We start from the raw sequence: 57,671 nt of genomic DNA on the forward strand, positions 1-57,671 counted from the left end.
GGGATAAACGCCAAAATCCTGGGGAAGAAATCCGAGATTTTGTTTAATATGATCAGGGTTTTTAGAAACATCAATGCCATTGAAGATGATATTTCCTGAAGTCGGTTTCTGCAGGCCGACAATGGTTTTCATTAAAGATGATTTTCCGGCGCCATTGGGTCCTAATAAACCGAACATGCCGTTTTCTATTTCTAAAGAAATGTTTTTAATAGCTTGAAAACCATTTTTGTAATTGAGGTTTAGATTGTTGATTTTTAAAGTATTCATAGGATTGATTTTAGGGTACAGATATCCTGGCAACGTTTCCATTGCTTTCAAATTTGTGTGTGTAAAATGTTTACGGTAAAGCTTTGCGACCAAAAGCCACCAAAGCTTTTTGAATATTTGATTTATTCCTCTTTATACTCCAGGATATCTCCGGGTTGACATTCCAAAGCTTTACAGATGGCTTCCAGGGTATCGAAACGCACACCCTTTGCTTTTCCCGTTTTAAGAACTGAGAGGTTGACAGTACTGATTCCCAGTTTCTCTGCCAATTCTTTGCTCTGCATTTTTCGTTTGGCAAGCATAACGTCTAAGTTGATGATAATTGGCATTTTTATATAAATAGATCTTGTTCGTTTTGTAAATGTAATCCCTGTTTAAAAATATTGGCGAGGAAAAAACAGAAAATTCCTAACATAAAGTGGATAAAGACTAGTCCCCAAATAACGCTTTCCACTTCAACAAAAAAACTGGCAATAATTGTAATGGGTAAAGGAAGAAAAATATTATAACGGTAAAACCTTTGAAGTTGTGTTATATTTTCCTCGGTAAATAACTTATGTTGAAAAAAGACTTTAAATACTTTTGCCGACAGCCAGAAAAAGATACCGTAGGTTACTAAAACCAGTAAAAAAGACAGGATGATATAGGGATAATTGTTTTCGATGTTCAGAAATGGCTGTTCAATAAATGGATAATTAATGTGCAGATATAAATCGTCCTTATAGGGTGTAACAGCAAAACCTGTTAACAGGCAAAATACCGAATAGATGAATGTAAGGAGATAGCCTGCTGATAATAAAATGCACAGATAATACAGGATCTTTGAAACGTTCTTATTCTGATTCATGGGATAATCAATTAATTTGTTAATGCAAATATATAATTAATTATCGTAAAACATTAACTAATTAAAAAAAATATATTACTTGAAAATGTTGAGAAAAACGGGTCACCGCGGTACTCGTAGCAAAAAAGAATGAATTCAAAATTTTCAACTAAATTAAATTGAGCTATTCAAGAAAAGGAGATTATGAAAGGTCTATAACGTTATCAGTAGATGCAGTTGATATTTTCAGAGAACATTTTGATGCGGATAAATGGGCCAAAAGGAATCTTTTTTCATACTGTATCTTAATCAGGCGAATCAGGTTTTGGGAATTAATAAAATATCGGAATGTTCGAAAGAATCTACAGAACCACTCATGATATTGCAAATTGAGAATATATGCTAATATTATTAATTTGAGGGAAAACTCTTTTAGGACAAAAATAGCTGATTATTTATCGCCTTTAATATGGCATTAAGCTATTATAATTTAAGTAAATAATTATGACCATTCTTTTTAACATATAGAAAAATCACAATAATTACGAATGCTCTATTGTAGTACAATGATAAGTGAAATTAAAACTATTTGGTTGGATTTACACGAAGAATATAATAACGTGGTCTAACTTTTAGAAATGACTCACATCGAGGCCTTTACTATACTATGATCATTTTAAAATTAACATTCATTTAACAGGGAGTGAATATTATTTAACATTTGGCAAAGTGTTTGATCTATTTTAAACTCATACAATTCTATGTATTCCGTTGCATAAAGTTTAAGGAAACCATTATTGGTTTCCTTTTTTTAAACGCAATTCTGTATGTTTATTAGTTTAATAATAGCTTTGACTTAAATCCAATTGCCCATTAGATCATCAGCTATATATTCTATTTTATTCGGTTTTTTTATTAAATAATACATAAATTTAAATCATCTCAATTTGGGTATTGTTGCCATATTTTATACGTGAATCATTTTCAAAACCTCGAGTTGGCACCGTCAAGACACATAAGGTGTCAGAGTTTTATGAGGATTGACAACTTTAGGAAAACAAATGCTTTTGATAGAAAATACTAAATTAAACTCCTCTTTATTGCCAGCGTTCGTATTATGACAGCCCTTCTTGCACTGACAACATCTGTTCCTTCCACTTATAAATAAGTATGTTATTCTGTTAGATGTGTTAAACTTAGAGTTTATAAAGTGATTTTTATTTGCATCATTATTTCGCTCAAATTTGATTATCAGACTATTACTTTATTCCCACTTTTTTCATCTATAAAATGTAAATGTATTAACTTCGAATAAAAATCATGAAAATGTACTTATGTCACAATAGTTCGTCAGTCAAAATCAAATGGAATCTTCCCTTCCTTCCGCGAATCGGAGAAACTCTGTCTGTGTCCGGACTTCTTTCGGAAAATCAAAATAATGAGCTGTGCAGGAACAGAGATTATTTTACCGTTACACATATCGCATGGTTTCCATCACGGCGGGAAAACCAGTCATTCGTTGAAATAATTTTGGAGTAGTATGTTCTAAAAGCTTTGTTACAAAAGGTTTCACGATGTGTCTTATTCATCCTGTAGCTGGAAGTGCAGCAAAGTGATATATTGGATCTATTTCAATTTTGATCATCAAGATGGTCTATTGATTCTTTGACAATGCTTTTTTCAATATTGATCCATGGCCTTACTGCCACGACTGTCATAGAATATCTTAAAAATAGAATAGCATCAGTTACTAGTGTTGCTGAAGAAAACGACCTGACCTTGTAAGGGCTAACGATACACTAATAAAATTATTTTTTATTTGTGTTTTCCGCATTTGTTCACTGTGCTGGAATTTTTGTAAGTTCCTCCTTAATGAGAATGCCTTTTCCACTTTTATTAATTTGAGAACATTTCTTCGTTCTATGGATCATCCGGTATCTTCTTTCTTATTTCTCACAACATCATTCGCTGATCATAATCTGATTGCTATACTTGCATCTGGGGTCACCTGATTTTCTATAGCAAATATATTCCGTTGTCACTGCGGAAAAAAATCTTTTTGGGTATCCGGGATCGGACATCCCAGAGCCTCCGCAAAAATATTTCAAGCTTCCATCAATGTTCTTTCTTATTGTTTTCCAGGTATTGATTGCAGTTTTCCTTGTGCCTGCCTGAATGGTTATGTGCATAGAAAAAGTCAGAAACCTCACAAGATGCAAATGCAGTTCATTGAAATTTTGATCCTTATGATTCTCTTGGTATAAATCATCTTATCAGATGTTGGTATAAAATATCTCAAAAGACATTGGTATAAATCACTTGATCACATTCTTACAAATCGTTTAATCAGATTTCTTTTATAAAACAATTCATCCGATGTTATTAGAAATGAATTTGTTAAAAGAAATTAAAAGTAGTTCATCAGATGATACGCTCAAATAAAGAATAGAAAAAGGTCAAAATTTCCTTCAAGCTGCAATTACAGAATCTACAGGTTTTTAAATGTAAGTGCGGGAAAAACAGGTCTCCGCCACACTCGGAGCAGGAAATATGAAATTCAATATTGTCAACGAAATTAAATTGAGCTACTCAAGAAAGGGAAATTGTGAAAGGTCTATATCGTCATCAGCAGATGCAGTGGATGTTTTTAGGGCGCATTTTGATGCGCAACAAATGGATTACAGGGAATCGTTTTTTGCGCTGTATCTGAATCAGGCGAATAAGGTATTGGGGATCAAGAAAATATCGGAATGCGGCATTTCTTCGACATTGGTAGATGTCAGGATTATTATGCAAGCGGCACTTCTCTGCAATGCTTCGGGGATCATTGTTTCCCACAATCATCCTTCAGGAAATTTAAAGCCGTCAAGTTGTGATATTAAGATGACTGTACAGATTAAAGAGGCTGCAAAAATACTGAGTATGACGTTGCTGGATCATGTAATCCTGACTACGGATTCTCATTATTCATTTGCGGATGATGGGATGATATGAGTAGTAAAATAATAAGCAATCGAAAAATAATAGGATCAAATAATATATAAAATAAAGATCATGAACAAAATAGGAAATCACACGGCAATTTCAGAAGTCAATACTTTATTGGTACTTCGTCACAGTAGCAATTCAATCGGAATTGTACAGGGCATCGGACACAATGGAAATTTGATAGACGTTCAGCCGAACCGCAACAAAGTTGATTCGGTTATGCAAATCGATTCGGCGAAGGATTCTTTTACGGACTTCTATTCGGATTTTTATCATCAGCTGAAAAATCCGTCTGAATATTCATTTTTTAAAGTGAGGGAATTTGAGGCGCACGATACAGCTATAGATTTACAAGAGTACATTGATTGTTTATCGGAGGGTGAGAGACAAGATCTGAAAGCGGTTGAGGTTTCTATTGAAGCGGTCAATGAAATCAGAAATAAGAAAACCATTGAAAATGAGCCCTCAGTTTTGAAGAAGGGTCTTAGTAACGGGTTAGTTATTAGTAATAGTAGTTCTCAATACCGCTATCAGATTGAAGATGTTCCGTGGGAGAAGATGGATGAATTAGGTCTTGACAGGGAAAAGTTGGAAGAGATTGGTGCATTGGAGTCTTTGTTAAAGGGATATAAGACACCGATGTTGATCCCGATACTTTTTAAAGATGGGGTAACGGTAAGTCAGATTGATGCACGGTTGCAGTTGCGGATCGATGATGATGGAGAATTGTTTGTGAAGGTGTATCGGGTTCTTAAGAAAGTGGATTTCAGAAAGAAGTTTAAAGGGCATAAGTTTACAAAGCAAGATAGGGTCAATCTTTTGACTTCTGGCAATATGGGCAGAGTGGTGGATCTTATCGATGCGGTTACGTGTGAGATAATTCCTTCATTGATAAGTTTGGACAGGCTGACCAATGAACTGATTTCTTTGAGGATGGAATTTGTAAGGATTCCTGATGTGCTTTGCGGGGTGAGTTTGGATTTGGAACAGAAACAGGTGCTTCGTGAAGGTAAACCTTTGTTTATTGAAAATATGGTATCGAAGAAAGGAAAGTTTTTTTCTGCAGCGGTGCAGTTCAATGCGGATAGGCAATGGGTGGAGTTTTTGTTTGAGAATAAGTTTAGAAGTTCTGGTTTTAGCGAAGTATATCATTCTGAAAGAGGAGTTCCTTCACACTTCAGAGGGGTCAAGCTTCGTCGATGGCAGATGGATAAGTTAATGGCAGGGGAAACAGCTTATATCAAGGGGCTGGAGAGTAGAAAAGGTAAGTCTTATCAGGGCTATGTTACTTTTGACAAGGCGATAGGGAGAATTGTGTTTTCTTTTAAGAAGCCAAAGAAGTTATAGGAGAGTCGTGATTATGCTTTTGCGGAAGTCTGGAAGAAGGGAGTAAGTAAATTGATATAATTTTTTAACAACCTGCAAGGTCTATTGACTTTGCAGGTTGATTTGTTTGAGTTTTAACATTGGAAATGGCTGAAGGAAAATCGGGCGGCAAAAATGCAATTCCTCCCTGGGGTCGGAAACGCATTTTTGCGGAATTTGGAGCAACCCTATTTCTAAAATACTCCTTGGCTTGGCTTTGCTATGTTTTTTGAAAAAAGGTTGCGATTTTTAATTCAGTTTTCTTAATAAGTAAATTGTTAAATAATATATTTTCATCTACCTTGTCTTGTCAACAATTATTTGATGGAAGGCATCTTAACATATCCAAATTACTAATCTAGTCATCCAATTTATTCAATATCTCTTGGTATTTTGCTAAATCGTTCTGTAATAACCTGCTTTTCAAATTTTCAAGATATTTCTAAAAAATTCAAATTCTTGTAAGTTATAACAATGTATTAAATTCCAAATTTTTTACTGTCAGTATGTTCGCTTTTGGAGTGTTTACGGGTAAAGTATTACTAACTGGTTTATTAGATGCAATTGATTCCAATACTTTAATAACAGTGTTATAATCCATGTTGTACATAAGTCCTCTGGCACCGTCAAACATACAATTTAGTCCTCCTAAAGCTTGACCAACTTTTAGTGCATTTATGATTTGATCTTCTGTTGAAATAGAAAAAGATTTAAGTCCTTGAAAACCTATTTCATTTATTATTCCTGCAGTACACCAATCTCCAGCACCTGCAGAATCCTTTATATTCTCAAATTTATAGGATGGAACTTTTTTCCAATTTTTTTGATCACATGACTTGAGACGGTACTCTAAACCATCCTTTCCTAAAGTTTTAATCTCCAGTAAAGCGTTAGCTACAGGAAATAAATCTGAATAATTATTTATGCGATCACTAGAAAATTTGATTACGTGAGCTAACTCTAAACATTCCATTGTCTGTTTGTCATCTTTTAAAGAGGATGGTTCAAAAATAATTAATGCTCCATTTTCAGAATAATGTCTAGCTAGTTCGATGGTTGACCTTGAAACTCTATCAAAATAAAAAACCTCACATTTAGGTTGTTTATTAACAATTGTATCTACGTAGTTCGCCAGTACAGGTTTATACATAGGTAACCAGACATTTGTTCCAGGAATTTTAAATTCAAATTTGTGCTGAGAATTACCATCCTTATCTTTAAGTATTCTGTGTATAATAATTGGAGTTTTTCCATCATTAGATTTAGTTACTAATGATGTGTTTACTGTGAACTGTTTAAAGTCCTTAAATAAATTTTTTGTTGCACCATTGTCAGACAGTCTAGCAATCGGCTTAGAACTCCATCCTAGAAAAGATAGTATTGTTAAAACATTTCCGCAAGATCCACCTGCGCATAATTTTGCAGGTGTGGTTGGAGCTCCATTTAATATTACATCTAAAGCTACAAGGCCTGCTCCTAAGATAGTTGAAGGCCCACCTATTAATTTATTTGCTTGTATCATTGTATGGTATTCCAGTGAGCCAAGTTACAAAAAGTTCGCTTTCTGACTTCAAATTTTTCAAGGAATTTTTATCAACAATTTTATAACCTTGAGAATCAACATTAAGAATACCTACACTATCTTTGTTTTCAAAAGCTGTTAATAAAGTGCCTATTGAGAGCAGTTTGCTTGAGAATGTGGATAGGGCTACCTTACAACCGTTTATTATTTTTAAAGAATCTTGATAGTTACTTACTGCTTCGGATAATTTGTTGTAAACCTCAAAAGGATTTCTTTCATGAACATACATGATATTTTGAGGTTCTGTATTTAGTTCGTCAAACATTAACTCGTGATGCTCATTAAATATTGTATCTGATCTTCTTGGGTTTTTTGAAGGGAATGGTAGAGTAGGGCATATCTCATATAGTCTATCTTTAGATTCCGTAATTTTACTAAAAGCTTTACGGAGATGTTGTGTTTTGGTTTCTCCTAGAATTGGAAACCAAATCAGCGGTTTATCTGAATTTGCCTCCAAACTGATTTCACCGCCAAAGCCAAAAAGATAATCAATATCTTCATCAATACTGTTCTCCTGTATTAAGTTATCAATGGAAGCATTTTCTGCAATACAAACAAATAGATTTATAGAAAAGTCTTTACAATATTCGTCAATTAAAGATAAGAGTTTACCTATTAGAGAAAAGTAGATTCCACGTGGTAGAGCACTTATATCAACTACGATATTATCATAATCTTTTATTGCATCGTAATCATTAAATAAATTTGCAGCTTCTCTATCACCGATTCTTCGTCTTTTTTTCCCACGCCTGTTCCAAAGCTGAATATTTTTGTGATCGAGAGTTCTATTTGTCAGGAGTTGTTCTAGCTGAGTTACGTTTTCAGTAACCAAATCTGCATATTCATGAGAATTGGAGCTCTTACCTTCATCAAAATTGATAAGAATCGTCGAAATATCTAAATCTGGACACTTATTCAATAAGCTTTCAATACAAAGATTCATTCTGCCATCAAAACCTTTCCCCAATATGAATAGCGTTTTTCCATCATTTTTACTAAAATGATCTATCCACAATTCGTTTACTGTCTCATCATCCAATAATACGTAAGGATTCCAACGTCTATTTAATTTTTCTTGGTCCATTTTATTAGTTCATTAGGTGTTTTCGATCGCCATCCTCCGGACGACAATGGTAAATCAAATATGACACAAAGCCATTTATTTAAGTAATAGACATCCCATACCTGACCCTTTTTACCTTGATTTACGTTTTGTATCTCTAAAAGATTATACGCTACACAAGTTGAAATTACATCAACCAGAGGATCGTAAACTGAATTATTATACCAATATTGTTCTTTTTCTAACAGGGTTTGAGCCAACAAAGTTTTCATTCCAAATCCGTTAACTCCTGGTGCGTATGGGGCATTAGCTTTATAAGTTTCGTTTTTAGAAAACTCACCAAGTGCATTTAGAAAATTTTTAACTTGTTTACTAAAAGGTATAATTTTGTCTAGTTCATTCCACTTCTGTTTTGCAACCTCTCTTATTAATTTATCCTGCTCAAAATCATTTACGGTAATATTTTTCCCCGATATTTTATTGGAAATCATTTCTTCAAAAAGAACACTGGAGAAACTCAAGAATTGATCTATATTCGATGAGGATAGTTTTGTAAGAGTCTGAAAACCATAATAATATGGAATGTTTGTTTCTTTCGAAAGAAATAGTCGTGCCGTAGAAATAATTTCCGAACTTAGCTTGTCTTCAAGTTCCTCTGATGTCATGGGGAAATCAAAACTCAGCTGTTGTTTACCTAACGATCTGTAAATTAGAATTTCAGCAGCAGCAATCTTTATAGCTCTTTGATATTCACTGTCTGAATAAGCTGTAAGATATTGTATCCACTGAGAGAATTTCGTGTTAAATTTTGATATTTCTTCAAGGCTTTCCAACTTATTGTGGATGTATAAAGATAAGGTTTCTTTGTGCTCTTCTTCATTCAAGTCTGCAAGAAGATAGTTCTGGAAAGAAGAAACATCATCAGTAGATATACTTGCCCGTTTATCAGATATATTTCCTAAAATCTTTTCAAATTTACCCGCGTGTTTTCTCCAAAAATTTTCGAGATTAATTTCATTATAATCCCTTCCTTCAAATGACCCAAGATTTTCTACAGGTTCAAGTGCTTCGAGTCTTTCAGAAATCCAGATTGTAAAATTGCTCCTTTTTTCTGCAAGATATTTTTTTAGAATAAGTCTTTGATTGGTAGTAAATTTATGAGCATCATCAAGTACGAAAAGAATCTTCTCAAAAAATTCTTTTCCATCAACTTTAAGATTATTTGGATTTAAAATTTCAAGAGCAAAAAGTTCGTCGTTACCTTCTACTTCATTTTCCTTGATAGGTAGGAAACTGTCTATTGTTTTATATATTGCTCTTTCAATACCTGATGCCCAGTCGTAAAGCTGCTTTCCGGTACATGGTACGACAAGGCTGCGGAAATAATTATGTGCATTGTCATATGTAAAATCAATACAGTTTAAATCATCTGGAAACTTTTTGTCTTTTAAGATGCAGATGTTTCGAAGAGTTGCAAGTATAATCCTAGAATTTAACAGGGAAAAAAATAATCTATTTTTCAGAGCATCAGAAATATTAAGCTCCTCTAGCACTTCATAATTTCTTGTACACTGAAGAACTACCCCAAGCGCTTTAATGCCTTGGTCATCGATTGCATCTATTTTTTTGAGTGAGTTAAACAACTCTCTGTAATCAGGAGCTGATTTCGCATTTAAAAGTATTTTCAATGAAGAAGGTTCAAAAACTCTTATTAGAGAGGATTTTCCTGCGCCCGGTGAGCTATGTACATATACAACATGTTCCCATAATTTAGATTGCTGGTTAGCTTCTTCCAACGATTCTAGAACTAACGGACTGAACAATTTCAAGAATCCTGCATCTGAATCAATTTTTTCAGTTGCCCTTATCTTAAATGGATTTCTTAATTTAGTACTCATTTTATTTATGTCTTGTTACACGTGGAAATAAACCAATCCTATTCTTTTTGGTCCACCATAATAGGGGTAGTGAGTTATTTGGTGTATTATGAACTAAGATTAAAGGAAGTGCGCACTCATTGTAACCTAAAAAGTGCTTTTCGTGTTTAGCTTTTACAAAATGTTCATCAATTATATCGGATGTAACATATTTTTCAGAAAGTTCGTAAAATTCTTTGTCTTTAATCTGATCAATTTTGACATCATTCTCAATTGTCTGAATAACTTCGATTTTATAATTAAAGTTAAAATTATTTTCATCTCTCCATTTTAAAATTTCAGCATTCAATTTGTCAATGGCCTCCTCGGTAGCAATGTAGAATATTATTCTAACGTCAATTCGAGTAGTCATATCTATTAATTTGTGCAGATGGCTATCGTGCTTAGGTTGAAAAATATCACGTAAGGTTTTAAATATTTTTCCCTTATATGAGTTGTCAGCTTCAATCCTAAAGTAACTTGTTCCACTTGCGGTAAAGTCATCAACTAAAAATATTGTATTGTATGCGGAATTGGGATATTTCTTATGAAGTTCTTTTAGCATGTCGGTAACTTTATCCTCATTTATTTGATATGTGGGAATAACTTGTTCGTTATCTAGACCGCAATATCTGCGTAGTTGATCTATCCTTGACCCATCGCTAAGTCCGATGAATAAACTTGTTCTCATAAGTTCATTATACTCGTCGCTGTCAACAATTCTTTTTTTAAGATACGGGCTTATATTAAGTTTAGTCGCAGTTTTGGAGATAAGAAACGGATTGATTTTATCGCTAAATGTAGTATTAACCAAATGCAACATTTGATCATTAGAAATAAAAATAAGTTTATCTTTTAAAAAGGTATATGCAATTTCTCGCTCGCTTAATGTTTCAAATTGTTTTAGCCATTTTACTAAACTTTCGATGAACCTTGTTCCAATTGAAAATTGTTGATATTCGTTATATTTGAAGGTCGATAAAGATTGAAGTAAGGGACGTTCTACACGAATCTGTGTATTGTCCCATTGCATTATTTCTATCAATAACCGCTCAGCTAAAGCTGTTCTCATAGTGCTAAAATTTGATTTTAAATAATGATTTTTCTACTGGTGTGATAGCGTTAAAATATTCCAATGTTGCTTCAACACATTTTATTCCTTTTGAAGCAAGATTCCAGCAAGAATGCGGATCATTAGATACCTTATCAACACTTAAAGAGAATTCGTTTGACAGCAACTGGTAATCGTTCCCTGGATATTTTCCACGATCTCCGATGCATAAATAAGAGAACCCTAAACCAAAATGTTCGTCGCAATAATCAAAAATTAAGTTTTTAGAAGTATTCGCAGAAATGATATCTATCGAATGACTAGATTCCAATATTTGGATTCTAAATTTGAACTTATTATACAATAAGTCCAAAAGGACTGACTTCACTATTTTGGACTCCTTTTTATCTTTTACAATTACTGTAACCTGCCCCTGTCTAATATCAATATTAATATATTCTGATACTAAAGGTTCTGCAAGTAATGTCTTCTCTATTTCATGAAATAGAGGCTCTGAATTATCTTTAATAGGCATCGAATTGTTTTCCAATGATGAGATTTGAGCACCATTGTAGTATCCAATAATCAAATTCTGCCAATATTTTTTTTCCACAAATTTTTGGAGTTCTACTCTAACAGACTTACCTCTCCCTGTCACGATTCCAATTACAATGCCTTGCGACAGAAAGAAATTTAACTTTTCTATTATTTCTACGCGAGGAGCTACAAATCGTTCTTCTGCAGAACATAGAGTACCATCATAATCTAAAAAGATTCCTCTAAATTTCGTGGAGTTGATTTTTTTTCTAAATCTTTCATATGCATCCTTCCAGAGTAAAAATGACTTTTCATCATCAAGAAAACCAAGATTTCCATATTTTCTCATGACTGCATTCTTTAATTTTGCAGAAGTCCCGGCGTTTTCACGGAAGAGCTTTGAATATTTTAAATTATATAAACTACTTCCATATGGTGGTACTCCTGGTCTTCCCGGATCAATCCCTTTCGTTTTGCCTACTTCCTTTACTAGATAAAACGACTTTACTAAAAGCTCAAGACTTGCATTCCCCATTTTTTCCTCTGATTTAATGAGCAGTTTTGGAATTTCGGAAGGTAATAGATCCAATGTTTTTTGAGCTATCTCTTCTTCATCTTTTGAAATAATTGCCACAATTGCAGATTGAATTTTCTTTTTGTCAAACCAGTTATGCCTTCCATGACCAAAGTTTCGATAGTCGGACAGAAGTACATTTCCAATCCCACTCTCTGAAAATTTTGATTCTAAATCAATAGCAACTGGCTTACCCCAACCGCCGTATAAAACAACTATAGTAAATTCTTCATACAATTGGTCTGTAAATGATATAACGCTGCGAATAAAATCATTATCAGGTATTAGGTTGCTAAGTGATGGTTTATCATTGTAAATCCTCGATACTAATGTAAAGTATGCAACCAATGAATTTGTTGCAAGAAATCCATCTTGACCAGCTGGATTATCAAAATCAAGAATTTTGCTAATACTATATTTTTTACTTTTATTAGCTAAAGGAGAATTTTTCTTCAGGATTAAACTAAAAATAAAATTTGGCTCTAACGAAACTGCAGTGTCAAAGGCTAATAAAATGTCAGAATTTTTACCACTTGCGCTAATAAACGCTACGTTTGAATTTTTATTAACTGCTTTTTTTGAATATTGCAACTCCAAAGGAGTGATATCCGACGCAATTAATCCTTGTTCCTGGTGATATAGTGTAAAAAGGGCGCACGCACTCGATGATCCACCAGAGCCTATTATAAATAGAGGTTTTTCGCACAATACATTAGTATAATCTTCTAAATTTTCTATTTCAACATCTAACGCCCAATGATATGTGTTGTTAATTCTTAATAGTTCTTCGCTGTACGGTTTTCCCATTGTTAAAAATATGAAATAAGTTTAATTACTTTATTAAGCGTAATAAGCAGTTCTCAAATTTACAGAATTAATTGGAAATCCGTTTGCTTTCGGTATCATAGCTGACCAAATAAATTGATTGTTAATAAAAGTAAAGGTAAACAGGTTTTAAATCATGAAATTATGCTTTTCCGTAATAACAAAAAAAAATCTAAGTAACTAAATTCTAATAACTTCCCTTACTCGGAATAACGTGGCGAACACCACCTCTTGGATTTTCCATATCTCCTTTGTATCTTGGAATTAGATGGCAATGGAAATGAAAAACTGTTTGTCCTGCGTCAACTCCGCAATTCATTCCTATATTGTATGCGTCGGCCTGATGTTTAGCTAAGATAAGTTCTTTAGCTTTTTCAATCATTTTTGGGAGGTCATTTTTCTCTTCATCTGTAAGTTCAAAAAAATCCTTTCTAATTTCGTTTGAAATTATTAATAAATGACCTGGGGACACAGGAAAACCATCTTCTATTATGAAGAAATATTTTCCTTTGTATAAAATTCTATCGTTAGATATTGTGGTGAAATCTTTCATTAGAAAAGAGGTTGGAGTTCAATTATAGGTTTCCATTTTTGAAGCGATAAATTTACTGATAAATCGTACTGCTTTTGTAAGAAACGTTTTCTGTCTGATGAAGTTCTTCCAGTCTGATTTACTATTGTTTCTCCCAAGGGATGTTTGCTTGCAATGTAGAATTCATTTCTAGTGTGTAGCCTTTCCAAGTATTTTATTTCGGGAATTTTTGCACTCTTCGAAAGATTTACAAATTTATCCGATAAAACCAAATTCCAGATTCCATTTACATTTGCACCCGATTCATTTATCTTGGTTTTATGAACATGAGGGAAAAAATGGTCGATCGCGCACAAATTCTCATCTCCCGAGTTTATTGAAATATCCTGAAAAGAATAGAAGCATTTACCTTTCTGATATCCATTTAACGAAGCTTTTGCAGAGGAGATATCTTTTCTTCTCATAAAATCACTTTCAATAAATAGCGTCTGCAAATCTTCATCAATTTTTACCTCAAGTAGATTTGGGTTTACTTTTAGGTTCCAAGCAGTTTCTACAAGATTCCATCTTGCTTCTACCTCTTCATTGAAATTGGTAAATTGAATACTTTCCTTGAGGTTCAACAATTCATCTCTTAATACAATCTTTTTGTTGGCTCCGTTGTAATCTTTTTCGTAAAATTTGTTTGCGATAATCCCTCCATTTACATTTTGAAACGCATCAACAACATTTACAAATCCATATTTTTCCGTAACATTTAGCAGATTATCATAATCAATATCGCCATTGTTGTATTTTCGACAAGCATTTAAAAATGTACTAGAATGAGAGTTTCCTTGTTTATCGTTTTTTTTGAGATGTTCTAAAATGCTATTTACAAAAAGCGGCGAGATTTCTTTAAGTGAAAAAGTGTTTGTTTCTTTCGAAGCTAATTCTAAAAGTATTTTCCCAAAGGCAAATTTATATGTCGCAGAATTCTTCCCAAACAATATAATTGCCCTCCATTGTGATTCTAAACTTGGGTCATTTTCTTGGAAATTTAGGCACATTTGTGGAATGAATTTGCACTTTGAGTTGACTCAACTCTCATCAGGATTTTTTCTCTATTTCAATTTCTTTTACAAAATCATATTTATCTTCACGTATAGGACTATCCGGAAGAAAATCCTTGATTGAACATCCAAGAGCAATAGCTATCAAATTTAAACTTTTGACATTGTATTTTGCAGTTTTTGATTGCGCTTCTATATCTGAAATATAACTTGTGCTTTTTCCAATAGCTAACGATAGAGAAGTTTGGCTTATACCTTTTTCTTCTCTGATGTCTCTAATTTTTGTAATAATATAACGTTCTATCTCGTCTAAGGTATCGTGCATATAACAAATTGATGCAAAATCACAATAAAAAACTAAGGACTATAGTCCTGTATTTAGAAAATTGTTTTATATTTGGAAAAGATTATTTATTAAAGTAATTTTGCGATACTTCAAAGAAATTAAGAAGCTATTGCTTAGAATCTTGCTTTTGAAAACTGGTAATTTTTAATTGAGACAAGAGGATAAGTATTAAGCTCACGACCTAGGCGTGAGCTCTCTTATCTGTCTCATGGTATACCAGTGCCTCAAAAGCTGATTTGTAGAGTTTCACGCCGTTTTTATTCTCAATGCTGTCCGCTTTTCTCTACAATTAAAACTAAGCCGCTTCCTCAAGATATAGTATCAGACTGCACGATACAATGGGGTGTACAACTCATTGCGGCTTTAAAGCTTACACGGGACACAAATTTCATTCATATTAATTTTTTAAGATGTGCTGGGGCAGGAGGTTTTGCTATGTCTTTAATGAGACTTCCTCCTGAGCATCATCGCAGTAAACTATGTCTATGCTAAAAATAAAACTGAATTTTTAAGGAACAGAAAGTGTAAAGAAGAACTAACCATAGAAACAAGAAAGCCCTCTTCTTAGCACTATAAGTATTGTGGAATTTACGCAGTGCAGAAGAGAGCCTAAAATTTAACGAATTAAATCTATTCAAAAGTATGAAAAAAAACTTTTGCAGCCTGAGTCATATCCAATTGGCTTTTGGCTTCACCTTGCTCGCCTCCGGCGTAGCAATAGGGCAGATGCGTGTGATCACAGGCACTGTTACAGATAATACTAATAATAAACCAATTTCAGGGGTAAGTATATTTCAGGAGGGTAGTGATACGGTTGCTACTACTAATAGTTCAGGTATTTATAGGGTTCAGGTGTCAGGTGAGAATTCTATTCTTGTATTTAAGCATCCTGATTATCCTGAACGAAAAGTTTCTTTAGGAGATAGAGTAGCTGTTGATGTCTCATTGGGTAAGGAGAATCCTAATGCTAAAGAGAAAGCAATAGAGGAGGTGGTTCTTAATGCAGGATATTATAAGGTTCGGGATAAGGAGAGAACGGGGAGTATTGCTAAGATTGGGGTAAAGGATATTGAGAACCAGCCAGTCACCAATGTCCTTGCTTCAGCGCAGGGGAGAATGAGCGGGGTTTCGATTACGCAGAACTCGGGAGTACCGGGAGGTGGATTTGATATTCAGATAAGGGGCAAGAACAGTATCCGTCGTGAGGGGAATGAGCCTTTGTATATCATTGACGGTGTGCCTCAGACTTCTGAAACGCCTTCGCTGTATAGTTCGTCTATTCTGCCGTGGTCTTCCATCAATCCTTTGAATGCGATCAATCCGAATGATATTGAGAGTTTTGAGGTGTTGAAAGATGCTGATGCCACTGCGATCTATGGGAGTCGTGGTGCAAATGGAGTGGTGATTGTCACCACGAAGAAAGGTAAGAAGGGGAGGTCTGAACTGAAGCTGAATACTTCCTACTCGCTCAGCAATATTGCAAGGCGGATGGAGATGATGAATACGGAGCAGTATCTGGGGATGAGGAGGCAGGGTTTTCAGAATGACAATGTTGCGATTCCTGCGACGATGTATGATGTCAATGGTAAATGGGATCAGAACAGATACACGGACTGGCAGCAGGAACTCATCGGCAAAACGGCTGATGCCTATGCGGTGCAGCTGTCTTTGGGTGGTGGTTCTGAAACGACATCCTATCAGATCAGCTATGGTCATACGGAACAGACAACCGTTTTTCCTGCGGATTTCAGATACAGGACGAATAACATCAACAGTAATTTCAGCTATTTTACGCCGGATCGAAGATTGGAGTTTACTTTGGTCAATAGCCTATCATTCAACAGCAACAATGTTCAGAATGAAGACCTGACCCGACGTAGCATCATGCTGAGTCCGAATGCACCTGCACTGTATACATCAGATGGAAATGTCAACTGGGAAAATGGAACGTTCACCAATCCTGTTGGTTCTTTGCGTAGTGAATACCTGAATAAGACGGCGTATTTTAACAATGGGCTTAATATGACCTATAAATTGTTTCCGTTCTTGTCTCTGAAAATGAATGGCGGGATCACCTATCAGAATTTTGAGGAGCGTTCGTTGAAACCTCATACGATGTACACACCGGTTTCTGGATTGACAAGCCTGAATTCTGTATCCTCCAAAAACAATCAGACCAACTTCTCATATATTCTGGAACCGCAGATTGTAGCGAATTATACCTTCAGAGATCATCGTTTTGAAATGCTGATCGGGAGCACTTTGCAGAAGACCAACACCGATCAGGGTGCGATACAGGGGACAGGATTTGAAAGCAATCAGCTGATCTCCAATATAGGGACGGCAAAGACAAAGACCATTTCGGATCAGCTTCAGACGGAGTATAACTATACCGCTGTATTTGCACGGTTCAATTATCAGTTGAAAAGGAGGTATATCATTAACCTAACAGGAAGACGTGACGGATCGAGCAGGTTCGGACCTGCGAACCGCTTCGGGAACTTCGGAGCAGTGGGAGCGGCGTGGCTGTTCTCAGAGGAAAAGTTGCTGAAGGATCTGAAATGGCTGAGTTTAGGTAAGCTTCGTGGAAGTCTCGGCACTTCAGGGAATGACAAGATAGGGGATTACCAGTACTTGGACACCTATACCGTCTCATCAAATATCTACAATGGCGTGACGGCATTAAATCCCTCAAGACTGTACAATCCCAATTTCAGCTGGGAGAAAACTGTGAAGAAGGAAGTGGCCTTGGAACTGGGATTCTGGAATAGTAGGGTTAATTTTTCAGGGGCTTATTATGATAATACCTCATCCAATCAGCTGGTGGGAATCCCGCTTCCTGCAACTACGGGATTTGCTTCCATACAGTCCAATCTTCCTGCAAAGGTCAGAAATACAGGCTGGGAGTTCGATACCTCCTTTCGGGTGGTCAGGTCTTCACGATTCAGCTATGATACTTCTTTAAACCTCAGCATCCCTAGAAATGTCCTGGTGGACTTTCCGAATCTTGAGGGTTCTACTTATGCCAGTCAGTATATGGTAGGATATCCGACCACCATCGCAAAGGTGTATCAGTATGATGGTATCGATCCTACTACGGGACTGTATCGTTTTAAGGATTTCAACGGGGATGGCAAGGTCACAAGTCCTGATGATAACAGGGTGGTTGAGAAACTGGGCGTGAGAATGTTCGGAGGATGGTCGAATAACTTCAGGTTCGGACCTTGGTCGGCTTCTTTTCTCGTTCAGTTCGTGAAGCAGAGAAACTGGAATTATAACCGTCAGATGCTGATCCCAGGAGCATTGAGCAATCAGCCTGTTGAAGTGCTGGATGTCTGGTCAGCCTCTAATCCTGGAGGGACGTATATGGCTTATTCTGCGGGATACGATCCTCAGAAAAGTTCGCTGCACGCGTTGTTTCAGAACTCAACGGCCGCAGTGAGTGATGCGTCTTATATCCGACTGAAAAATTTGCAGTTGAACTACCGAATCCCTGTCGAAAGAATGGGGATCAAGGAAGCCATGGTGTATGTGCAGGGACAGAACCTTTTGACCATCACCAATTATTTCGGGCTGGATCCGGAGTTTATACTGACAGGATATCTTCCGCCGCTTAAGACCTATTCTGTAGGTTTTCAGCTGACCTTCTGATCTCCTGGGATTATTTAATCAATAAAATATCAATACTATAATGAGAAATTTACTTACCATAAAAATAACGGTTTCAATGGTCCTGGCTGTTCTGCTGAGCACAGTATCCTGTGAAAAATTAATAGAAACTGATTTTCCAAATAACCAGCTTGCAACAGAGCTTGTATTTGAAGATGAACAGACTGCCGAAGCAGCACTGGCAGGGCTGTATTCGGGACTCTGGAATAACTCCGTCATTTCGGGTACCGCTGACGGTGCAGGTCTTGCTTTGGGGACCTACACTGATGACATCACCTGTGTTTCCACCACAGGCAGTAACGGGATAGTGGATGTTTACAATAATCAGCTGCTGGCGACCAATACCTCGGCGAGTTCCATCTGGAACAATGCCTATCAGCAGATCTATATGGCCAACAGCATCATTGAAGGTGTTGAAAAGTCGAAAAGCCTTTCATTGCAGGTGAAAGACCGGATAACAGGCGAGGCATTGTTCATCAGGTGTCTGCAGTATTTTTATCTGTACCAGATCTACGGTGAGGTTCCTTATACCGACACGACGGATTATGTATATAATACGACATTGGCCAGAATGCCGATGAATGAGTTTCTAACAAAGCTGGAAACGGATCTATCGGAGGCGGTGAACCTGATGCCGTCGACTTACCGCAATGCGGAAAGGATCTATGCTAACCGATCGGTGGGTTATGTGCTTTTGGCGAAACTAAAGATGAACCTTGGAAAGTGGCAGGAATCTGAAGTATTGTGTCAGACCATCCTGCAGACTTCCGGATTCACTTTCCAGAGCGATCTATCAAAGGTATTCCTGAAAAGCAGTCCCCATATCATCTGGCAGCTGAAGCCAAAGAACAACAATGACCCCACCAAAGAAGCCGGTGTCTATAATTTTGTCTCAGCGCCGGGAGCTTTTATCTTGAATCCTGATCTGATCAATTCTTTTGCGGCGAATGATCTTCGAAGACAGCATTATTTTACAGCTGTGTCCTTCGGGTCGCAGGTCAACTACAAGCAGACCAAATACAAGATCACCACTGCTACAAATACGACAGAGTATTCGGTCGTCTATCGTCTTGAAGATGTGTGCCTGATGCTGGCTGAATCCCTGGTGAAGCAAAATAAAATAAGCGAGGCTGTTCCTTTTATCAATCGTACCAGACAACGGGCAGGACTTGCAGCATTAACTACTTCGCTTTCTCAGGTACAGGCTATGAATGAAATAAAAGATGAAAGAAGGAAAGAGTTTTTTATTGAACATGGCAGTCGATTTCTGGATCTGAAAAGATGGGGCCAGCTTGGCCTGCTGAAACCTGTAAAACCGAACTGGCAGATCTTCCATCAGTATTGGCCGCTTCCGCAAAAGGAAATGCTGCTGAATGCGAATCTGAAACCTCAGAATGATGGGTACTAAGCGGGATAATGAGGAGAATGGTGCAGTATGGTGTTTGAGTATATTGAAAAGAGTTCGTTTTTTTAAGGATCTTATGAACTGTCTGACGGAAGTCTATGATCGATATCTTATCAGATTATCAATTGTTGTTGTTTTTTTATTCTTCATTTCAGCATTGATTTCGGTAAGGGTCAAAGGGCAGGACTATCAAAAACTGGAGAGGCTCGTGGATGAAACGGAAGAGGTTAAAATGGTAAGTTCATCGGATAACGGAAGATGGCTGGGATATTACTCTGATACCGGTGACGGAAAAAAAAGAAAGATGATCATCCAGAATACAGCCAACCCAAAGCAGGTCATTGAAAGGTCTGATATCAACCGATGGATGTTTGTCAAAGACCATGTAGGGGTCATCAGTAGCAACAGAATGGAATATATTGACCTTCGCTCTGGTAGATCAACGGTTTATCTGAATGTGAAGACCATTGATTATGATGAGAAACATAATGTTTTGCTGGTTCATTACAATAAGGAAGAGCAGAACAAGTTAGAACTTTACACACCTGACGGAAATCTATTGCAGACCTTGGATCGTGTATCATTCTTCTCGTTTAATGGATCTAGGCTCATTGTTAGGAGAAAATTAGAACAGTTGAATGAAGTTTGGGTGATGAAGGGCAGAGGTCTGATAAAGCTCTATTCAACTGCAGATGAATTGAAAAATGTCTTTCCTTCCGGAATGAAAGAAGGGGGATTTGTGATCAACACCCGAAAAGAGGGAAAGTTTTCACGAATTTATATTACTGAAGATCTTAGAGAATATGCTTTTAAGGATGATCGGTATGTTGATTACGAAGATATGTCAGTCATTACTTCACGAGCGGACGACAGATTGATCCTTAAATTAACACGTTTGGTTCCAAAAGAAAAAGGATTGGTTGATGTCTGGTACGGTACCGATTTTAATTTGTCGAAGAATGTGCGTGCAACCCGGAAGGCTGTACAGATCGACTGGAATCCTTTGAAGGGTGAGCAGACTCTGCTTACCCATCCTGATTACTTTGGAGAAACGGCACTTGGAAATGCTTTGTATCTGAAATACGCTGTGGACAAATATCAGGTGGATGTGATGGACAAAGCGGCTGGTAATGGATCTGATAGACTTTATTTATGGAATTCCGTAACTGATGTTTATACTTTCGTTGCTGATGTTCAGAAGAAGGTAGTAATATCTCCCAGTGGACAATATTTGTTGATTGAGCATTCTGATGGGTGGAAACTATTTGATACGCAAAGTCTTAGATTGGAAGAATTAGATATTTCTGCAATTGCGACACCTTACTTTACCTCATCACACGAGGCTTTGTGGACCGATGGCGGAAAAGTCTACCGTATGGATCTCAGAAGTAATTTGAAAACAGATCTTTATCAGTTTAAAGATTCTTTTGTTGAATTGCTGAATTTTGAAAGGATTTCAACCGAGTTGCAATATCCCAGAGAGTTTAGGTATATAGACATCAAGCAGGGACTTCTGTTGAAAATAAGCAATCCGATGACCAATACGCAATCTTATGGCTGGTTTAAAGATAACAAAATGACCGTGATCATTCCTCCTACGAAAGATCATATCACTGAATTTGCAAAGATCAAGTATACAGATGATTTTTACTGGATTCAGGAAAACTACAATCAACTTCCTGCTGTAAAGATCAAAAGAAGTAATGAGAAGAGCAAAACATTGTATGTCTCAAATCTTGCAATAAAACAGAGCGAAAGGGCAGAGGTAAAAAAAATCTGTTATAAAGGTGCTGACGGTGAACAGATCACTGGAACTTTGTATATGCCTTTAAATTATGACCGATCAAAGAAATATCCAGTCGTTGTTCATATTTATGAAAAGCAGGAATATCTGACCAATAGGTTTCTGAGACCATCTTTTGCCAATGGTACAGGATTGAACATCGCATTGTTGATAGAACAGGATTTTGTAGTACTGCTTCCGGATATTTCTTATTCTGACAAAGGACCGGGAATTTCCGCACTTGAAAGTGTCAATAATGCCTTGGATGAATTGCAGAAAATTGAGAATGTAGATATGGATAGGATAGGATTGATGGGCCAGTCTTTCGGAGGTTATGAAACCAATTTTATCGCTACGCAGTCCAAGCGATTTGCGGCGTATATATCGGGTGCGTCAGTTTCTGATATAATCCGCACCTATTATGCTTTCAATGAAAACTTCAATGCACCGGATTATTATAGATATGAGGGCGGTCAGAATAATTTTAAATATACGGTGGCTGAAAACCCTGAAAAGTACATTAGAAATAATCCTATCATGTATGCTCAGAATATAAATGCTCCGATGCTTCTCTGGGCTGGAAAAGAAGATGGTAATGTTAGCCCTGAAGGGATCAGATCATTATACATCGCCCTGAGAAAATACCGAAAGCCGGTTGTTGCACTCTTTTATGAGAAAGAAAGACATTCTCTTTCAACATCGGAGGCTCAGAAAGATCTTACGCTGAGAGTGCTGGATTGGTTCAGTTATTTTTTGAAAGATCAAAGAGATATTTTGTGGGTCAAGAAACAAATGAAGGGTGCTGAATAGCACCTTTCTTTTTATGATCCCTATCAATAAGTGTAATCAAAATTGTCTACATAACATTTCATAAAATAAAAATCCGAAGTGCCATGAAGGACTATAATGAAGCCTAAAAATATGAAAGCTTGATAAGTTGTTGTAATAAATTTAATGTGGTGCTATTGATTTTTATTTTTTACATTTTCGTATATTCGGTGAAAACTAATACATTGAAAAAGAACTCAAAAGAAATTATTTCTGGGATTATAGTTGCTTTATTAATTACCTTGATGACAGCAGTGTTTTATCTCACTTACTATCTTTCAAATAAGGTGGAGATTAAACTTACTTGGATATGGCTGCCGATAATTTACATAACAACCAGCTGTACTCTTCTTTTAATATCCCTAAATTATAAAAATAAAAAATTACAACTTTGCGTTGATATTTATCTCACACCTTTGTTTCTAGTGATTGCGATCGCTGGAATACTCCTTCCAATGATCACGTTACTGTTTCAGTACAGCCTATACCTGATGATTAGTTTTGTTATACCGGGATTGATTCTAAAGATACTTTCCTATTTCCAAATACTAATTTTACCTAATGAGTTAAAAATATATATCATTTTTACATCTGCTGTTTTTATCGCAGTTCTGTTTAATGGTAAGTTGAGAAAATTTGTTCAATGGCTTTCTTCATTATACACAAAAAATTATTCGTTTGCTAAAAACGCTAAATTGAATGCTTTAACAGACTATGTAGCATCACAGAATATCATAAAATTTCTCATTTACTCAATTTATGTAATTCTACTGATAGTCATGAATATCCATAAACTGCAAGGTCGATCACTCTATAATAATACAAATTATGATGTAGCGATTCTACAATCTTTCGTAACATTTTTGGCTTTTGATAAAGTTCATGCATTATCGGCACAATTAGATTTTAAATTTTCGAATCTTCTGTCCCTGCTTATTTATTCAATAAAGTCACTCATGAATTTTAATATTGAAGAAAAAAATAAACAAGAGGAATCAAAAAAGTAAACAATTGTCGAACATCTTTCTAGATTAGTCGCTAAATAAAATAATGAAATATGGATAAAATGTTTGAAAAGCTTTTTGGGGATTTTACAGTAGAAAACTTCATTAGGTGGTTAAAAGATCTGCTTTATTTTTATAGATATCCTTATCGTACAATTGAAAGAATATCAACTCAAAATCCCAGCTATATTTTTTCACAGTTTTTGTTCTACTTTATTTTTAGTAATTCTTTTTACTTTCTGGCAAATAAAAGTGATAATGAACTGCAGTCTAATTTGAATCTTGCTCTTGATGGAATTTTAGGACAATTTTCTATCTTATTGCTATTTATTATTTCCTCTAAAATTGTAACCAAAAAGTTTAATCTGAAGAAAAGTATAATTTTTCTGGCATTGGTTCTCTTTTCGTTTACTCCTGTAGAAATTATAGTTTACAGTAATTATATACGTTATGAAAATTATGTTCTTCTATATTTAGCAAGCATAATACTATTTGCTGTGACTCTTTTTGTCATATTCTTCTGGTCATTTTCAATAGAGCGAAATAAAAAGAAGGCAGTTTTTATGCTTTTGGTCAATTTATTTCTCCTTAATTCAGCGCAGTTTCTATTGTATAATGTGAAAATAGACCCTTATTCTCAACCTACCACCTTTATTAATAGTGATCCCATTTACGAAGATTATAAAAATGTTATAAAATATATCTACTCTAAAGAAAATATTCCTACCACCTATTTATACCAAGTTGGTAAGCCTCTCGACTCGTTGACTCCCATGGACCAACGTAAATTGCAAGTTTCGGTCGGCACTATTGATGGGATTGACAGTATGACATCAGCAGATTATGAGAGCTCGGAGAAATATAAGCAGGATATATCTTTGAATATAAGAAATTTAGAAGCGATAGATAGTGCTATAGTTTTCCGAAGAAACAGAAAAATCTTAACACAATGGCGTATGCACTTTCAAGCCATTGACAATATAATCAAAGAGCATTCTACCAATGACTACTTTAAAAAAAATAAACATACTTTCGAGCATATTTTGCCAGGCGCCTATGTTAGCAAGCAAGTTTATTCACATTTAATTGTCGAAGTAATTAATTTTGAAGATTATCACAGTAAGATTATAAAGCACCATAGTAATTGCAAGGATATCGCTGATCTAGCCACAAACATAATAAATATTCCAGCAACTTTAGTTGACAACTTTTTTATAGACTATGATAAAAAGGAAAGTCCTTTACACTATAAATTTGATGAATTGACAGATGATGATTACAAAAAATATAATACCAGATGATAGTTTATTTTTTTGATGAAAAGTGATGATGAGACAGATAGTCTATAACTTTTTTGTAAAATTCACCTATGTTTAAAAATTCTAGTTTTGAAGTACTACCAAATCAATAATTAGGCATTTAAAAACTTTTGAAATTTACTCTTATGATATAAACTTAGAAGGGTGCTGAATAGCACCCTTCTTTTTATGATTTTAAAATGTGTAGATTAAGGTATTCTGAAGAGCTCAGATTCACATCCTTCGTTGAATAAGTTATGAACTCCTGATGGATCACTTACAGTGCAGCTCAAACCCGTATTGATGGTTTCACAGCGTTGAGAGGTCATTTCACAGGGTTGTTCCGGGTTTGCAGGATCATACTTATAGCCAAAAACTTCGATAGCTTTTGATTCAGATGCTACATTGGTAGCATACGCACTGCCTGCCCCAATTAAGAGGATAGCCAAAGGCAATGCGATTTTTCTCACTTTTTTCATGATGATAAAATTTGTTATTGGTGCCTACTCTTTGTTCAGGTTTTCGGCTTCCCCTGAAATGAAATGTTTAGTGATGTTTTGCGCAAAACGATATCTGATCAGTTCATTTTCAATAATTACATACAGCTGGTCTTTATTTATTGCAAACTGTATCCGTTGCTTTTCATATCTGTTCGGAACACTGATGCTTCCAAGATATTTTTGTTCCTGAGTGGAGTACAGGTCAATAATGACTGCTTTTCTCCCCCTGTTCTTCTCAAGTTTTCCTTTCCGGTCAGATTCTATGAAAAGCACGCCCTTGTAGGCGAAAGATCTTTTATTGACCACCAGCGGATTGTTCAGCTTTCTGCTCCCGTCAGGTAAAACAAATAATCCCAATACTGGTGTTCTAACGGTATCAATCGTCTTGAATACGTTTTTTGATGTAAGGTTACGGTCGGTGACTACAAAATTATTTTTGTAATGATAAACATACACGACCTTTCCGGTAAATGCATCATAATTCAACTGCCCGTCCGGTTCAAAAAAACCTTCATTTCTTTTTTCCAGAAGATCTGTCCTTAGTTTCAGCGATTCTTTGCGGTCTTTGGAAATGACTCCTAAAACCTGTACCTGTTCAAATCTGTTAAAAGCTCCTATGAGAAAATGATTGGAATCAATATTTTGTATTTTCCTGAAGTACGTTTTTCCAACATTTTGATCTTTTAGGTAACTCGAACCTGTATGTCCTTCAAAAATAACGGGTACAGTTCCATCATACAGATATATTCTGTTATCTTTGACTTCCAATATGGGTGTTCTGAATTTGATATCTGTTCGATCTAATTGTAAATTAAATTTTTCCAGAGAAGATAGATGGGTGAGTTTTGTAATGGAAAAAGGTGCGGTATAATTGCCCAAAAATAAAGTGTCATTGTAGAAGCCTGCAATATAATAAGAATTGATTTTCAAATCATAAGTGCCATTTTTCAATATAGGATGCTGTAAAAATCTTCTTTGAAAACCATTGTCCCTCTGTACAATATTTTCTGACTGCTTGTAAAGAAGAAACATTCCTGCCGAGCATAGACAAGCTATTAGTGCAAGGATTAAGCTGATCTTTGTTCTGCTGACTATGTAATGGTCTGCAGAAAAAATTATAGCAATGACAGTAGCCAGTATACAGACCAGATTGAAAATCAAATGGGTGTTCCAATCCATATTTTCAAGAATGCCACCACACGAACACGGAATAAATTCACTATAGTTCAGAATCAAATATATGTAGATAGAAAATAAAACCATTAGAATGTAGGATCCATATAGACCGATATACCTAGTTCTTTCAGAGATCAAAAGGAAACAAACTAAAAGCTCAAGGATCAAAATTCCATATGTGATAAAAACTGCATAGGCACTCAGGAGAGGTGATTGTGCAATTTGTATCTGGAAATTCTCAAAATCCATTATTTTACTGATGCTGGCATAACAGAACAGCAGTATAAAGAAATAGCTTGTGAATTCTACAAATCTTGTTCTGATGGTTTTCATAACTTTGGTATTTATCCTTTTCTGACTAAAATCCATTTGACGCTCTTCCCACAATATCCGGGCATTGCTTCGCCTTTTGAGACATATACAACTGTACTGATCCGACCTTCAATTTCCCATTCTCCGCTTACAGTACATTTCTTTCCTGTGTTTAATAGTACTTTTTGGTTTTCCATTTTGGAAAGTTTATCAGTGGTACAGAAATCCTAATTACCAGATCGTATCCCTGACAATCCTCCAATGCTGCTTATCCCTTTTAGGTTCATCATCGTCGCCCGTTTCCCTATTTTCATAACCCTCTTCTTCAGTCAGGACGTTCTGGGCCCTTGCAGATTCTTTGTTGCTCTGAACTTCATTTCTTTCCTGGATCTGTTGCGAAACATTAGAGACAGATTCGTTTCTTTCGCAGGACTGTAAGCCGAATACAGCCGTAATACATATAAGTGAGATATACTTTTTCATAATGATTTGTAATAATTTGTAATGGTTTAAAAAAGTGATCCCGGCCGGTTTTGATTAGAATTCTGATGTCGAAATTAGAAGAGTTCGAGGTTTGAAAAAAGGAATAGATGGAAGAATGGATCCTTTTCTATGTAAAAATGTATCCATTTTACTTCTAAATTCAAATCTAAAACATTGTTAATCAGCCGTTAATTTAGGATTGCTGATGCTGGAGTTAAAACACGTGTTTAACTATCAGTTTTTCACTAAATTTGGGTATATCTTATCATAATGCATTATCATAATAGGATTTTACTGCTCATCTTTAATTTGTTTTTCTCCGTCTTGTATGGGCGGGAACAGCAAAGATCTTATAAAGAAATCTCGGCGCTGTTTGAGGGATATACTGAAAATGATGAAAGGGCAATGGTATTTGTCAATCTTTACATCGAGAAAGCAAAAAAAGACCGTAATTATAAAAAACTGATACGTGGTTATGAAGAAGCCATCTATTACACCAAGAAATCCGCAAGGAAATTATTATACGCAGACAGTACAATTGTTACAGCTCTGAAATCCAATGATCCCGATCAGATTTCAAGAGCATATCTGGGAAAGGGGATCGTTTATTATTACAACCGCAGACAGTATAAGCCCGCCTTGGATGAATATCTGAAAGCATTCAAATATTCAAAAAATTCAGAGGATGATTACCTGAAGAATAAAGTTATCTATCATCTGGGAATGGTTAAAAGTTACCTGGGTTACTATAAAGAAGCAGCCGGCCATTTTGAGCAGGCAGCTGATTTTTTTGAAATAAATGCAAAAGAGAGCGATGACAGAAACATAAGGCTGAACAATGAATCCGGCTACTTCAATAGTATTTACCGCTTGAGTACCTGTTATAAAAATCTGAAATTCTATAATAAAGAAGACTCTCTCATTACTATTGGCCTGAACAGGCTTCACAATGTCAGCGAACTTTCTGCGGAACTTGGTTATTTTCAGAAAGGAAAAGGAATCCAGCTGCTTCGAAAAGGAAATCCGGACGGCGCATTAGAGCACTTAAAACTGTCACGCAATATCTTGATCCGTAATCAGGATTATGCATCATTGACGACCGTGTATTTTTATCTGGGAAAACTTTACTGGGCAAAAGGCAATAAAACTGAATCATTAAACTATTTTAAAAAAGTCGATTCCCTTGTCAATAAATTTTGGTTTGTCACGCCTGAGATCAGATCAAATTATGAATACCTCATCAACGATTCGAAACAAAGAAAAAATTCAAAAGACCAGCTTTATTATACCAATCAGCTTTTAAAGGCGGACTCTATCATTAATGTGGACTTTGCAATGCTCTCCTCAAAGATTTACCAGGAGTATGATACTGAAACGTTATTGGATGAGAGAAGAAAGCTGGTGAGAGACCATCAGATCATTTGGTACATTTCCATTAGTGCCGGAGTTTCGATTGTGAGTTTTTTAATCTGGAGATTTAGGAAAAGAGAACAGAAACTGACCGCCAGGTATCAGGAACTGTTAGAAAAGTTCAATGCCCAAAAAGACATATCCAGCTTTGACGTGTTGTCATCTGTTGCCACAGGTGAAACCAGCTTATATAGCCTAGAACTTATTGATCAGATCAAGGCAGACCTTAAGATCTTCGAGGACAGAAAAGATTTCTTAAAGCCTAATTTAACGCTTCCGATTGTAGCCAAGATGATAGGTAGCAACCGTACTCATTTATCGTACGTACTCAATGTACACTTTGATGTAACATTTCCAACCTATCTTAAAGCTTTAAGGATAAGATATATTACCAATTTACTGTTGGAGGATCACAAATATCTCAGTTACAAGATCGAGGCACTTGCAAAGAAATGCGGGATGGCAAACAGGCAGCTCTTTACAGCACATTTTTTGGAAATCAACGGGATCAAGCCGAACGATTTTATAAGGAAGCGACAGGAGGAACTAAAGAAGATCTAATTTTTTATTTTTTAACCCGATTTTTACGTGAATAAAAAAATGAAACGTATGAACGGACAAAATTTTCGAAAAAAAATTGATCTGCTTTGGAAAGATCTTACAACAGCAATAGATCAGATCAACAGAAGTAATAATGAAATCGTGATGCGGGCTGAAGAGATACTGATGGAAACTGACTCGTCGATAAGGCAATTGAAAGATATATTGCGTCAGTATAAGTTTCCGGACTGGAGTGAAGAGATCTATTTCTTCAAAAATACAAAACCAAAATTTGTATCGATTTACATCTATTACTCAAAAGTGTTATCCATAGAGGCTTCAAAACCCTATGCAGATCCGGAAGCTTTAAGATCATACTATGAAAATGAGAGAGCTCATCTTTTATATTTCTATAATGAGCAAAGGGACTTTATCAGCTACTACCGTCGTAAATCATCATATCTCGACAAAAAATATTTCGTGCGTTTTAAATTTGACTTTAAGTTAAAACTGAGTCCGGAACTGTACAGCTATGATGAGGAATTTTCCACCTCCCACGACCATATTGTCTCTCAAATTATGGCGAATGATCTTCTGGATCAGTATCTGACAGATAAAATAGATTCTAAAGACAGTAGAGAAAATTCTTTCGAAAATAGTAATAATCTCGAATGGACTGCGCCAAAAGTTGCGCTTGTTGAATTGCTATATGCTCTCCATCAAACAAAATGCTTTAATGGAGGTCATTCAGATTTAGCCGAAATTTTCCGATGGGCCGAGAATTCACTCAACATTAATCTGGGCAATTACCATAAGACTCTTAGCGAAATACGCTTAAGAAAAACAGAGAGGACTAAATTTTTATCGTTGCTTCAGCATAATCTTGATCAATATCTGAATGATCTTGATATTTGAAAATTGCTGTAAGCTATTTACTGGTTTATTGCAGGTTGTACATTTCTTCGGTAGTACCGTTAAACTACCGAAATGTTTCCTGATAATTTGTTATTCACGCAGTAACTATGTCCAATAGATGATTTAGCCTGCAGTTGGATTATTTTAGATTCAATTGATATTTCAAAAAAGTAAGTTAAGCGGAATAGTACAATGATAAAGAAGAAATTCCTTTAATTATGAGACAATAATTGATATTGACGGTCGATTATAGCAGGTTTACATTGTTTTTTATCAGTATTAACAGGATAGAATGAAATTACGGTCTGACTTTGATTTAAAATCTCTTCATTCATAATGCTTACAGCAAATTCTTTCGGTAGTACCGAAAAACTACCGAAAGATATTTTGGTCATTTTTGAAATTTTGTGGATCGAATTATAATTGGATGAGTTAATAATAAACATTTTTTATTCAATTCAGAAAAATAATGGCTAATGAAAAATATAGATCCTCAAACCCCGATATCTCAGTTGACCGTTGCGGAATTTTTAGAGATTTCAAAGAGAGTCAATTCAGAGAAAAAATATGAATATGGCTTAAAAGGTCTGGCAAAGATCCTGGGATGCTCTGTTTCCAAAGCTTCAGAAGTGAAGTCGTCCGGAATTTTGAATAAGGCCATCATCCAAAACGGAAATATCATCATCATTGACAAAGAAAAGGCGTTGCAGCTTTTCGGTAAAAAATAATGAATGTATTACCTTGAACTCATTGAAAGGTTTTGGATATTTAACGAAAAGGCAAAGCCAGGTTCGACCGCTATTGCAATGTATCTGTACTTACTAAAAACAGCAAAGGCTTGTGATGCCTATGATTTTAAAGTCTCTGATGTTGTTTTGGGCAAAGAGCTTGGATTGACGAGACCAACTGTAAAGACAGCAAAAGAAAAGCTCCGTGATTTAGGATTGATCAGGTTTCAGACTAAAAATGGCGTTTCGGGATCCTACAGGTTGATCTTGAGTTATCCTTTAGAAGCCATAGCACCCGAAAAAGTGAAGAGTTCTGAAATTCAGATGACACCACCTTTTCAAGAACTTAAAGATGATCTGAATCTGAATGTACCAAACCTTGGAGTTAAAATCACTTCCAGCAATATAGATCAAAAAATCAACGCTCAATCAATTAAACCTGCAAATGAAAATAGTAATATTCCTGTGTTAGAAGAGTTCTTGGCGTATGCTCGGACATTAGCAGCTTATCAATCTGAATTAGATGAACTGATCAAAGATAAATATCACAGCTGGAAAGATAGCGGGTGGAAAAACAATTCTGACAGGCTCATCACCAATTGGAAATCTTCGTTGAAAAGTACCCTCCCTTTCTTAAAAAATGCTGCTCACGATGATCAGCTATCAATACAAACCATTCCGGATATTAAAAGGCCAAAGTCCAACTTTGGTAAATAGCAATACGCTCAAATACTAAGAAAGAAGCAGTTCAAAATTAAAATTTTATGGCGTTTCAGGAAAAGGATCTGCGGCTGATCCGCAAAGAGTTTGAAGATAAGACCGAAAAGAATCCGGCAAGGATCAGGTTGGGGAATCATTTTGTAGACGATTTCATTTTTGAGGATCACGAAGCCGCTGATATCCCGATCAACGCTTTAAGGGTGATCTTCAATATCATCTCCATCATAAGCAGCGAACAATTCCGTCCTGAAGATCGACCGAAACAGCTTTCATTATTTGATAAAGAATTTGAGACTGAGAACAACATCTTTGCTTCGATGAAGATCAGAAATAACAAGATCTCTCCAAGCGGTTCAACCAAACAGGTTGTCGATGCCTATGAATTTCTTGCAAAGTTTAAGATGAGCTGGTACAAGTCCGTAAATTCCAATGGAAAAGAAATTAAGACTTTTGGCGGACTTATCTCAACGCCTAGTTATGATCACAGGGGTTATACCAGCTTTTTGATAAGCAGTTATTGGCTGAAGAAACTGATGGTCATTCCGGAGTACAATTATGTGCTGTACAATCTGGTATATAATATCCGAAACAACAAACACATCATTTTCGCCATCTGGCTCTCAAAGCTGCCCGCTAATGGAACTGCCGTAAAGCTATCTACGCTGAATAAAAAATTTGGACTGAATTATAAGACCGCCAATGATTTCTGTTTCAAATTTCTGAAGCCAGCAAGGCTGAGCTTGCACCAATACAATAATCTGTCATTTAGTTACAGGTACAAAGGAGATTCCATCTTTATCTTTCCTTATCATACCAAAATCAGCACAGACATTGATCTTTCTGTTAAAAATACAGGTCAACCTGAGATCACCAGGAGATTAAGATATTTCAGGAAAAGATATGGTCTGCAGGAAAATGAGATGGTTCAGTTTAATTATCAGTACAGAAATATTGCGCAGACCCGTGAGCTGATTGAAAAAGCTTTCAGGGAATTTATCAGATCTAACAGATCAATGGGCATAAAGTCAACTTCATTCCAGGGGAAAGCATTCTTGATTGAGATCCAGGAGATCATCATCAGATTATACAGGAATACAAGAACGGGAAACTTGCTGCCAAACGGATATCCTGTTATTATATGAATTCGGAATTGCGCTCATTCGTATTTCGGAATTGCACTCATTCGAAAGTCGGAATTGCACTCGCTGAAGTTAAGATCGTCTTAAAATTTGGATTTTTTGAGTCTTGTTTTCGGAATTGCGCTCATTCCAAATTGTTTAGAGCGTGAATAAGTAGAGGAAAATGTGGATAAACCGGATAAACAATTGAAAAGCAAAAATTCAATTAGGAATTGCGCTCATTCTTATAAAGGTTGTTTCTCGTATTGGCACTCATTGATGTTTCGGAATTCCGCTGATCTGTGATTCGGAATTCCACTCGTTCCAAAATGACGTCAAACCTTTTATGAGAAGCTGATAAGGCGGCTGGTTAAAAGTACTCTGAAAAGAAATAAAAAGTCTTTTTTTATTAAAAAGGAACTGGGCTTAGAAATTTTGCTTTAAAAAGAAAAAAAATGAATTGCGAAAAAATAAAAGAGAGCGTTAGCATCAGAACGATTCTGGAATCATTTAATCTTTTGCCTGCAAAAGAAAATCGGAAAACGGCTTTCTATTTTGCTTTGGACAGAGAAGAGAAAATTCCCAGCTTATCGGTTGATTTTGTAAAAAATAAAGCGTTTGACTTTGGGACAGGGAAGAGTTATGATGTGATCTCGATCGTTCAGCAGATCAACAAATGTTCTGTTTCTGATGCATTGAAGTATCTTCAAAAATTTGATTTTTCCGCTTCTGAGAAAGAACGTGTTACAGAGATTGATCACAGTAAAAACTTTGATATTATCCAAGTTGGAAATGTCCGACATCCGGCGTTGATCCAATACTTAAAATGCCGAAAGGTCTTTGACCAAAGACATTTGGTGAAAGAGATCGTTTATCGATTAGACGGTAGAAAGTTCTTCGGAATAGGATTCCTGAATGATTCCGGAGGATATGAAATCAGAAATAAATATACCAAGATCTGTTTGGGTCATAAGGATGTGACCTGGATAAAAAACGGGTGTAATACAAATAATGAAGTTATAATCTTTGAAGGTTTTTTTGATTATCTCACCTACAGAATGATAGAAAAAGAGGAAAATTCAATTCCTGATCATTTGATCCTGAATTCCACGGCAATGCTTTTTAAAGTGAAGGACAAATTAAAAGCTTATCATAAAATTTCTCTTTTCCTTGATAATGATCGTAATGGGAAAGCTAGCAAAAAAATGATTCAAAATGATCACGATAATGTAGAAGACTGTTCTTTATTTTATATCGATTTCAAAGATCTGAACGAATGGTTCTGTAATTTCAATGAAAAATTATGACTTCTGGTACTTGTTGACTGCCTCTTCAATATCTTCTTTGATAAACTCCCAATACTTTCCCTGAAGACATATAGGGTCGAAATCGTCATCAGCAGATGTGAAGTCAATAAAATTCTTTAAGATCAAATCCCTGTCGTGACCGTACGGATATCGCTCTTCGTGAAGCTCCAGCATCTTGCCGATACCATAATTCGGGAGGCACTCGTGCAGATCCCAAAAATCTTTTTTACGACCGCCTCTTTGAACAACATCTATTTTCATTGCAATGATCTCCTCAGTCGTCGCCATTCTTATTTCATCAACTGTCAGTAAAGGCCGTATGAAAGTATCTGTGTAATAGATATCGAGTTTTACGGTATTGTCTTTATCAGTTCCTATGAGATAGGATTTTCCCATTGCCGGCTCAAGATCATTGGAAGAATCTACATATTTAAAAGCAGATCTGAGAAAACGGTCCAGATCATTAAAATCAATACTTCCATACATGGTATCACTGAACAGGTCTATGTCTATAGACATCCGATGACCCAACTGAAGGCTTAAAGAGGTTCCTCCCACAAGCCTGAAATCTTTAAAGACTTCTGAAGCCATCAGGATCTGCAGGCTTTCTTTCAGCAATTCATTGACGGTATTGTAATACATATTGCTCATTATAATTTTTTATGCAGCTTCATTGGTTGCGTAGTGGTTGACTTTAATGCTGCTTCAACTTTTCTTTTTCCGTAGAAACGGATGGTTTCATTTCTTTCATCATCGTTACCGCGTTCAAAAACCCTTTTTATAACTGCCTTATGCTGTCTGTTCCAGTCAATCCGGTCGATATCGGTGTCCCAGAACAAAGACCTTCGAAGAACTGAAAGTTTTGGAGTTTCTTTCATTTTATCCTTTTCAAGCTTGATGTCATAATAACTTTGAAGGATAACGATGCTCCCTTCTTCCAATTGGAGTTCTTTCTCGATCTTCAGTGCAAGGGCAACGGGAATCTTTCTTTTTCCATTGGTTATGTTATTAATGGACTGAGCAGATTCACCGATAGATAAAGCAAAAGGACGCTTTTTAAGCGAACGCTTCTCCAGCTCCCGTTCAAGAACGATTCCCGGGTGTATCCCTTTATATTTTAACAGTGATTTCATAATACAAATATAAACAAATTTGTTTACATATTTTGAAGGCTTATATTTTTGAAATTGAAATAAGCCAGTTTCTGATATTGAATTTTACATTCCGAAATATCATCGACCATCTATGTAATTAAGTACAACTGATGTCTTGCTTTTTACTAATGCAAATGTAGGACAGCATCAGTCACACCAAAAAATATTTTTGGGTTTCTATAAAAATTCTTTCCACACGTTCCAATAATTTTTCCAGACACTCCTGAATCCTGCGGACAAAAACATTTCGGGCCTTATCCTCCAATGCCTTGGAGGCTCGCGGTTTTATGTGCCTGATACTTTCCTATGATCATCGGCAAAGAAAAAGCCGGAACCTCAGTTATACGAATCAATCACATCACAGACGGTCTTTGACATCAGCGGAAAAATAATAAATCAAAAAACGGAAAAAATGCTTTTCCAATTCAGTAAAAGAAAAGAAAAGCCGAGTGTCCTCGGAACCAAATCAATCAGATCTGAAAATTTAAAATCAACAAAAATCAATTATTAACATTTAAAACCGAAAATTATGAACATCGTAGGCAGAATTACTAAAAACGCAGAAATCAACACTTTGAAAAATGACAAAAAAGTAGTGAATTTCTCAGTAGCCACCAATGATAGCTACAAGACTAAACAGGGGGAACGCAGAGAAGAGACAACGTATTACAATTGCTCGTACTGGATCAGTGAGAATGTGGCAAAGATCCTTACCAAAGGGACTTTGGTCGAGTTAACAGGCAGAGTGAGTTCCAATGCGTGGATCGGTAAAGACGGAGAAATCAGATCAGGTCTTAATTTCCATACATCAAACATCAAGTTGCACGGCGGTGGTCAAAAAACGGAAACTGTTCAAACAGTCAAATCAAAACCACAGAACGCCAAAATAACAGAAGGAGAAAATGATGATGATCTGCCATTCTAATTATTAACAATCAAAATATCAACAAAATGAAAATATCCAATATTCCAACCGATTACCTTTTGATAAAGGCTTTTAACGAATCCGAACTTTGTGACTTTGCAATTATCAATACAACAATAGAGTGGAAAGAAATACAAAAGGAAAGGCTCAACAGTGTAAAGGCATTTGAAAATGACGATTCATTTAAATGGCTCAATTATAATGACGAGGCAGTAGATTTTTACCGCTATTCCAACGATAGTTATCCCGAGATTCAAAAATGGCTTTGTGGCGATTCTGTTCTTTTTATCGAAACCAATGAAGAGGAACTAAAAAATCTGAAAGGAATAGATTTTAAATTGTCGAGTTATCAAATTCAGGTATTCAGTAACGGCAACGCTGTTTACAGCTGTTTCGAAAAGAATTTAGGCGATGAATTTTGGACATCCGAATTTTCATTGAAAGAGCTAACCAACTAAAACAAGAATATGCAGACCAATTTTTTCAGACAGATCGCAAAGCTTGATCTGACAGGAGATTTACAGATCATACTTCGAAATACTACAGATAATAGTTTCGTTCTTTCCGTATTGCTCAATAATGAGCAATGCGGTGACGAAGCAAAGAAAATGATTCCGCCCCTTAATTTAAGAGGTACAGCGGAAGAATTGGATAATGGATTTTTTGAAAGTATTTCTATGCCATTACAAACTGCTTCCGGATTGATGGTCGATATGGAATCTTTTATGAAGCAACTCGAAGAAACCAAGCAGAAATCAGCGATGGAAAAGGAGAAAACTGATAAAGAGAACAAGGAAAGGGAAGCGAAGGTCAAAAAAGTACAAAGAATGCTTGCAGAAAGCCGAAGAACTTGAAAAAGAAGGGAAATATAAGGATGGCTGGACTGTACTTCCGAAAATTACAGATTATCCTGAATATACTGATACCATCCGCAAAAAGCAGGATGAGTACGAAAGACATTTTGCACCAAGTCTTTTTTCTGAAACCACGACTAACGATTTTACGGAAAATCAAGTCATTTCTTAACCCCAAAATTCTAAACTATGTTATTAGCAACGCAATTAGAACGAGTTTTTATACTTAAAGACAACGAACAGGAAATCAGACTGAACGACCCCGAACCAAAATGGAGCGTAGAATCGGTAATGAATTTACGCCAATATGTACCCGATTTTGACAACTGCAAAAGTATCTTCACCACTAATAAAAGATGATGCAATAGAGTACAAATTTGAGAGTGTAATTGGGACGAAAGGTTAAAACAAAATTTTAAAACGATGAATTATGCAACGCAACATCATATCGGGAATTATCAAAATATCCGAACAGAAACGAAAACGGCAATTGCACCGACAGTTGGGCTAGTTCGCCAATTGGATGCAAAGACCAAAAGATGCAAACCAAGTGCAGAAAGACAAGCAGAAATCCGTACCGATAGCAATGTTACCAATGGTATTCTAAAGTGTACGTTTCTGCCAAAACTGAAAACAGCACAATCCGTACAGGCTTGTCAGAAAACGGAGAGGGATTTTTACAAGTCCCTTTCCACACTTGCCGCGCATTACAGCATTGAGTCAATGCAGACGAAAGATTTTGATTTTCCCTACAATATAACCTTGGCTATGTGGGATATGGAAACCAAAGTAAAACGCAAGAATAGCAATTGGAATGGTTTTACGTTGATACAGGATAGCAAGAAAACCTACTTCACAAGCGAGGAACGATACAACACAGGTACAACCTTGTACTATATTCCTATTGTGCCACTCTTTAAAATGCTTAAAGACCTAAAGCGTAAAAAGACCGCACAGCTCCTACTATCGGTGTGTAGTTATCTCTACCACATTGCCCAAATTCCTTATTACAGACAGGAAAAAAGTTATTTGTATTGGTTATATGAAATGTACAAAGATTGGGTGGAGCAGGACGAGCAAACAAACGATATTGAAAAGTATAAATGTGAGTTAAGAAATGCCGAATATACAGGCGATAAGATAGAACAAAAGCTATCCAACCGTATCAATCTACAGGTATTTGAACAGCGTTTGAACCTATTTAAAATTGCTGACGCGTTCGATAGCGAATGCTGGCAAGTTGCTCACAATGCGTTTGCACTTCTTACAGAATATCCGAGCGCAACCATTTTCAGAAATGCACCTTTGCCCGAACAAGACCCTTATGATAATGACGAGAATGAAATAATCGGAATGGAAAAGTACATTTCATTTATCGCAGACACAAAAGGTTGGTTATACGAAAGTCTCTCAGATACCATCAACAATGAATTTAACGAATACGGAGCAATGGAAGAACCGACAATTTCCAAGCGATTTGACGGAAGTGAGATACTAACAGCCAACCTCGATTTTGAGAACCGTTTATTTGATTTATTGAGTGATTTAAGTGGATTATTATACGAATACAAAACAATAGAAAAATGAATAATACAACCGACATAAAAGACTATTTTGGCACCTTATACTATCCAAAATCTGCATTGGTTTTCTATGTAACCAAAGGAGCTGAAACCGATATGTATGTGGAGCATTTTGATATGGACAGCAATGGAATACCTATCAATGCCCATCCATTAACCGTAAAGGAAGCTAACGTTTTAGTCAAGTCCTTACAGACCGATGAAGAAAAGAACCAAGCCTTTTTAAAACCAAAGGGAATCTTGTCGACCAATATCCTGCATATCAATCCGAATGCTGAAAAAGGTATGGCGCTATGGTACACCAAAACAGAACAACGAAAACTATATTTTGTGGATAGTTTGGGCATACCTAATGGAATGGCACAAGTACCGCCAATGCTGTGGTTAGCGAGCAAAAGCAGTCTTTGTGTATTTGCTTTGACAAGCGACAGAAGACCAACGGAAAAAACGCCATTGCATTATGCGCCTTTTTTCAATATCTACGAAAAAGGCAATGTATGTATGGGTACGGTGAGCATTGATATTACAAATTCGGCTTCGGTTGAGGAATTTATACAAGCTTGGGAACATTATTTTTTCAATTCCTATTTCAGCCATTCATTATGCGAAAACTTGACGAAAAAAAACATTGTGAACCTTTGGAAAGACCTTATCAATACTTATAAACCCTTTCCTAAAGAAGTATTGAAAAAGAATAATAAAACCCTTAAAAATCTATTGTGATGAATACGACAAAAACAGCAGTTCATTTTACGGACAACTATTTACTCAATCCTACCAACCGATTTCGGTAAACATTATCGGAGCAGGTGGCACAGGCTCAAAAGTATTGACCGCCTTAATGGAGATAAACGAGAGTTTGATAGCATTGGGACACGCAGGGTTGCAAGTCCGTCTTTGGGATGATGATGTTATATCGAGTGCTAATTTTGGCAGACAGCGTTTTGCAGAAAGTGAAACAGGATTATACAAATCCGTTGCTTTAATCAATCGGTGTAATCGCTGGGCAGGTACAAATTGGAAAGCCGAAACGATAAAATTTGAAAAAGACAATTTTGGCAGACTGCCCGAAAAATCAAGGGCAATAATTACCATTACTTGTGTGGACAATGTACAGGCGAGGTTTGGCGTAGCTGAAATTCTTAAAGAAATTACCTACCGCAGACATTACCAAGACGAGCCAAAATATTGGTTGGATTTTGGCAACAGCCAACATACAGGGCAAGTGCTACTATCCACTATTGGAGAGATAAAGCAACCCAATTCAGAGAAATACCAAACAGTGGCAAGCCTGCCATCTATTACCGATGAATTTGGCGAATTACTGAAGCAATCCGAACAAGAAGACAGCACACCAAGTTGCTCACTTGCAGAAGCATTGGAATATCAAGATTTGTTCATCAATTCATCATTGGCACAGATGGGTTGCTCCTTATTGTGGAACTTGTTTCGTAGGGGAATGACCGAATACAAAGGATTTTTTCACAATCTGAAAGATTTCTGCACCCACCCGATAAAAGTCGCCTAAAAGCCGGAATCGGCGAGCAAAAATGCGATTCCTCCCTACGGTCGGAAAAGCATTTTTGCGATTTAAAGCGGATGCAACACTTTGTCAAAATGAACAGCTACACAATACCCCTCTCGTACATTTTACCAAACAGATTGCGAGTTTTTTGCGTGGGATATTCGTTATCCCATTTGTTATATTTAGCACTTACTTCTTCTTCTTCTTCTTTTTAATTCACAAAGCAGTCCAATTAAAGTAAGTGCAGTGAGTACCATACTAAATTGTTAACGATAAGGTTTTATTATAGGCGACTCTCTAGGTTGCTTTTTAAAAGAAACTTCGCCTGAATCGACTTGGAGGGTATTCCGAGCGTCTGTAGGTCTGGTTTTGAAAAAAGGTTGCGGATTCACATTTAAGTACTAAGCATAAAAATAAACTTTTAAAGATAGATTTTCTTGATTAAATTTGTTCAGAACAAAACCTCAGAAATGATTTATGCTGTACCGACAAAAAAAGGATTAGGAATTGAGATATGGGGAACCCGTGATGATTTGGAATACCTTTATGAAATTATTTCCAAATTCTGGAATAACGAATCTTTCTACCATATCAAAGGTTACGAAGACAAAAACAAATTGATCAGCAGTTTTTCGTATGAGATACGAAAAGCATCCTACGGAAGCAGGTTAACAAAAGATCATAGTCATTATTCCATTGAAGAAATTCCTTATGTCGGGTTGAAAATTTCCTGGCCGCATATTGTGTTTTCCATTGTTGCACTAAAATACAATATGAGAATGGTCGATACTAATAAAGGTGATATTGCAATGTTTCTACATCTCGAATACTGGATAGAATTGGCGATGGAAAATTATGATTCTGCCGGAACCAAAAAACTCTTACCTTATCTCAATGGTGCTGTAAATGCGGGGAACGAATATTTGTATCTGTTTATGAGACATATTAATGCGTCATTTTTTGAAATGAACGGCGGTAAGAATTCTTATAGAAAATTAGCAGATCTAATGAGAGTTTCTATATATTCTTCAGAAGAGTATTATGACCTATTAATTTTTCTTCAATCGGAGGCGAAAAAGTATAATTGTAACATAGAAGATCTGGAATTAATTAATGATGATAAAATATATGAAATAGAATGGTAGGTCATTCAGCTAAAATGACATAAAAATGAAAAATGAATCACTACAATCTTTGCTTTAAGGATTAAATGAAAATGGCAAAATGTCTAGTCTAATATATCTTAGACCTATAAGTTCAAATGTGGATTTTGCCAAAATATGGGTTGATATACCCAAATTGACAGATAGTGTGACTTCATCTGATGGACCTGGGAATTTTTATCTGATAAAAAATGTAGAGAACATCTTTGTAGCTATTGTATACGATATGGTAAGAGATTTACATTGGTTTGTACTACCGGGATGCCGAGGGATGGGATATTTGACAAGTGCCTTGGAGCAAAGTATTATTCCTCATTTGTTTTTAAAGAGAGATGAACAAAGAATAACAATCAACGAAGCTGAAATAGGTAAGGATAATTTTACAGCTTCCGAAAAAGTGGCGCTCAGGTTGGGCTTTATAAAGAGCGATAATAATGATGGTGAATATTTTTTGTCGAATAATTGTTCTAATTCGGAGGATTCTAATTTCGGAAATGATTCAGTGATTTCCTATGATAGAATGAATGAACTAAAAAAGCATATCAATTATGTGAGCAGGTCTCTTTGGACAATACAGACTGAAATTGAAATGAAGCTTGGACAAACCGATTACTCTGACGAATTAAAGGATTTAGTCCACGAAATTAGAAATCACACCTGGAAATTAGAGGATTTTTGGTGGACAAGAAATACTGATAATAATATTAGGTAAGAAATCTCATCAGTTCTATAATTACTTGAATGACAGAAGATAATTAAAATCGATTTCAAATTTTCTCTTTTCATCCAATTTATCATACCTTTCCTTGACCAAGGGAAATTTATTTGCAATATTTTTTATCATTATACTGGTCATCAGATAGGAATAAAAAAGCATAAGATAAAGGGTTTCCTTCATATGTTCGTGTTCCATCAGATGTTTGGTCTCCTTTAACTGAAGAGCGAGAATGCCTTCTGAATGGGCATAAACAGAAGCCATATAATAGAGTTTTGAGAATACGCCCGTTTCACTGAATTTCGATTCTAAAAATAGAGTGTCCCAACTTTTAAACAATTTTTCCGGAACCATTTTCCAGCAAGCTTTTTTTTTGTTTCTCGGAAAGTTTTTGAAAAATTTCATTATTTGAAATGCTTTTTTGTAATCTTGCAATTGCTTATTGTTCATTCTCAAACCTCTCCCTGTCAATTGCTGTCGACCGAGAGAATACTTTAGACCTTAGCATCATAGAAGACATAATCCACGACTCAAATCTTAATTTTTGTTCGTTTTCACAATCGGAATTTATGTATAAATGCTGATACATTAATAGAGACTCATACTGTGACCTCACAATTGTAATAATCGAAGACAGATCTAAAAACTTAATATGTGGAGCTTTGTTCTCGTAAAAATTAGATTTGATTGAATGTCCTCTTGATAGCTCTAACAAGCTTAAATTCTGAAGGTGCAATTTAATGACCAATTGTTCAGAGTACATATCTTTCTCCTGTAGCTTTATGTTTTTTTCCGCTAAGATTTCGTGTAGATATATCATAGTATCAGAAATGTCGAACATCCTCTTCTTTATTTCGTCAATATTTCTGCTTTCGTACAACTTGTAAAATTCTAATACCCAAGTAGTCTCTTTTCCTAAATCCATTTCTTATCTGCTTATTTAGTCAAATTTATTGAATTATCATTTTATATCTTATTGATTTCATTGTTATACTTAGATATTTGTTCAACTCAGGGTATTATAAATGGAACTTAAGTCCTTCTTGTATCTGCGTAAAGAAACGATAGATTTAATATCCTACCTGTATAAAATAATATAAGTTCATTCTGGAACCTGTGTAAAACAAGCACAAGTGTAATCTTATACCTAGGTAAAATAGTAAGGTTGATTTGTTAGCCTGCGTAAAATGACTAAAGCTTAAGCCTTCGTTAACACAATAAAAGATTTGTTTTTATCAGCCTGTGTAATTTAAATACAGGTCATTACTTAACCTGCGTGAACAAGATAAAGGTTCAATCTATACCTGCAAAATTATAATACAGGATAATATTTTCTTAAAATATTGTGATTTTTTTTCTCTCTATGACAATACTGATTTAATATAAATGAATAATTATCAGCGTTATAAATTGTACAAAAATTCTTTTTCAGAGCTCTGAAAAAAACGGCACACTTGTATGGCAAGATGTGTCTTTGTACCCACAAATTTTGGCAAATTTTCGAGTACAAAGACACATCTTGCCTTTTCTGCAAAAAGGAGAAAAAAACGGCGGAACTTGTTTTTTTATTTTGAATAAAAGTAAATTTAAGATTCCAAACTAATCCAATTAATTCTTTTTTATTTTTTTTTAAATCCAGATTGATCCAAACTGATCTCATTTCGCCCAAGCCTCTGTAAATCTATTGTTTTCGCCGTTTTTATTCTCCAGATTTGCAAAAGCAATATTAATCAGAACACAATGAAAAAATTATTTAGCGTCTTAATATTTGTTTTAGCAATCCATATTAAAGCTCAGGTTGGAGTTAACACTCAAACACCTTCAGCAACTTTAGATATTGTCGGTAAACCAGATTTGCTCAATCATTTTGATGGAATAATTCCCCCAAGAATAACTGGTGACCAACTTGCAAATAAAAATTATTCAATATTGCAAAAAGGTGCCATTGTTTACGTGACTCAACCTGCATCAAATCTTTTAGGGCAAGTCATTCATATTGTAGAAGAAGGTTACTACTATTTCAATGGTCAGTATTGGAATCAGATGTTTAAAGAGCCTAATTATTACGATGCTCTCATCATATTGGACGAAACGCTTTCTGCAAATACTATTTCTGCGCAAACCTCGTGGAACACATACCTTCCTTTTCCTACAAATCCTCGGCAGCATACATTATCAACTAAAATATATAGATTAGGAACATCAGGTATGGGAATAACTGGGCAAATTGATGCGAGGCGAATAGGAACAATTGGCTATTTGGATGTAAGTATAATTTGTTCAACACCCATCACGTCAAACTACGTAATACTGAATCTTTCAAAACCATTACGGGATTTAGGTTTTATGTCGGATGGGAGTGTGGGTTCACTGAACAATATTTTAGTAAGTGGGAACTCAAATGGAATTAGTTCAGGAGTAGAGCAGGGCATTATTTCATTAACGAACGTTGATTTCAATCTACTTCTTTGGAAAAATCAAATCGAAAAATTTACCGGTACCATAAAAGGCATGACCATTTTTCCGATTAATTATCTGAATGTAATTGAATGATAAATAAGAAGGATATTAAGAAGAAATATTACATTAAAATAAGGATTTCCATCATCCAGAAAGAAAAGTGGAAAAAAGCCTGTTCAGAAAAAAAAATCTCTTTAACAAGTCTGATTATTAATTCTGTTGAAAATAGATTTATGGACAACGAGAGAAGAAAAGTATTAGCGTTCATAGAAAAGCAGGATAACATCTTTGGAAAGATTGAAAACAATATTAATCAGGTAGCAAAAATAGCAAATAGTCAAAAATTTATCAGCGAAAATGAAATCAGAAAATTCTCGAATAAGTTATCAGAGATCATAATTCTGAAGAAAGAACAGAACGAAATGTTTACAAAAATCTACGCAATGCTATCAAGATGATTGTTAAGATTATGGATCCGGCAGGTTCCAGTTTTCCAGGAGTTCATTATAACGATAAGAAAATTGACAAAGGAACCGGAGAATTAATGCTGATGAAAAATTTTCCTTCCTTTATCAACGAATCAAGCAGGAAGGAAGAAGTAAAAAACTATTTAAGAGCTATTTCGATAGGAAATAAAAAAGTAGTTAAACCTCAATTTCACGCTGTGATCTCTACGAAATTTCAAGGACATTCGAAAGAAGAGATTACTAAGATAGCGGAGAATTTTATGGATGAAATGAAATATGGCGGACAGCCTTTCATTGTGGTTTTTCATAGTGATACCGATAATAATCACGCTCATATAGTTACTACAAGAGTCGATAGACAGACAGGAAAAAAGATCAATGACAGTTATGAAAGGCTTAAAGCCCAAAAAGCATTAAGCGTCACAATGGAAAAATTGTATGGTCAGAAACCGGAAGAAGAACTGGAAAAACTGCTGAACTACAAAATAAGTTCGCTTAATCAGTTGGCAACTCTACTCAATAGAAATGGATATAAGATAGGCAAAAACACAAATGATGAAAATTCTTTTAACATTTTAAAAAACGGGGTAATACAGCAAACACTTTCAGGAAATCAGATTGTTTTTGATAACAGTAAAAATGATAAAAGGGCAAAACAGATCAAAGCCATACTAAGCAAATACAAAGAATTGTATTCTAATAAGGTTTTTAAAGTGGAAGATAAAAGACATCAAGAATCTATGCTCCCAAAAGAAAAATTACGGGAAAATGATTTAAAAATAAAAATCGGTTTTGAAAGTGAGCTTCAAAAGAAGTTGAAAGATGTTTTCGGAATCGATATGGTTTTTCATCATAAAGAAGATAAAAATCCTTTTGGCTACACCGTGATCGACCATAAAACAGGAAAATTATACAAAGGAAGTGATATTATGAAAATGAATGACGTGTTTGAATTTACTTCTGACAAACTTGATAAGAAGATTTTTGAAATACTGAAGGATTATAATATCCGTAACCAGGAAACAAAAAATATCCTGATTGAATTTTTTAAGAAGAATAATCAGGAAGCGGAAATCAAGGACTTTATGCTTTTTGAGAACCGAGGAAAGAAAGATTTGGAAACCTACCGAAGAGTCCAATTTGAATTAAAGGACTTTATTAGAAATAGCAAAAACACAAATGATGAAAAAAAAGATATTTCTATAACAACTGGGGTAGACGGAAACCTTTATGCGGTTCATACCAGATTCCATTACGTCGGTGAACTTCAACAATTAATAGGAGAAAAGGAATATCAAAAATTTCTGAATCCAAAAGGCGTAAATGAAATGCAGACAGAAAACCGGACCGAAAACAATGAGAAATCAGAATTAAACAAAGCCATTAACGAGATGCTGTTTGAGTTAATGAAAAGTTCGGGAACTGCAAAAGACCCTGCTGAAAATGAATTCAAAAAAAGACGAAAAAAGAGACGATAAAGTTGATAGAAAAATCATCTTCAGTCCAATAAAAATCAACTAAAACTTATGATCATCACATTTGCTACCCAAAAAGGAGGATCCGGAAAAACGACATTAGCCATCGCTTTTGCCAATTATATTTCCGCACTTTCAGAAAGTAAACTCAATGTTTTCGATTTTGATTATCAGAAATCATTCTATCACAAATGGAAAGAAGATGAGCTGTTGGAAATTCCAAAATTGTACGATGTAGAAATTATTGGCGAGGAAGAAGAACAGCCTTTTTCAGACTTTGAAACTCTCATCAATTTAAAAGAAAGCGATGAGATTAACCTCTTTGATTTGGCCGGAACGCTCGATGCAAAATACAGTGATTTGCTCATTTACAGTGATTTTATCGTAACACCTTTTGAGTATTCCGATGTTTCTGTAAAATCGACTTTGGTCTTCATCAATATGCTAGGACTACTGGAAAGTGAGGCCGAAAGAATATTTATTCGTTCCAAATATGATAAGGGTTACAAGTATCTGAATCAGGAGGAAATGGACAGTGAGCTCGCAAAATATGGAATGCTGCTGCCAAGTCCGGTATTCAAAAGAAATTGCCTACAAACTATTAATACCAGAAGCCTGATAAGTAAACAAAAATATGCAGTAGAACATACATTCGATGAACTTATAAAATACATCAATGAAACCTCAAAAATCAAAATACAAGTAATTAAAAAGAAGGAAAAAATCAAAGATTCAATACCAACATAAAACAACGATTGACTGACAACTAAATCAATAAAAAATGATAAAAATCTCACTTACCATTCTGGCTGTTTATCTGATGTATTATGCAGGTAACATTGTATACGATCTGTTTCTGAAGAAAGAAAAAGAAAGTTATAAACAAGAGACTGAGGAATTTTCCTTGTGCGAAATTTCTGACCAGTACGAAGATCTTACTGCAACTATAGGGATTGAAGATGTAGAAAATCTCAACACTCCCAAATCCTTTAATAAAAATCCAATCCATTCCGATTACACTGAAGGAAGTGAAGAAAGACAAGATCTGGAGTATTTGAGGGAACTATTTGAATCTGAACAAGATCTGGATGAATTCGATAATCCATCAAAAAAGGATTTTACCGAAATGGAAAGCCAATCACATCCTAAAAAAGCTGAATCAAGCGAAGAGTCCCTTGAACAGAATGAAAAGACATCAACCGAAAAGGAAAATCAAAAACCTGACGAAGTGATTAGCGAAAACCCAATCACAGTTAGTGTAGACCAGGAAACTTCCAGAATAAAAGAATGGAAGGCGATGCTTAATCTTTCTGAAACCCTGGTTCAAATGGTTGCGAACTACGACGGATACAAAGTTTATCAATCCATCATGTAGGTAGTCAACTTAAACAAAATCTAACGTACTGATTATTAGACTTAACAGTGGATTTCCATCCGTTGTGCGGGACTTCTATGCCCAAAATTTAACACTCAATTGATTATTAACCCTTTATAAAATTTTTGAATTATGATGAAAAATTTTTTCGCAAAAAACGTGACAACAAAAAAAGTTCTAACCCTAGCCTTAGCAATTATGGCGATAACCCCAGCATTTGCCCAAGGTGGTGCAACAGCAATTTCGAATGCTGCAAGTGATATTACAGATTATTGGGACCCCGTAAAGCTGATCTTGAAAGCAGTGGGAGGATTGGTTGGTTTCATCGGAGGTCTTCGGGTTTATAACAAATGGACGAATGGCGACCAAGATGTCAACAAAGAGATCCTTGGTTATGGAGGAGCGATGATCTTCTTGATTGTAGTTCCGGAATTCGTAACAGCATTCTTCGCTTAGGATGGGATTTTACCTTTATAAGGGGCTGAAAAAGCCCCTTGTATTCTTCGGACTCAAAGGGAAGTACATCTTTTACGCAGTTGGTATTATCGGAGGCGGGGTCATTTCAGCATTGGTACTCTCGAAGTTCGGTCTCTTAGGATCTTTACTGGGTCTCACAATCACCGCCGGAGGTGTTTATCTCATTTTCAGAAGACAGGACAAATATGGTTTGTATGACAAAACCAAAAACTTCAATCAGATATTAATTTTTCCAAAAAGGTTAGACAGTAAAAAACTTTTAAAGAATGGCAACAACAACAAAAAAACAAGCATTTAGCATTCCCTTTATCGGCTATGATTATGCAAAAGATTTCAATTGGGATTTTGACGTACTTTTCGGACACTACGGGAATCCGATTATTGGCATAAGGATAAAAAACATTGTAGAACAGTACTCGGCGGATCCGGATAGCTATCTCAATTTCCACACAGTGTTAAATCATGTGGTATCGATCATTGGAGAAGGAAGAATTGTTCAGAAGCTCGATATTTTTTCTAAAAAAAGATACACCGCTGAACAATCAAACCAATTTTTACAACAAAAATATTCGGAACATTTTGACGGCAGGCTTTTCAAAACCATTGAAACGGTGCTTTTGTTTACAGATATCATCGATGATCAGCTGAAAAAGAAAATGAAGCATTATCATTTTTCAGATAAAAGCTACAAAGAATTAAGGGATAAGTGCCAAAAAGTATTGATGCTTTTGAAGCAGAACAATTGTGAACCTGAGTTTCTATTTAAGAAAGATTTCGAATACTATATTTCCGGAGTTTTGTCGATGCAGTTTACCGAATCTCCGGTATTCGATAATATAAAAAGCACCAACGAATTTTTACAAATAGGAAAAAGGTTTGTAAAAAACATCTCTTACGTGGATGTCGAAAACATCGATTTACCATCGGAAATTGAACCTTATTCTATTCTCGGCGGCAATGGTGCCGCAGCAGAAACGGCTGTAGATAATTTCAGTTTTATCAATGAACTGGAAGACTACGAAACGATTGTCTATAACCAGATCATTAATATTCCGCTTCAGGCACAACAACAAAGGGAGCTTGATAAAAAAAAGAAAAAGCACGAAGGAGCAGCTAACAATTCTCCGTCCAACGCGATTATAGCAGATGAAATTCAGACCCTGCTTCATAATATAGCGATTGACGGACAGCTCGTTGTCAATGCTCATTTTTCAATCTTATTTTCCGCAGATACTTTGGAAAAAATGGAGAACATTCAGTCGATGATTGAAAATAAGCTTTTTACGAAAGGAATCATTGTTTCTAAAAATGCCTATAACCAATTGGAACTCTTTCGGTCAGCGATTCCGGGTAACGGAACAGAACTCAGGGAGTACGATCTATTTATGACGACAAGCGAAGCGGCCTTGTGTTTTTTTTTTAAGGAAAGTTACCCTGTCAATGAAGAATCGAATTTCTACCTGAGATTTACAGACAGACAAGGCGTTCCGCTGAAAGTAGACCCATCAGATTTGGCGATGAAAACGGGAAGAATAAACAACAGGAACAAGTTTGTTTTAGGACCCAGCGGGTCAGGCAAGAGTTTTTTAATGAATAATATCATCGAACAATATCTTACTTATAATTATGATGTGGTCATTGTTGATACAGGAGATTCTTATTCGGGGACATGTAAATACAAAGGAGGCAGATATATCCAATACACCGAAGAAAAACCGATCACGATGAATCCTTTTCTGATGGATAAAAAAGAATTTAATATCGAAAAAATCGAATTTTTAACCAACCTGATCTTCCTGATTTGGCAAGGTCCTGATTCTTCGATGTCATCAGCACAAAAGTCCATATTAGATAATGTATTGATGTCCTATTACCATCAATATTTCAACTCAGGAACGCCGTGGTATGAAAATAAAACTTCTGAAGAACTCATTCTATATTTGGGTAAATACAACATTCACGAAGAGGATCTTTTTTCTGAATATGAGAATGAAGCCAAAGGACAGCATACATATTATGATATACTAGGAATTGCTTTCGACGCCAGTTCCGATGAAATAAAAGAAGCAGGAAGAAAATTGTTGAAATTTTATCATCCTGATAAGAACATCAATAATCCTGAATATGAAAGTGAAAATTTCTATAAAGTCTATGAAGCGTATGACACGCTGAATGATGAAGAAAGAAGGAAGATATACAATGAAACTCAGCTGATTTTACTCAAGTCGAATGACATCATCAGACAACCCAGATCAGATGAAGAATGGAATGAATCTTTTAGAAAAGCGATCATCAGGAAAATTAAGGAACTGGAAGAAAAGCTAGTGGTGACGGAGCTTTCGTTCAATGGCTTTTATGATTATTGCGATCAATTTCTTCCTATTTACTTAAATAACAAGAAACATAATATCATAGAAAAGGAATTCAATCTTCGCACATTTTTGTTTGTGCTGAAAGATTTTTACAAAGGCGGAAGGTATGGAACAACACTAAACGAAAGTGCAGATAATACGCTTTTTGACGAATCTTTCATCGTTTTTGAAATTGATAATGTAAAGGATAATCCCAAACTCTTTCCGATTGTAACACTCATTATTATGGACACTTTCATTCAGAAAATGCGCCTTAGAAAAGATCGCAGAAAAGCCTTGATAATTGAAGAAGCGTGGAAGGCCATTGCGAGTAAATTAATGGGAGGCTACATCCTTTATTTATATAAAACGGTGAGGAAATTTTGGGGAGAAGCTGTGGTGGTAACGCAGGAGCTGGATGATATTATTGGGAATGCGGTTGTAAAAGATTCTATCATCAATAATTCAGACACTTTTATATTGCTTGACCAGACCAAATTCAAGGACAATTTCGACAAGATTGCATCACTGCTTTCACTCAATAAAGTAGAGCAAAACAAGATTTTTACTATCAATAATCTGAATAATAAATTTGGTAGAAGTCGTTTTAAAGAATTTTACTTGAAACGAGGTTCCAAAGGCGAAGTCTATGGAAATGAGGTTTCATTGGAGCAGTATTTAACCTATACCACAGAAAAACCTGAAAAATCAGCAGTTGAATATTATGTACATCAATATGGCGACTATGATGAAGCATTGCGCAGAATAGTTGGTGATCTCAAAACCTTCGGAGACAGTCTGGAAAACTTGGTGTCACTCGTGAACTTATATCAAAATCCATTGGATGATAAAATCAATTCCTTTTACAGAATGATGAAAAAAGAACACAGAGGGATGAATGTTTTTAAAGTCATCTCGCAGGAATTGGAAGAACGTAATATCAGTTTTTCAGAATTCGTAAATAAACAACAATATGAAAAAATATAGCATTTTATTTTTAGGTTTTGGAAGTTTTCTTTATTCGCAAAACACCTACATAGACCCAACGTTAACGGCGGCAATGATTCTCTATTCTGAAAATCTGAAAGCCAAACAGAATGAAGTCATTGAAGAAACTTCAAAGTTAAAAGATGCACAAACCTGGGTCGGAACACAGATGGTTGCAGCCAATGACATTCAGAATAAAATTCTGAAAGGCTTGAAAGAAGTTTCAGGAACATTACAGAACGGAATTCAGGCACAGGAAATCTACTCTGAACTCAATAAATGCTACAATTATTCATCTCAGGTTGTTCAATTGGCTTCACAACATCCTGAATATGCTATTTTTGGAGTTAAAGCTTCACAAAAGACGTATGAGCAAAGTCTAAAGATTGTGACCGATGTATCTGACATTCTCGCATCCGGAGAACTGAATTTGGCTACTGCAGGAGATCGATATAAAATCCTTCATAATATTTCCGGTAATGTGAAAAATCTAAAGCTTTGGCTTTTGGCGATAAAGTTACGATTGGAAAAAGCCAATCGATTAGGATTCTGGAATTCAATTAATCCATTTGCCGGCTACATCAATACCGACAAAGGTATTGTTGAAAGTATAATGAACAGGTACAAACGGAATTTTTAAATTTTTCTATTATGAAAAAAAGAATTCTTTTAAGCCTATTTATTCCCGCTGTTTATTTTGTATTGACATCCTCCGGTGGTGGCTCTACACCTGCTTGGCAACAGGAAAATGTATCATTTCCGATGATGGATCTGGAAATCAATGCCACGATGAAAGAACACGACAGGCAAAAAGAAATGCGTCAAAAACAAACAGCAAATGCCACCGTAGAAACTGCCAACAGAGCCCAATGGAACCAATTCAAGGAAAAGATTACCAAAGTTCAGGACAGACTGCGAATTGTTTCATTTGCCATTCAAGCGATACCCACCGGAATAGCAATGAGCAGGGAAATAACCAAAATAACAAACAATCAGACCGCTATTATCAATGAAATAAACGATGCTCCTTATTCCATTATCGCTGTTTTACCTTCCCAGGTTCAGTTTATTGATGATCTTCAAATGGTAACAAGACTCGTAATGGGAATCGTGATTTCTTACGGTGCCATCAATCAAATGGAAAAATCAGAACGTAAAGTATTATTAGACTATGCATTAGGCGAAGTAAAAACATTGAGCAGGAATTCCACACATATGCTTTTGAAGATAAGGGATATTAAAGCCAAAGTAAAACGTAACAAAAGAGCCTTTCAATATTATGTCAATAGGGATAAGCAAGTAGTGGAAAACATCATGAATCACATCAAATCCTTTTAGAAATGAAGAAAATAGTAACCATTGGAATGTTGGTGTTTTCAGGAATCACTTTTAGCAGCCAGCAAATAGTTATTAACGACAAACTTCTGTCACAAATCACCGTAAACCATGGTGTTCGATTAGGAAGTGAGCAAACTTTTTTGGATTCCTATGAAAAGCAAAAAGAACTCTACGATGATATCAATAACAAAATAACACAGATCATTACGATTCAAGAGTATATCTATCAACAACTGAAAAATGTGAATTCGGCGCTTACCCAGAGTAAAAAACTTATTTATCTCTATCAATATTTAGGTAAAATAGTGACGAACTCCAATAAAATGCTTGATCTATCAGCGCAGCATCCTGAATACGCCGTCTTGGTTTCAAAATATTATGTTGAGATAGGTAAGCAAACAATGAAGCTTCAACAAGAAGTTACCCAGGATATTCTCAATGAAGACAAAGATTTTCTGATGGATGCGATGGATAGAGAAATGCTGATTGAAAAGATATTTACAAGAGTCAGAAATATCAACGGAAATATTCTGTACATCAATTTACGGTTAGAGAATGCGAAGAAGATTCCTTATCTGTATCAGGTTCCGGTCCTCCGCAATTACATCAATATAGACAAAGCCATTGTTGGCGACATCATCACTAAATACCATCACCTTTTTAATTAAGAAATTATGGAAAATCTACTAAAAAAAATCAGTCTATTTCAATTTCTTTTGATTGCAATTTCCCTGTTTGGACAAGTCAGTGTGAAGAGATTAAATGACCCTTCCATTGTTGCTCAACATAAAAGAATGGTCTTTCAAGATTGGGGAGATTGGAGGCCTTATCCAAAATATTTTTTAGGCATTCAAACCAATTTTGCTTATGCCACGGTATGGGGAATGTGGGCTCCAAAAATCAACAGGGATTATAAAGATGGGGAAGACATTCGACCATTAAAACCGACAGGGGTTCAAAATCAAAGATTTGCTCAATTGAAGTTTCAGGAGGAAGAAGCAAAAAAAATAAAGGCAGCTTCAGATACCATTCATAAAAGAAGTGTTCAGGATTTTGCCCATTGGACTTCGACAACGGTCGATGCCGATCCTCTTTGGCTTTTGTATTACAAACGAATGCTAAAACCTATTACTGAATTTCCTGATACGCCTCAAAACTTTATCGAATGGCGGCTGAAAGACCAGCAAACTTTTGAAACACTCAGTAATACAGGTACTATAACACGGCTTCAGGAAGAATTGGATCTCATCAAAGAAAAATATTCAATGTCGAGAAGTATGGATATGCCAAGGGGCAAACGGTTCATTATGTACCACGAAACCCTTATCAAGTGGAGAAAATTTGTACGAGAGTTAAGGAAGCACAATAACAAGACAACACTGCTTACAGATTACAAAAACATTTTAAAGAACCATTCAAATTATGCTTTACCACAAGCTTGGGCTCCGGCATCAGACCAGCAAATTGTTCAAAATGTAATGAACCACTATAAACACCGATTTTAAAAATGAATAAAACAACCTTATTATTTTGCCTTTTGACAATATTACTGCCAATTATTGGCTTTGCTCAAACAGATGGCGATTACAGTAATCTACTCCAATTTTTAAAAGGTGACGGTGCTTTTGAGAAATGGTTTATGGAAGTTTTTACAAAGCTGGATAACAGCGTACAAGATAGTGCTGCCGGTTCTGCTTTGGTAGGAAAAGCAATCGGAGGTTTAGGTGCTCTGATGTACCTCGGATATATCGGTTGGCAAATGGCAGCCGGAGACAGAGAATGGGAAATCACCCCGATGCTGAAACCAATTCTTATAGGATTTACCCTTGTTTACTGGAGTGGATTTGTCAGTATGATTCAGGCACCATTTGAGGCCATTGCCGAACCGGGGATTTCAATTTTCAGCGAGATAGAATCAGAAGTTAACGACTTAAGGGTCGAGAGATTTAAAAAGCAGCAGCAATTACTCGATGCTGTCATCAAATTAAAGGCGGAAGAAGATGCCAAACAGGAAGTTATTGAAAATACCACTGAAGATGCAGATGATTCGTGGTATGACATCAGTGAGGGATTGGATAAATTAATCCAACCCATCAAGGAATGGTCCATAAGAATGGAGTTCCAAATGCAAAAATTAGTGGCAGAACTTATTGAATTTTGTTGCCTTTCCATTCTTCGGATTTGTGTATATCTCATTTTCTTCATTCAAAAAATATGGTCTTATATTTTAATTATTTTAGGACCGATAGCTGTTGGAATGGCTCTTATTCCCGGATTTGAAAATTCATTATACAGTTGGGTCTCAAAATTCATCAACATTAATCTTTACACTTTTGTTGCCTATACGATCATCAATATCGGTCAGCAACTCATCGCTTCCGGTTATACAATGGAGATCGAAAGGTATGATACCTTATTATCCAATGGAACCATTACCAACTTAGACGCTTTAATGGTCTATATGAGTAATTCGGGTATGATCTACAACCAGCTTTTTACCTGTGTTGCCTATGTTGTAACCGGCATCGGGGTTTTGATGACTCCAACTATTGCAGACAGTATTGTTTCAGCAGGAGGAGCCGGAGCAATGACGAAAATGAAAAGTGCCGCAGGAAAAATGGCGAGCAGTGCTAAAACAGCAATATTGGCTGCCAAATCAGGAGGTGCTTCAGTAGCAGCAAGTGTAGCAGCAGGTTCCGCTTCGGGAAGGGTTAAGGAAGCGATGAAAAACGGAAAATAATCACAAAAAACACCACAAATGCTTATTAAAAACATAGAACAAAGAATCAAGATCAACAAGATTATTTCAATCTCAACCATTGCTTTTGCTGTTTTCATTGTTATTGCAGGGTTTTTCTTTGCTTACAGAATGATTGAAGATTCCAGAAAATCAATTTACATTTTAGACAATGGTGTTCCGGTACTTGCAAAGCAGACAGATGTGTTGCTGAACCGACCAGTTGAATACAAAGCTCAAATAGAATTATTCCACCGACTGTTTTTCACACTCGCTCCTGATGACACCTATATCAAGGATAATATTCAAAAGTCATTGTATCTCATTGATGACAGCGGAAAAAAGGAATATACAAACCTAAAGGAAAAAGGTTTTTACAATCAGATCATCGCCTCCAGTTCGATGGTCAGTATCCATACCGATTCAATCACGCTGAATATGGAACTAAAGAAATTTAGCTTTTTCGGGAAACAGATGATCACAAGAAAATCTTCTGTCATTACCAGAAAGCTCATTACGGAAGGCTTCTTCGAAGACATCATTAGAAGTCCCAATAATCCTCACGGTGTGATTCTTAAAAACTGGCGAATCATCAATAACGAAGAACTATCCAATCAAAATAAAAACTCTTACTAAAATGGAAACTACATTAAAACAAAAGGGTCAGAAATGGCTACAGTGGGCAGTTCAAAATCCAAAGAAATTCTTTATGTATTCAATGATTCTACTGTCTGTTTCATTTATTGGGTCTCTCATTCAGGGCATATTTTTCCCTTCCGACACTACATTCAAAATTAAAACTCCGGTTATCTATTCTAAGAGTAAGATGAGTCAAAATACACCTGTGAACAATGATAAAGAGATGGAGAAAATTGTGAACGAACTGAAAACTTTAAAAGTAAAAAGAGACCAAAATGCTTTGAAAAAAGAAGATAGCTTACGAATTGATTACCTGTTTAACCAATACCAAAAATTAAAAAATGAACATTAAAAAAATAAATTTTAAAGAAAAAAAATATGTTTTGCCACTTCTGGCTTTACCGTTTCTTTTTCTTTTCGGATATGTAGGAGCGCAGTTTGTCAAAGAAGACACATCTGAAAAAGATAAACCAAAAGAATTGTCTCTTTCATTAGGTGATACGCAGGATTCCATTATGACCAAAAATGATGCGTATGATGCGTTTTTCAAAAAAGAGGATAACAGAACGATGCTTGGTGGTTTGGATAAAGAAGAAGATAGTTTATTGAACTATGATGACCAATTGTCACTTGAGCAAAAAAGAAAAATTGATTCACTAAAAGCAGAAAACGGAAGACAAAACAGATATCAGGCGAAAGGAAATCAATCCTCGTATTACAAACCAAATCAATCACAAAGGGATGATAAGGATTACAAAAGATCTTCTGAGATCATCAAAATGCTGAATGAAAAATCCTACGGAAATGAGGGTGACAAATTCACTGGTATACAAAAGGAAAAAACTCAAATCACCCAGCTGGATCCTGTAAAATACCTGAAAGAACAAATGCTCGTGATGGATTCTTTAGAAAAATCCCGTGATCCTGAGTACCAAACTAAACTCGCAGCAGAACAGAGACTGAAATCAAATAAAGAAAAAATGGAAGATTTTCTCAACTCAACTTTCAATGTGAGCAAATCGGGTATTAACAGTGGTTTTAATGCTTTCTATAAGGAAAAAGTAAACAGTTTTATCAAAGCGGTCATTGACGAAAACAACAAAGGGTTTTTAGGAAGTAGGATCAGATTCCGCTTGTTGGAAGACATCTTTGTTGGAAACAAAAAAATAATAAAAGGTTCGATTTTATACGGACAAATCTCAGGATTTTCAATGCAAAGAGTCAATCTCAATATTGTATCTGTATTCACAAAAGGAGAAATCTATCCGGTCAATCTTTCGATTTATGATGTTGACGGGATGAAAGGATTGTACGTTCCGCAAAGTG

General features: G+C 35.7%; 57 protein-coding genes and 2 pseudogenes (2 of these 59 running past the window's edge). 40 read left to right on the top strand and 19 right to left on the bottom strand.

What is annotated here, in order from left to right:
* From BLT04_RS14585 to BLT04_RS14595, 3 genes are all read right to left on the bottom strand, one after another.
* On the bottom strand, window positions 1-267 hold the beginning of the coding sequence (locus tag BLT04_RS14585) for an ABC transporter ATP-binding protein (RefSeq protein ID WP_089757292.1). The gene continues 606 nt to the left of window position 1, outside the view; the window shows 267 of its 873 coding nt (coding positions 1-267); its start codon is at window positions 265-267; its stop codon lies off the left edge, out of view.
* A gap of 122 nt (window positions 268-389) precedes the next feature.
* Window positions 390-596, bottom strand: a complete 207-nt coding sequence (locus BLT04_RS14590) for a helix-turn-helix domain-containing protein (RefSeq protein WP_034966009.1) — start codon at window positions 594-596, stop codon at window positions 390-392.
* A 2-nt stretch (window positions 597-598) separates the two neighbouring features.
* Window positions 599-1,114 carry a DUF2975 domain-containing protein gene (locus tag BLT04_RS14595; protein ID WP_089756531.1) on the bottom strand — a complete coding sequence of 172 codons (516 nt, stop codon included), beginning with the start codon at window positions 1,112-1,114 and terminating at the stop codon, window positions 599-601.
* Between the two features lie 1,299 nt (window positions 1,115-2,413).
* Here BLT04_RS14595 and BLT04_RS18775 point away from each other — a divergent pair.
* From BLT04_RS18775 to BLT04_RS14610, 3 genes are all read left to right on the top strand, one after another.
* Window positions 2,414-2,632: a hypothetical protein gene (locus tag BLT04_RS18775; RefSeq protein WP_139166254.1), complete on the top strand. Its 219-nt coding sequence runs from the start codon at window positions 2,414-2,416 to the stop codon at window positions 2,630-2,632.
* 969 nt (window positions 2,633-3,601) lie between these two features.
* On the top strand, window positions 3,602-4,087 hold the full coding sequence (locus tag BLT04_RS14605; protein WP_228421977.1) for a JAB domain-containing protein: 486 nt from the start codon (window positions 3,602-3,604) through the stop codon (window positions 4,085-4,087).
* Window positions 4,088-4,147: 60 nt separating this feature from the next.
* On the top strand, window positions 4,148-5,428 hold the full coding sequence (locus BLT04_RS14610) for a DUF3945 domain-containing protein (RefSeq protein WP_089756533.1): 1,281 nt from the start codon (window positions 4,148-4,150) through the stop codon (window positions 5,426-5,428).
* Window positions 5,429-5,912: 484 nt separating this feature from the next.
* Here BLT04_RS14610 and BLT04_RS14615 read toward each other — a convergent pair whose 3' ends face one another.
* The 8 genes from BLT04_RS14615 to BLT04_RS14650 all read right to left on the bottom strand — a co-directional run bounded on the left by BLT04_RS14615 (window position 5,913) and on the right by BLT04_RS14650 (window position 14,903).
* Window positions 5,913-6,968: a carbohydrate kinase family protein gene (locus tag BLT04_RS14615; protein ID WP_089756534.1), complete on the bottom strand. Its 1,056-nt coding sequence runs from the start codon at window positions 6,966-6,968 to the stop codon at window positions 5,913-5,915.
* Window positions 6,952-8,112, bottom strand: a complete 1,161-nt coding sequence (locus tag BLT04_RS14620; RefSeq protein WP_089756535.1) for a hypothetical protein — start codon at window positions 8,110-8,112, stop codon at window positions 6,952-6,954. The genes BLT04_RS14615 and BLT04_RS14620 overlap by 17 nt, the downstream gene beginning before the upstream one ends.
* Window positions 8,094-9,989 carry an ORC-CDC6 family AAA ATPase gene (locus BLT04_RS14625; RefSeq protein WP_089756536.1) on the bottom strand — a complete coding sequence of 632 codons (1,896 nt, stop codon included), beginning with the start codon at window positions 9,987-9,989 and terminating at the stop codon, window positions 8,094-8,096. The genes BLT04_RS14620 and BLT04_RS14625 overlap by 19 nt, the downstream gene beginning before the upstream one ends.
* 1 nt (window position 9,990) lies before the next feature.
* Entirely contained in the window at window positions 9,991-11,079 is a 1,089-nt protein-coding gene (locus BLT04_RS14630; RefSeq protein WP_089756537.1) for a phosphoribosyltransferase-like protein, read from the bottom strand.
* A gap of 4 nt (window positions 11,080-11,083) precedes the next feature.
* On the bottom strand, window positions 11,084-12,976 hold the full coding sequence (locus BLT04_RS14635) for an HAD hydrolase family protein (protein ID WP_089756538.1): 1,893 nt from the start codon (window positions 12,974-12,976) through the stop codon (window positions 11,084-11,086).
* Window positions 12,977-13,181: 205 nt separating this feature from the next.
* Complete coding sequence (locus tag BLT04_RS14640; protein ID WP_089756539.1) at window positions 13,182-13,547, bottom strand: HIT family protein; 366 nt, start codon at window positions 13,545-13,547, stop codon at window positions 13,182-13,184.
* A complete protein-coding gene (locus BLT04_RS14645) occupies window positions 13,547-14,575 on the bottom strand; it encodes an HNH endonuclease family protein (protein WP_089756540.1) in 1,029 nt (342 codons plus the stop codon). The genes BLT04_RS14640 and BLT04_RS14645 overlap by 1 nt, the downstream gene beginning before the upstream one ends.
* A gap of 40 nt (window positions 14,576-14,615) precedes the next feature.
* A complete protein-coding gene (locus BLT04_RS14650) occupies window positions 14,616-14,903 on the bottom strand; it encodes a helix-turn-helix domain-containing protein (protein WP_089756541.1) in 288 nt (95 codons plus the stop codon).
* Between the two features lie 663 nt (window positions 14,904-15,566).
* Between BLT04_RS14650 and BLT04_RS14655 the strand changes: the two genes are divergently transcribed.
* The 5 genes from BLT04_RS14655 (at window position 15,567) to BLT04_RS14675 (ending at window position 24,914) form a co-directional block, all read left to right on the top strand.
* Window positions 15,567-18,575: a SusC/RagA family TonB-linked outer membrane protein gene (locus tag BLT04_RS14655; protein WP_089756542.1), complete on the top strand. Its 3,009-nt coding sequence runs from the start codon at window positions 15,567-15,569 to the stop codon at window positions 18,573-18,575.
* Between the two features lie 40 nt (window positions 18,576-18,615).
* On the top strand, window positions 18,616-20,001 hold the full coding sequence (locus tag BLT04_RS14660) for a RagB/SusD family nutrient uptake outer membrane protein (protein ID WP_089756543.1): 1,386 nt from the start codon (window positions 18,616-18,618) through the stop codon (window positions 19,999-20,001).
* On the top strand, window positions 19,988-22,591 hold the full coding sequence (locus tag BLT04_RS14665) for an alpha/beta hydrolase family protein (RefSeq protein WP_089756544.1): 2,604 nt from the start codon (window positions 19,988-19,990) through the stop codon (window positions 22,589-22,591). Before BLT04_RS14660 ends, BLT04_RS14665 begins: the two co-directional genes overlap by 14 nt.
* 203 nt (window positions 22,592-22,794) lie before the next feature.
* Entirely contained in the window at window positions 22,795-23,616 is an 822-nt protein-coding gene (locus BLT04_RS14670; protein WP_089756545.1) for a hypothetical protein, read from the top strand.
* A gap of 50 nt (window positions 23,617-23,666) precedes the next feature.
* The gene (locus BLT04_RS14675) at window positions 23,667-24,914 is read left to right on the top strand and encodes a hypothetical protein (RefSeq protein ID WP_089756546.1); all 1,248 of its coding nucleotides are present in this window, start codon (window positions 23,667-23,669) and stop codon (window positions 24,912-24,914) included.
* Between the two features lie 206 nt (window positions 24,915-25,120).
* On the opposite strand, the gene BLT04_RS14680 is transcribed toward BLT04_RS14675, so the two are convergent.
* From BLT04_RS14680 to BLT04_RS14690, 4 genes are read right to left on the bottom strand one after another with little or no spacing between them, the layout of a single operon-like run.
* Window positions 25,121-25,390 (bottom strand): DUF6520 family protein, encoded by a 270-nt coding sequence (locus BLT04_RS14680; RefSeq protein WP_089756547.1) that lies wholly within the window; start codon window positions 25,388-25,390, stop codon window positions 25,121-25,123.
* Window positions 25,391-25,414: 24 nt separating this feature from the next.
* On the bottom strand, window positions 25,415-26,920 hold the full coding sequence (locus tag BLT04_RS14685) for a MauE/DoxX family redox-associated membrane protein (RefSeq protein ID WP_139166256.1): 1,506 nt from the start codon (window positions 26,918-26,920) through the stop codon (window positions 25,415-25,417).
* 11 nt (window positions 26,921-26,931) lie between these two features.
* Window positions 26,932-27,096 carry a hypothetical protein gene (locus BLT04_RS18960; RefSeq protein WP_170828489.1) on the bottom strand — a complete coding sequence of 55 codons (165 nt, stop codon included), beginning with the start codon at window positions 27,094-27,096 and terminating at the stop codon, window positions 26,932-26,934.
* 34 nt (window positions 27,097-27,130) lie between these two features.
* Window positions 27,131-27,382: a hypothetical protein gene (locus BLT04_RS14690; protein WP_089756549.1), complete on the bottom strand. Its 252-nt coding sequence runs from the start codon at window positions 27,380-27,382 to the stop codon at window positions 27,131-27,133.
* 270 nt (window positions 27,383-27,652) lie between these two features.
* Between BLT04_RS14690 and BLT04_RS14695 the strand changes: the two genes are divergently transcribed.
* Both BLT04_RS14695 and BLT04_RS14700 read left to right on the top strand, forming a co-directional pair.
* A complete protein-coding gene (locus tag BLT04_RS14695; protein WP_089756550.1) occupies window positions 27,653-29,353 on the top strand; it encodes a helix-turn-helix domain-containing protein in 1,701 nt (566 codons plus the stop codon).
* A 48-nt stretch (window positions 29,354-29,401) separates the two neighbouring features.
* Window positions 29,402-30,247, top strand: coding sequence for an RteC domain-containing protein (locus BLT04_RS14700; RefSeq protein ID WP_089757294.1), 846 nt, complete (start codon window positions 29,402-29,404; stop codon window positions 30,245-30,247).
* 212 nt (window positions 30,248-30,459) lie between these two features.
* Here BLT04_RS14700 and BLT04_RS14705 read toward each other — a convergent pair whose 3' ends face one another.
* Window positions 30,460-30,642: a hypothetical protein gene (locus BLT04_RS14705; protein WP_139166257.1), complete on the bottom strand. Its 183-nt coding sequence runs from the start codon at window positions 30,640-30,642 to the stop codon at window positions 30,460-30,462.
* An 81-nt stretch (window positions 30,643-30,723) separates the two neighbouring features.
* Between BLT04_RS14705 and BLT04_RS14710 the strand changes: the two genes are divergently transcribed.
* From BLT04_RS14710 to BLT04_RS14725, 4 genes are all read left to right on the top strand, one after another.
* Window positions 30,724-30,975 (top strand): DUF3853 family protein, encoded by a 252-nt coding sequence (locus BLT04_RS14710; RefSeq protein ID WP_028122938.1) that lies wholly within the window; start codon window positions 30,724-30,726, stop codon window positions 30,973-30,975.
* Between the two features lie 3 nt (window positions 30,976-30,978).
* Window positions 30,979-31,692 (top strand): hypothetical protein, encoded by a 714-nt coding sequence (locus BLT04_RS14715; protein ID WP_089756552.1) that lies wholly within the window; start codon window positions 30,979-30,981, stop codon window positions 31,690-31,692.
* A gap of 47 nt (window positions 31,693-31,739) precedes the next feature.
* Complete coding sequence (locus BLT04_RS14720; RefSeq protein ID WP_089756553.1) at window positions 31,740-32,837, top strand: hypothetical protein; 1,098 nt, start codon at window positions 31,740-31,742, stop codon at window positions 32,835-32,837.
* A 431-nt stretch (window positions 32,838-33,268) separates the two neighbouring features.
* The gene (locus BLT04_RS14725; RefSeq protein WP_089756554.1) at window positions 33,269-34,120 is read left to right on the top strand and encodes a toprim domain-containing protein; all 852 of its coding nucleotides are present in this window, start codon (window positions 33,269-33,271) and stop codon (window positions 34,118-34,120) included.
* Here BLT04_RS14725 and BLT04_RS14730 read toward each other — a convergent pair.
* Both BLT04_RS14730 and BLT04_RS14735 read right to left on the bottom strand, forming a co-directional pair.
* Window positions 34,115-34,771: a nucleotidyl transferase AbiEii/AbiGii toxin family protein gene (locus BLT04_RS14730; protein ID WP_228421978.1), complete on the bottom strand. Its 657-nt coding sequence runs from the start codon at window positions 34,769-34,771 to the stop codon at window positions 34,115-34,117. The two genes, BLT04_RS14725 and BLT04_RS14730, sit on opposite strands and share 6 nt — an antisense overlap.
* Window positions 34,771-35,253: a helix-turn-helix transcriptional regulator gene (locus BLT04_RS14735; protein WP_089756555.1), complete on the bottom strand. Its 483-nt coding sequence runs from the start codon at window positions 35,251-35,253 to the stop codon at window positions 34,771-34,773. Before BLT04_RS14735 ends, BLT04_RS14730 begins: the two co-directional genes overlap by 1 nt.
* A gap of 550 nt (window positions 35,254-35,803) precedes the next feature.
* Between BLT04_RS14735 and BLT04_RS14740 the strand changes: the two genes are divergently transcribed.
* The 10 genes and pseudogenes from BLT04_RS14740 (at window position 35,804) to BLT04_RS14780 (ending at window position 42,036) form a co-directional block, all read left to right on the top strand.
* The gene (locus BLT04_RS14740) at window positions 35,804-36,199 is read left to right on the top strand and encodes a single-stranded DNA-binding protein (protein WP_089756556.1); all 396 of its coding nucleotides are present in this window, start codon (window positions 35,804-35,806) and stop codon (window positions 36,197-36,199) included.
* A gap of 26 nt (window positions 36,200-36,225) precedes the next feature.
* Window positions 36,226-36,657 carry a hypothetical protein gene (locus BLT04_RS14745; RefSeq protein WP_089756557.1) on the top strand — a complete coding sequence of 144 codons (432 nt, stop codon included), beginning with the start codon at window positions 36,226-36,228 and terminating at the stop codon, window positions 36,655-36,657.
* Between the two features lie 9 nt (window positions 36,658-36,666).
* Window positions 36,667-37,053 (top strand): PRTRC system protein E, encoded by a 387-nt coding sequence (locus BLT04_RS14750; protein ID WP_262484153.1) that lies wholly within the window; start codon window positions 36,667-36,669, stop codon window positions 37,051-37,053.
* A complete protein-coding gene (locus BLT04_RS19085; protein ID WP_262484158.1) occupies window positions 36,980-37,225 on the top strand; it encodes a hypothetical protein in 246 nt (81 codons plus the stop codon). The genes BLT04_RS14750 and BLT04_RS19085 overlap by 74 nt, the downstream gene beginning before the upstream one ends.
* A gap of 17 nt (window positions 37,226-37,242) precedes the next feature.
* A pseudogene (locus BLT04_RS14755) lies at window positions 37,243-37,459 on the top strand (PRTRC system protein C).
* A gap of 17 nt (window positions 37,460-37,476) precedes the next feature.
* Window positions 37,477-38,640, top strand: coding sequence for a hypothetical protein (locus BLT04_RS14760; protein ID WP_089756558.1), 1,164 nt, complete (start codon window positions 37,477-37,479; stop codon window positions 38,638-38,640).
* Complete coding sequence (locus BLT04_RS14765; protein ID WP_089756559.1) at window positions 38,637-39,359, top strand: PRTRC system protein B; 723 nt, start codon at window positions 38,637-38,639, stop codon at window positions 39,357-39,359. The genes BLT04_RS14760 and BLT04_RS14765 overlap by 4 nt, the downstream gene beginning before the upstream one ends.
* Window positions 39,359-40,164 (top strand): annotated as a pseudogene (locus BLT04_RS14770) (PRTRC system ThiF family protein). Before BLT04_RS14765 ends, BLT04_RS14770 begins: the two are co-directional and overlap by 1 nt.
* Before the next feature lie 467 nt (window positions 40,165-40,631).
* Window positions 40,632-41,306, top strand: coding sequence for a DUF6904 family protein (locus BLT04_RS14775; protein WP_089757296.1), 675 nt, complete (start codon window positions 40,632-40,634; stop codon window positions 41,304-41,306).
* Window positions 41,307-41,385: 79 nt separating this feature from the next.
* Window positions 41,386-42,036 (top strand): GNAT family N-acetyltransferase, encoded by a 651-nt coding sequence (locus BLT04_RS14780; RefSeq protein WP_089756560.1) that lies wholly within the window; start codon window positions 41,386-41,388, stop codon window positions 42,034-42,036.
* Between the two features lie 21 nt (window positions 42,037-42,057).
* Here the strand turns inward: BLT04_RS14780 and BLT04_RS14785 are convergent, their stop codons facing one another.
* Window positions 42,058-42,444 (bottom strand): hypothetical protein, encoded by a 387-nt coding sequence (locus BLT04_RS14785; RefSeq protein WP_139166258.1) that lies wholly within the window; start codon window positions 42,442-42,444, stop codon window positions 42,058-42,060.
* Window positions 42,445-43,779: 1,335 nt separating this feature from the next.
* Here BLT04_RS14785 and BLT04_RS14800 point away from each other — a divergent pair.
* From BLT04_RS14800 to traM, 16 genes are all read left to right on the top strand, one after another.
* Entirely contained in the window at window positions 43,780-44,592 is an 813-nt protein-coding gene (locus BLT04_RS14800; protein ID WP_089756564.1) for a hypothetical protein, read from the top strand.
* A complete protein-coding gene (locus tag BLT04_RS14805; protein WP_089756565.1) occupies window positions 44,589-44,957 on the top strand; it encodes a hypothetical protein in 369 nt (122 codons plus the stop codon). The genes BLT04_RS14800 and BLT04_RS14805 overlap by 4 nt, the downstream gene beginning before the upstream one ends.
* A complete protein-coding gene (locus BLT04_RS14810) occupies window positions 44,954-46,444 on the top strand; it encodes a relaxase/mobilization nuclease domain-containing protein (protein WP_089756566.1) in 1,491 nt (496 codons plus the stop codon). The genes BLT04_RS14805 and BLT04_RS14810 overlap by 4 nt, the downstream gene beginning before the upstream one ends.
* A gap of 48 nt (window positions 46,445-46,492) precedes the next feature.
* Window positions 46,493-47,188: a ParA family protein gene (locus tag BLT04_RS14815; RefSeq protein ID WP_089756567.1), complete on the top strand. Its 696-nt coding sequence runs from the start codon at window positions 46,493-46,495 to the stop codon at window positions 47,186-47,188.
* Window positions 47,189-47,222: 34 nt separating this feature from the next.
* Window positions 47,223-47,816: a hypothetical protein gene (locus BLT04_RS14820; RefSeq protein ID WP_089756568.1), complete on the top strand. Its 594-nt coding sequence runs from the start codon at window positions 47,223-47,225 to the stop codon at window positions 47,814-47,816.
* Between the two features lie 135 nt (window positions 47,817-47,951).
* On the top strand, window positions 47,952-48,272 hold the full coding sequence (locus tag BLT04_RS14825) for a DUF4134 domain-containing protein (protein ID WP_394331117.1): 321 nt from the start codon (window positions 47,952-47,954) through the stop codon (window positions 48,270-48,272).
* 1 nt (window position 48,273) lies between these two features.
* Window positions 48,274-48,591 carry a DUF4133 domain-containing protein gene (locus BLT04_RS14830; protein ID WP_089756570.1) on the top strand — a complete coding sequence of 106 codons (318 nt, stop codon included), beginning with the start codon at window positions 48,274-48,276 and terminating at the stop codon, window positions 48,589-48,591.
* Window positions 48,560-51,631: a TraG family conjugative transposon ATPase gene (locus tag BLT04_RS14835; RefSeq protein WP_089756571.1), complete on the top strand. Its 3,072-nt coding sequence runs from the start codon at window positions 48,560-48,562 to the stop codon at window positions 51,629-51,631. Before BLT04_RS14830 ends, BLT04_RS14835 begins: the two co-directional genes overlap by 32 nt.
* Window positions 51,618-52,271 carry a hypothetical protein gene (locus BLT04_RS14840; protein ID WP_089756572.1) on the top strand — a complete coding sequence of 218 codons (654 nt, stop codon included), beginning with the start codon at window positions 51,618-51,620 and terminating at the stop codon, window positions 52,269-52,271. Before BLT04_RS14835 ends, BLT04_RS14840 begins: the two co-directional genes overlap by 14 nt.
* Before the next feature lie 11 nt (window positions 52,272-52,282).
* Window positions 52,283-52,969 (top strand): hypothetical protein, encoded by a 687-nt coding sequence (locus tag BLT04_RS14845; protein WP_089756573.1) that lies wholly within the window; start codon window positions 52,283-52,285, stop codon window positions 52,967-52,969.
* 2 nt (window positions 52,970-52,971) lie between these two features.
* Window positions 52,972-53,637 (top strand): hypothetical protein, encoded by a 666-nt coding sequence (locus BLT04_RS14850; protein WP_089756574.1) that lies wholly within the window; start codon window positions 52,972-52,974, stop codon window positions 53,635-53,637.
* 6 nt (window positions 53,638-53,643) lie between these two features.
* On the top strand, window positions 53,644-54,474 hold the full coding sequence (locus BLT04_RS14855; RefSeq protein WP_089756575.1) for a hypothetical protein: 831 nt from the start codon (window positions 53,644-53,646) through the stop codon (window positions 54,472-54,474).
* 2 nt (window positions 54,475-54,476) lie between these two features.
* Window positions 54,477-55,709 carry a hypothetical protein gene (locus BLT04_RS14860; protein ID WP_089756576.1) on the top strand — a complete coding sequence of 411 codons (1,233 nt, stop codon included), beginning with the start codon at window positions 54,477-54,479 and terminating at the stop codon, window positions 55,707-55,709.
* 18 nt (window positions 55,710-55,727) lie between these two features.
* Window positions 55,728-56,342: a conjugative transposon protein TraK gene (gene traK / locus BLT04_RS14865; protein WP_089756577.1), complete on the top strand. Its 615-nt coding sequence runs from the start codon at window positions 55,728-55,730 to the stop codon at window positions 56,340-56,342.
* A 1-nt stretch (window position 56,343) separates the two neighbouring features.
* Entirely contained in the window at window positions 56,344-56,697 is a 354-nt protein-coding gene (locus BLT04_RS14870; protein ID WP_089756578.1) for a hypothetical protein, read from the top strand.
* On the top strand, window positions 56,693-57,671 hold the 5' portion of the coding sequence (traM, locus tag BLT04_RS14875; protein ID WP_089757297.1) for a conjugative transposon protein TraM. 230 nt of this gene lie beyond the right edge of the window; only the first 979 of its 1,209 coding nucleotides appear in the window; it begins with the start codon at window positions 56,693-56,695; the stop codon falls past the right edge of the window. The genes BLT04_RS14870 and traM overlap by 5 nt, the downstream gene beginning before the upstream one ends.

Origin of the sequence: Chryseobacterium soldanellicola (assembly GCF_900100115.1) — a bacterium.
Classification (GTDB): domain Bacteria; phylum Bacteroidota; class Bacteroidia; order Flavobacteriales; family Weeksellaceae; genus Chryseobacterium; species Chryseobacterium soldanellicola.

What these genes read in the sequence shown, in the direction of transcription:
- BLT04_RS18960 (WP_170828489.1), bottom strand. Translation starts at nt 27,096, where the DNA reads ATGGAAAACCAAAAAGTACTATTAAACACAGGAAAGAAATGTACTGTA.
- BLT04_RS14750 (WP_262484153.1), top strand. Translation starts at nt 36,667, where the DNA reads ATGCAGACCAATTTTTTCAGACAGATCGCAAAGCTTGATCTGACAGGA.
- BLT04_RS14830 (WP_089756570.1), top strand. Translation starts at nt 48,274, where the DNA reads ATGGGATTTTACCTTTATAAGGGGCTGAAAAAGCCCCTTGTATTCTTC.
- BLT04_RS14685 (WP_139166256.1), bottom strand. Translation starts at nt 26,920, where the DNA reads ATGAAAACCATCAGAACAAGATTTGTAGAATTCACAAGCTATTTCTTT.
- BLT04_RS14775 (WP_089757296.1), top strand. Translation starts at nt 40,632, where the DNA reads ATGATTTATGCTGTACCGACAAAAAAAGGATTAGGAATTGAGATATGG.
- BLT04_RS18775 (WP_139166254.1), top strand. Translation starts at nt 2,414, where the DNA reads ATGAAAATGTACTTATGTCACAATAGTTCGTCAGTCAAAATCAAATGG.
- BLT04_RS14725 (WP_089756554.1), top strand. Translation starts at nt 33,269, where the DNA reads ATGAATTGCGAAAAAATAAAAGAGAGCGTTAGCATCAGAACGATTCTG.
- BLT04_RS14680 (WP_089756547.1), bottom strand. Translation starts at nt 25,390, where the DNA reads ATGAAAAAAGTGAGAAAAATCGCATTGCCTTTGGCTATCCTCTTAATT.
- BLT04_RS14760 (WP_089756558.1), top strand. Translation starts at nt 37,477, where the DNA reads ATGAATTATGCAACGCAACATCATATCGGGAATTATCAAAATATCCGA.
- BLT04_RS14855 (WP_089756575.1), top strand. Translation starts at nt 53,644, where the DNA reads ATGGAAAATCTACTAAAAAAAATCAGTCTATTTCAATTTCTTTTGATT.
- BLT04_RS14825 (WP_394331117.1), top strand. Translation starts at nt 47,952, where the DNA reads ATGAAAAATTTTTTCGCAAAAAACGTGACAACAAAAAAAGTTCTAACC.
- BLT04_RS14625 (WP_089756536.1), bottom strand. Translation starts at nt 9,989, where the DNA reads ATGAGTACTAAATTAAGAAATCCATTTAAGATAAGGGCAACTGAAAAA.
- BLT04_RS14645 (WP_089756540.1), bottom strand. Translation starts at nt 14,575, where the DNA reads ATGTGCCTAAATTTCCAAGAAAATGACCCAAGTTTAGAATCACAATGG.
- traK (WP_089756577.1), top strand. Translation starts at nt 55,728, where the DNA reads ATGCTTATTAAAAACATAGAACAAAGAATCAAGATCAACAAGATTATT.
- BLT04_RS14690 (WP_089756549.1), bottom strand. Translation starts at nt 27,382, where the DNA reads ATGAAAAAGTATATCTCACTTATATGTATTACGGCTGTATTCGGCTTA.
- BLT04_RS14675 (WP_089756546.1), top strand. Translation starts at nt 23,667, where the DNA reads ATGGATAAAATGTTTGAAAAGCTTTTTGGGGATTTTACAGTAGAAAAC.
- BLT04_RS14660 (WP_089756543.1), top strand. Translation starts at nt 18,616, where the DNA reads ATGAGAAATTTACTTACCATAAAAATAACGGTTTCAATGGTCCTGGCT.
- BLT04_RS14870 (WP_089756578.1), top strand. Translation starts at nt 56,344, where the DNA reads ATGGAAACTACATTAAAACAAAAGGGTCAGAAATGGCTACAGTGGGCA.
- BLT04_RS14610 (WP_089756533.1), top strand. Translation starts at nt 4,148, where the DNA reads ATGAACAAAATAGGAAATCACACGGCAATTTCAGAAGTCAATACTTTA.
- BLT04_RS14785 (WP_139166258.1), bottom strand. Translation starts at nt 42,444, where the DNA reads ATGAAATTTTTCAAAAACTTTCCGAGAAACAAAAAAAAAGCTTGCTGG.
- BLT04_RS14705 (WP_139166257.1), bottom strand. Translation starts at nt 30,642, where the DNA reads ATGACCAAAATATCTTTCGGTAGTTTTTCGGTACTACCGAAAGAATTT.
- BLT04_RS14640 (WP_089756539.1), bottom strand. Translation starts at nt 13,547, where the DNA reads ATGAAAGATTTCACCACAATATCTAACGATAGAATTTTATACAAAGGA.
- BLT04_RS14635 (WP_089756538.1), bottom strand. Translation starts at nt 12,976, where the DNA reads ATGGGAAAACCGTACAGCGAAGAACTATTAAGAATTAACAACACATAT.
- BLT04_RS14590 (WP_034966009.1), bottom strand. Translation starts at nt 596, where the DNA reads ATGCCAATTATCATCAACTTAGACGTTATGCTTGCCAAACGAAAAATG.
- BLT04_RS14850 (WP_089756574.1), top strand. Translation starts at nt 52,972, where the DNA reads ATGAAGAAAATAGTAACCATTGGAATGTTGGTGTTTTCAGGAATCACT.
- BLT04_RS14820 (WP_089756568.1), top strand. Translation starts at nt 47,223, where the DNA reads ATGATAAAAATCTCACTTACCATTCTGGCTGTTTATCTGATGTATTAT.
- BLT04_RS14615 (WP_089756534.1), bottom strand. Translation starts at nt 6,968, where the DNA reads ATGATACAAGCAAATAAATTAATAGGTGGGCCTTCAACTATCTTAGGA.
- BLT04_RS14735 (WP_089756555.1), bottom strand. Translation starts at nt 35,253, where the DNA reads ATGAAATCACTGTTAAAATATAAAGGGATACACCCGGGAATCGTTCTT.
- BLT04_RS14710 (WP_028122938.1), top strand. Translation starts at nt 30,724, where the DNA reads ATGAAAAATATAGATCCTCAAACCCCGATATCTCAGTTGACCGTTGCG.
- BLT04_RS14740 (WP_089756556.1), top strand. Translation starts at nt 35,804, where the DNA reads ATGAACATCGTAGGCAGAATTACTAAAAACGCAGAAATCAACACTTTG.
- BLT04_RS14860 (WP_089756576.1), top strand. Translation starts at nt 54,477, where the DNA reads ATGAATAAAACAACCTTATTATTTTGCCTTTTGACAATATTACTGCCA.
- BLT04_RS14835 (WP_089756571.1), top strand. Translation starts at nt 48,560, where the DNA reads ATGGCAACAACAACAAAAAAACAAGCATTTAGCATTCCCTTTATCGGC.
- BLT04_RS14695 (WP_089756550.1), top strand. Translation starts at nt 27,653, where the DNA reads ATGCATTATCATAATAGGATTTTACTGCTCATCTTTAATTTGTTTTTC.
- BLT04_RS14815 (WP_089756567.1), top strand. Translation starts at nt 46,493, where the DNA reads ATGATCATCACATTTGCTACCCAAAAAGGAGGATCCGGAAAAACGACA.
- BLT04_RS14715 (WP_089756552.1), top strand. Translation starts at nt 30,979, where the DNA reads ATGTATTACCTTGAACTCATTGAAAGGTTTTGGATATTTAACGAAAAG.
- BLT04_RS14655 (WP_089756542.1), top strand. Translation starts at nt 15,567, where the DNA reads ATGAAAAAAAACTTTTGCAGCCTGAGTCATATCCAATTGGCTTTTGGC.
- BLT04_RS14720 (WP_089756553.1), top strand. Translation starts at nt 31,740, where the DNA reads ATGGCGTTTCAGGAAAAGGATCTGCGGCTGATCCGCAAAGAGTTTGAA.
- BLT04_RS14840 (WP_089756572.1), top strand. Translation starts at nt 51,618, where the DNA reads ATGAAAAAATATAGCATTTTATTTTTAGGTTTTGGAAGTTTTCTTTAT.
- BLT04_RS14810 (WP_089756566.1), top strand. Translation starts at nt 44,954, where the DNA reads ATGATTGTTAAGATTATGGATCCGGCAGGTTCCAGTTTTCCAGGAGTT.
- BLT04_RS14805 (WP_089756565.1), top strand. Translation starts at nt 44,589, where the DNA reads ATGATAAATAAGAAGGATATTAAGAAGAAATATTACATTAAAATAAGG.
- BLT04_RS14730 (WP_228421978.1), bottom strand. Translation starts at nt 34,771, where the DNA reads ATGAGCAATATGTATTACAATACCGTCAATGAATTGCTGAAAGAAAGC.
- BLT04_RS14620 (WP_089756535.1), bottom strand. Translation starts at nt 8,112, where the DNA reads ATGGACCAAGAAAAATTAAATAGACGTTGGAATCCTTACGTATTATTG.
- BLT04_RS14665 (WP_089756544.1), top strand. Translation starts at nt 19,988, where the DNA reads ATGATGGGTACTAAGCGGGATAATGAGGAGAATGGTGCAGTATGGTGT.
- BLT04_RS14745 (WP_089756557.1), top strand. Translation starts at nt 36,226, where the DNA reads ATGAAAATATCCAATATTCCAACCGATTACCTTTTGATAAAGGCTTTT.
- BLT04_RS14700 (WP_089757294.1), top strand. Translation starts at nt 29,402, where the DNA reads ATGAACGGACAAAATTTTCGAAAAAAAATTGATCTGCTTTGGAAAGAT.
- BLT04_RS14650 (WP_089756541.1), bottom strand. Translation starts at nt 14,903, where the DNA reads ATGCACGATACCTTAGACGAGATAGAACGTTATATTATTACAAAAATT.
- BLT04_RS14800 (WP_089756564.1), top strand. Translation starts at nt 43,780, where the DNA reads ATGAAAAAATTATTTAGCGTCTTAATATTTGTTTTAGCAATCCATATT.
- BLT04_RS14765 (WP_089756559.1), top strand. Translation starts at nt 38,637, where the DNA reads ATGAATAATACAACCGACATAAAAGACTATTTTGGCACCTTATACTAT.
- BLT04_RS14595 (WP_089756531.1), bottom strand. Translation starts at nt 1,114, where the DNA reads ATGAATCAGAATAAGAACGTTTCAAAGATCCTGTATTATCTGTGCATT.
- BLT04_RS14630 (WP_089756537.1), bottom strand. Translation starts at nt 11,079, where the DNA reads ATGAGAACAGCTTTAGCTGAGCGGTTATTGATAGAAATAATGCAATGG.
- BLT04_RS14780 (WP_089756560.1), top strand. Translation starts at nt 41,386, where the DNA reads ATGTCTAGTCTAATATATCTTAGACCTATAAGTTCAAATGTGGATTTT.
- BLT04_RS14845 (WP_089756573.1), top strand. Translation starts at nt 52,283, where the DNA reads ATGAAAAAAAGAATTCTTTTAAGCCTATTTATTCCCGCTGTTTATTTT.